Annotated in this window: 42 protein-coding genes and 6 tRNA genes (1 of these 48 cut by a window edge); 21 read left to right on the forward strand and 27 right to left on the reverse strand. The window is 37.6% G+C overall.

Annotated features, from left to right (window positions below):
• The 6 genes from Rain11_RS01280 to Rain11_RS01305 all read left to right on the forward strand — a co-directional run.
• Positions 1-374, forward strand: partial view of a hypothetical protein gene (locus Rain11_RS01280; RefSeq protein WP_133121459.1) — the 3' end only. The gene continues 526 nt to the left of window position 1, outside the view; 374 of the gene's 900 nt are visible here — the last part of the coding sequence; the start codon falls outside the window, past its left edge; it ends in the stop codon at positions 372-374.
• An 86-nt stretch (positions 375-460) separates the two neighbouring features.
• On the forward strand, positions 461-1060 hold the full coding sequence (locus Rain11_RS13855) for a hypothetical protein (RefSeq protein ID WP_165778051.1): 600 nt from the start codon (positions 461-463) through the stop codon (positions 1058-1060).
• A gap of 15 nt (positions 1061-1075) precedes the next feature.
• Complete coding sequence (locus Rain11_RS01290; protein ID WP_101357524.1) at positions 1076-1918, forward strand: hypothetical protein; 843 nt, start codon at positions 1076-1078, stop codon at positions 1916-1918.
• A gap of 86 nt (positions 1919-2004) precedes the next feature.
• A complete protein-coding gene (locus Rain11_RS01295; RefSeq protein WP_101357525.1) occupies positions 2005-2427 on the forward strand; it encodes a hypothetical protein in 423 nt (140 codons plus the stop codon).
• An 84-nt stretch (positions 2428-2511) separates the two neighbouring features.
• The gene (locus Rain11_RS01300; protein WP_101357526.1) at positions 2512-2922 is read left to right on the forward strand and encodes a hypothetical protein; all 411 of its coding nucleotides are present in this window, start codon (positions 2512-2514) and stop codon (positions 2920-2922) included.
• Positions 2923-2928: 6 nt separating this feature from the next.
• The gene (locus Rain11_RS01305; RefSeq protein WP_101357527.1) at positions 2929-4083 is read left to right on the forward strand and encodes a protein kinase domain-containing protein; all 1155 of its coding nucleotides are present in this window, start codon (positions 2929-2931) and stop codon (positions 4081-4083) included.
• A 41-nt stretch (positions 4084-4124) separates the two neighbouring features.
• Here the strand turns inward: Rain11_RS01305 and Rain11_RS01310 are convergent.
• The 3 genes from Rain11_RS01310 to Rain11_RS01320 all read right to left on the reverse strand — a co-directional run bounded on the left by Rain11_RS01310 (position 4125) and on the right by Rain11_RS01320 (position 7332).
• Positions 4125-4206, reverse strand: a tRNA-Leu gene (locus tag Rain11_RS01310).
• A 97-nt stretch (positions 4207-4303) separates the two neighbouring features.
• Positions 4304-6109 (reverse strand): excinuclease ABC subunit UvrC, encoded by a 1806-nt coding sequence (uvrC, locus tag Rain11_RS01315; RefSeq protein ID WP_101357528.1) that lies wholly within the window; start codon positions 6107-6109, stop codon positions 4304-4306.
• Positions 6110-6114: 5 nt separating this feature from the next.
• Positions 6115-7332 (reverse strand): FtsX-like permease family protein, encoded by a 1218-nt coding sequence (locus Rain11_RS01320; protein WP_101357529.1) that lies wholly within the window; start codon positions 7330-7332, stop codon positions 6115-6117.
• 56 nt (positions 7333-7388) lie between these two features.
• On the opposite strand from Rain11_RS01320, the gene Rain11_RS01325 reads away from it, so the two are divergent.
• Complete coding sequence (locus Rain11_RS01325; RefSeq protein ID WP_101357530.1) at positions 7389-8306, forward strand: glycosyltransferase family 2 protein; 918 nt, start codon at positions 7389-7391, stop codon at positions 8304-8306.
• On the opposite strand, the gene crcB is transcribed toward Rain11_RS01325, so the two are convergent.
• From crcB to Rain11_RS01340, 3 genes are all read right to left on the reverse strand, one after another.
• Entirely contained in the window at positions 8288-8647 is a 360-nt protein-coding gene (crcB, locus tag Rain11_RS01330) for a fluoride efflux transporter CrcB (protein ID WP_101357531.1), read from the reverse strand. The genes Rain11_RS01325 and crcB overlap by 19 nt on opposite strands.
• Before the next feature lie 45 nt (positions 8648-8692).
• Positions 8693-9361, reverse strand: a complete 669-nt coding sequence (locus Rain11_RS01335; protein WP_101357532.1) for a DivIVA domain-containing protein — start codon at positions 9359-9361, stop codon at positions 8693-8695.
• A gap of 81 nt (positions 9362-9442) precedes the next feature.
• Positions 9443-11560 (reverse strand): penicillin-binding protein, encoded by a 2118-nt coding sequence (locus Rain11_RS01340; RefSeq protein ID WP_101357533.1) that lies wholly within the window; start codon positions 11558-11560, stop codon positions 9443-9445.
• 84 nt (positions 11561-11644) lie between these two features.
• On the opposite strand from Rain11_RS01340, the gene Rain11_RS01345 reads away from it, so the two are divergent.
• Positions 11645-12115, forward strand: coding sequence for an NfeD family protein (locus Rain11_RS01345; protein WP_101357534.1), 471 nt, complete (start codon positions 11645-11647; stop codon positions 12113-12115).
• A gap of 37 nt (positions 12116-12152) precedes the next feature.
• Here Rain11_RS01345 and Rain11_RS01350 read toward each other — a convergent pair whose 3' ends face one another.
• The 6 genes from Rain11_RS01350 to Rain11_RS01375 all read right to left on the reverse strand — a co-directional run bounded on the left by Rain11_RS01350 (position 12153) and on the right by Rain11_RS01375 (position 16274).
• Positions 12153-12626, reverse strand: coding sequence for a hypothetical protein (locus Rain11_RS01350; RefSeq protein WP_133121461.1), 474 nt, complete (start codon positions 12624-12626; stop codon positions 12153-12155).
• A 234-nt stretch (positions 12627-12860) separates the two neighbouring features.
• The gene (gldF, locus tag Rain11_RS01355) at positions 12861-13628 is read right to left on the reverse strand and encodes a gliding motility-associated ABC transporter permease subunit GldF (protein ID WP_101357536.1); all 768 of its coding nucleotides are present in this window, start codon (positions 13626-13628) and stop codon (positions 12861-12863) included.
• A gap of 130 nt (positions 13629-13758) precedes the next feature.
• A tRNA-His gene (locus Rain11_RS01360) sits at positions 13759-13835 on the reverse strand.
• A gap of 52 nt (positions 13836-13887) precedes the next feature.
• Complete coding sequence (gene pyrR / locus Rain11_RS01365; RefSeq protein WP_101357537.1) at positions 13888-14430, reverse strand: bifunctional pyr operon transcriptional regulator/uracil phosphoribosyltransferase PyrR; 543 nt, start codon at positions 14428-14430, stop codon at positions 13888-13890.
• A 1-nt stretch (position 14431) separates the two neighbouring features.
• Positions 14432-15154, reverse strand: coding sequence for a type IX secretion system protein PorG (gene porG, locus Rain11_RS01370; protein WP_101357538.1), 723 nt, complete (start codon positions 15152-15154; stop codon positions 14432-14434).
• A 115-nt stretch (positions 15155-15269) separates the two neighbouring features.
• Complete coding sequence (locus Rain11_RS01375) at positions 15270-16274, reverse strand: outer membrane beta-barrel protein (protein WP_101357539.1); 1005 nt, start codon at positions 16272-16274, stop codon at positions 15270-15272.
• 192 nt (positions 16275-16466) lie between these two features.
• Between Rain11_RS01375 and Rain11_RS01380 the strand changes: the two genes are divergently transcribed.
• A complete protein-coding gene (locus tag Rain11_RS01380; protein WP_165778052.1) occupies positions 16467-17828 on the forward strand; it encodes a CsgG/HfaB family protein in 1362 nt (453 codons plus the stop codon).
• A 32-nt stretch (positions 17829-17860) separates the two neighbouring features.
• Complete coding sequence (locus tag Rain11_RS01385; protein ID WP_101357541.1) at positions 17861-19240, forward strand: LPP20 family lipoprotein; 1380 nt, start codon at positions 17861-17863, stop codon at positions 19238-19240.
• 10 nt (positions 19241-19250) lie between these two features.
• On the opposite strand, the gene Rain11_RS01390 is transcribed toward Rain11_RS01385, so the two are convergent.
• Together Rain11_RS01390 and serS are read right to left on the reverse strand one after the other, a co-directional pair.
• Positions 19251-20183, reverse strand: a complete 933-nt coding sequence (locus tag Rain11_RS01390) for an HTH domain-containing protein (RefSeq protein ID WP_101357542.1) — start codon at positions 20181-20183, stop codon at positions 19251-19253.
• A 1-nt stretch (position 20184) separates the two neighbouring features.
• Positions 20185-21459 (reverse strand): serine--tRNA ligase, encoded by a 1275-nt coding sequence (gene serS, locus Rain11_RS01395; RefSeq protein WP_101357543.1) that lies wholly within the window; start codon positions 21457-21459, stop codon positions 20185-20187.
• A gap of 125 nt (positions 21460-21584) precedes the next feature.
• Here serS and Rain11_RS01400 point away from each other — a divergent pair, with 125 nt between their 5' ends.
• The 8 genes from Rain11_RS01400 to Rain11_RS01435 all read left to right on the forward strand — a co-directional run bounded on the left by Rain11_RS01400 (position 21585) and on the right by Rain11_RS01435 (position 31177).
• On the forward strand, positions 21585-22700 hold the full coding sequence (locus tag Rain11_RS01400; RefSeq protein ID WP_101357544.1) for a GAF domain-containing protein: 1116 nt from the start codon (positions 21585-21587) through the stop codon (positions 22698-22700).
• 9 nt (positions 22701-22709) lie between these two features.
• Positions 22710-25718, forward strand: coding sequence for a toxin-antitoxin system YwqK family antitoxin (locus Rain11_RS01405; RefSeq protein WP_101357545.1), 3009 nt, complete (start codon positions 22710-22712; stop codon positions 25716-25718).
• 66 nt (positions 25719-25784) lie between these two features.
• The gene (locus Rain11_RS01410) at positions 25785-26990 is read left to right on the forward strand and encodes a proline dehydrogenase family protein (RefSeq protein ID WP_101357546.1); all 1206 of its coding nucleotides are present in this window, start codon (positions 25785-25787) and stop codon (positions 26988-26990) included.
• A gap of 45 nt (positions 26991-27035) precedes the next feature.
• Entirely contained in the window at positions 27036-27884 is an 849-nt protein-coding gene (locus Rain11_RS01415; RefSeq protein WP_101357564.1) for a transketolase, read from the forward strand.
• A gap of 42 nt (positions 27885-27926) precedes the next feature.
• A complete protein-coding gene (gene recN, locus Rain11_RS01420) occupies positions 27927-29582 on the forward strand; it encodes a DNA repair protein RecN (protein ID WP_101357547.1) in 1656 nt (551 codons plus the stop codon).
• A gap of 53 nt (positions 29583-29635) precedes the next feature.
• Complete coding sequence (locus Rain11_RS01425; protein WP_101357548.1) at positions 29636-30127, forward strand: hypothetical protein; 492 nt, start codon at positions 29636-29638, stop codon at positions 30125-30127.
• A gap of 29 nt (positions 30128-30156) precedes the next feature.
• Complete coding sequence (locus Rain11_RS01430; RefSeq protein WP_101357549.1) at positions 30157-30987, forward strand: MBL fold metallo-hydrolase; 831 nt, start codon at positions 30157-30159, stop codon at positions 30985-30987.
• A gap of 118 nt (positions 30988-31105) precedes the next feature.
• Positions 31106-31177, forward strand: a tRNA-Glu gene (locus Rain11_RS01435).
• A 134-nt stretch (positions 31178-31311) separates the two neighbouring features.
• Here the strand turns inward: Rain11_RS01435 and efp are convergent.
• The 4 genes from efp to Rain11_RS01455 all read right to left on the reverse strand — a co-directional run bounded on the left by efp (position 31312) and on the right by Rain11_RS01455 (position 37615).
• On the reverse strand, positions 31312-31875 hold the full coding sequence (efp, locus tag Rain11_RS01440; RefSeq protein WP_101357550.1) for an elongation factor P: 564 nt from the start codon (positions 31873-31875) through the stop codon (positions 31312-31314).
• A gap of 107 nt (positions 31876-31982) precedes the next feature.
• Positions 31983-33176 (reverse strand): type IX secretion system outer membrane channel protein PorV, encoded by a 1194-nt coding sequence (gene porV / locus Rain11_RS01445; protein ID WP_101357551.1) that lies wholly within the window; start codon positions 33174-33176, stop codon positions 31983-31985.
• An 80-nt stretch (positions 33177-33256) separates the two neighbouring features.
• Positions 33257-36673, reverse strand: coding sequence for a type IX secretion system sortase PorU (gene porU / locus Rain11_RS01450; RefSeq protein WP_101357552.1), 3417 nt, complete (start codon positions 36671-36673; stop codon positions 33257-33259).
• A gap of 66 nt (positions 36674-36739) precedes the next feature.
• Positions 36740-37615: a pseudouridine synthase gene (locus tag Rain11_RS01455; protein ID WP_101357553.1), complete on the reverse strand. Its 876-nt coding sequence runs from the start codon at positions 37613-37615 to the stop codon at positions 36740-36742.
• A 62-nt stretch (positions 37616-37677) separates the two neighbouring features.
• Between Rain11_RS01455 and Rain11_RS01460 the strand changes: the two genes are divergently transcribed.
• Positions 37678-38451, forward strand: coding sequence for a DUF481 domain-containing protein (locus tag Rain11_RS01460; RefSeq protein WP_101357554.1), 774 nt, complete (start codon positions 37678-37680; stop codon positions 38449-38451).
• Between the two features lie 100 nt (positions 38452-38551).
• Here the strand turns inward: Rain11_RS01460 and Rain11_RS01465 are convergent, their stop codons facing one another.
• Together Rain11_RS01465 and Rain11_RS01470 are read right to left on the reverse strand one after the other, a co-directional pair.
• The gene (locus Rain11_RS01465; protein ID WP_101357555.1) at positions 38552-39112 is read right to left on the reverse strand and encodes a hypothetical protein; all 561 of its coding nucleotides are present in this window, start codon (positions 39110-39112) and stop codon (positions 38552-38554) included.
• A gap of 41 nt (positions 39113-39153) precedes the next feature.
• Positions 39154-42594: a pyruvate carboxylase gene (locus Rain11_RS01470; RefSeq protein ID WP_101357556.1), complete on the reverse strand. Its 3441-nt coding sequence runs from the start codon at positions 42592-42594 to the stop codon at positions 39154-39156.
• Positions 42595-42711: 117 nt separating this feature from the next.
• Here Rain11_RS01470 and Rain11_RS13810 point away from each other — a divergent pair, with 117 nt between their 5' ends.
• Positions 42712-44019 (forward strand): serine/threonine protein kinase, encoded by a 1308-nt coding sequence (locus Rain11_RS13810; RefSeq protein WP_165778053.1) that lies wholly within the window; start codon positions 42712-42714, stop codon positions 44017-44019.
• Between the two features lie 80 nt (positions 44020-44099).
• Here the strand turns inward: Rain11_RS13810 and Rain11_RS01480 are convergent, their stop codons facing one another.
• From Rain11_RS01480 to Rain11_RS01510, 7 genes are all read right to left on the reverse strand, one after another.
• Positions 44100-44738: a MarC family protein gene (locus Rain11_RS01480; RefSeq protein WP_101357557.1), complete on the reverse strand. Its 639-nt coding sequence runs from the start codon at positions 44736-44738 to the stop codon at positions 44100-44102.
• A gap of 72 nt (positions 44739-44810) precedes the next feature.
• Positions 44811-47438 carry a DNA mismatch repair protein MutS gene (gene mutS / locus Rain11_RS01485; RefSeq protein WP_207764406.1) on the reverse strand — a complete coding sequence of 876 codons (2628 nt, stop codon included), beginning with the start codon at positions 47436-47438 and terminating at the stop codon, positions 44811-44813.
• A 123-nt stretch (positions 47439-47561) separates the two neighbouring features.
• Positions 47562-48749, reverse strand: a complete 1188-nt coding sequence (tuf, locus tag Rain11_RS01490) for an elongation factor Tu (RefSeq protein ID WP_101357558.1) — start codon at positions 48747-48749, stop codon at positions 47562-47564.
• A gap of 68 nt (positions 48750-48817) precedes the next feature.
• Positions 48818-48889 (reverse strand) — tRNA-Thr (locus Rain11_RS01495).
• Between the two features lie 40 nt (positions 48890-48929).
• Positions 48930-49002, reverse strand: a tRNA-Gly gene (locus Rain11_RS01500).
• A gap of 42 nt (positions 49003-49044) precedes the next feature.
• Positions 49045-49127: transfer RNA gene (locus tag Rain11_RS01505), tRNA-Tyr, on the reverse strand.
• A gap of 102 nt (positions 49128-49229) precedes the next feature.
• On the reverse strand, positions 49230-50237 hold the full coding sequence (locus Rain11_RS01510) for a homoserine O-acetyltransferase family protein (RefSeq protein ID WP_101357559.1): 1008 nt from the start codon (positions 50235-50237) through the stop codon (positions 49230-49232).
• Between the two features lie 83 nt (positions 50238-50320).
• Between Rain11_RS01510 and Rain11_RS01515 the strand changes: the two genes are divergently transcribed.
• Entirely contained in the window at positions 50321-51142 is an 822-nt protein-coding gene (locus Rain11_RS01515) for a hypothetical protein (RefSeq protein ID WP_207764407.1), read from the forward strand.
• Positions 51143-51387 lie beyond the last annotated feature (245 nt).

Here is a 51387-nt window from a genome sequence, read left to right on the forward strand (position 1 = left end):
TGACTGTGCTTATCATTACAGGAGGTTGGGTAGAAGTAATGTATCTTGCTACACAAGTGGTACAGAAAAAAGCAAACAAAGATCTGGAACAAATGATTGCTGAACAGAAAATTGTTCTTGACCAAATCGTGCAGTTATTAGATTACTATGCCAGCCAATCTAAAATGAGAGATCTGCACGATGAACTCGTAGATTTGCAAAAATCTTTTGAAAAAATCAAATTCACCAAGAGCGAAGGTGAAACCAAACAAGAAGAAAAAGAAAACACAGTAGTAGTACAGCAAGGTGGTAGCGAGCAGGCTGAAATAAGTAAAGAAACACTTAATGAAATTACAACAAAAATCGCCGCCATTCGCAATAAAATCGTTAGCTAAAATTTTTACATCAGAGGGTTCAAAGGTATTAGTTTTTTGAACCCTCTATACCCTTTTGACAAGCTCAACAATCAACTTGAAAATTTATGAAAAAACTATTGATAGCTTTTGTTTTTATAGGGGGAATGTTGGGAAAAAGTTTAGCTCAACAGAAAACGACCACTACTCCACAAAATACCAAAACCGAGCAAAAAACAGGTACGCAAACTCAAAAAACCACAAAAACTCAGCCTGACCCTAAAAAACAACAACCAGAAACTAAAAAAGAAGAGAAAAAAGAAATAAAAAAAGAGGTAAAAAAAGAAATAAATCCTCGTATTGAAAATTGTAATCCCGCTGGCTACATCACTGATATTACTGAATCCCTTAAAGCATCGGGATTTAAGTTTTTGAGAAGTTATAAATTGGAAGGGGTTTCTAATAAACCCATACAACACGAATATACCTTTAGTAAGGGTACTACCTATACTATCAGAGTAGCATCTTATTTGGATAGCAGATTAAAAGTTATTTTATACGATCCCGAAGGTAGAGCCATAGCTTCAACTTACAATGCTGACTCCGATAAGTTTTATCCTTCTATCCAAATACAATGCAACAAAACAGGTGTCTATAAAATTTCTTTCGAACACCACTTTAATAAAAGAGATTTCTGTGGTGGAGCAATATTAGCTTTCAAACGTTAAAAAAAATAAATTTTTATGAAAAAAATCTTTTGGCTTCCTATGTCTGCTATCATTTTGATGGCTTGCCCCAAAAGCGATAATGAACAAAAGCCTACACAAGACACTACTCAAAAGCAAACTAACACCAAAACAGAGTTCAAAACAGATTATGAACTTTTGAATGCAATGCCGAACCCTATTGAAATGACTGACCTTATCAAAAGTTCAGGGATAGAATATGACAATAGTCTGCTGAATAAACCCGAAAATATTGAAAAATACAATGCCGAACACCAAATAGCTCTAAATTTAGGCGTGTATAGCGTAGATTTGGGTTATGCCAATCTGCACAACAAAACCCAAGATGCTATCAGGTTTTTAGATGCTACTCGCAAAATGGCAGAAGGCTTGAAAGTCGCTCAATTTTTTGATTTTGAAAAAATCAAAAAAATTACCCAAGAAAGCAAAGATATGAACGAGCTTATTCTTACCACTGGGCTGGGGCTTACGGCTATGCGTCAGAAATTAGAGGAAGAAAAACGTGGTGAAGTGCTAACATTGATGGTAATTGGAGGCTGGGTAGAATCTTTGTATTTGGCTACCCAAGTTGCCGAAAAAGCTAATAAACCTGCTCTAAATGAAAAAATTGCAGACCAAAAATTCGTGGTTGAAGCCATTTTGAAAGAATTAGAGCCCAACAAATCCGTTTCCAAACACATTGAAAGTCTCTACAACGATTTACAGAAAATTGGTGAAAGCTATAAAAACATTAGCGTGGAACCCCAAGAAGGCAAACCCGCTAAGGTAAATATGAGCAAAGATGACTTTCAAAAGCTCTCACAAGCACTCAAAGAAGTCAGAGGGCGTATTGTAAGTTAAAAATTATAGCCTAATATATTGACAACTATTATATTTTTTATTACTTTTGAAATCAAAACCAGAACTCTCAAAAAATCAACACATATATGAAAAAAGTATTATTTTTACTCCTCGCTTTTAGCTTCGCATATCTTGCAAATGCTCAATGTGATGTAACTGAATACACCAACAAATGTGCTGAACGCCTTAAACCTGATGGCTTCAAGTATCTCAAAAGCTACAAATTAGATTTTATGAATGGTAGCAAAAAGCAAATTATTTACTCCTATGTATTCAGTAATAACACAAGCTATCGTATCACGCTTGCCAATGGAAATAATAAAGGACTTTTTGTAACCTTAATGGATTCTGAGAAAAAGCCAGTAGCAAGTAGCTATCTTGAAAAAGAAAAGAAATATATGCCTGCTATTGATATAAAATGCTCACGTACAGGTATCTATTATTTAGCTTATGAAGTGAAAGAAGGTAAAGATTACTGCGGTTCAAGTGTTATTGGCTTCAAAAGATAAAATATTTCAATAAGTTTTTTTAATAGTTGTGTTGGCTTATGCAAGCACAACTATTGTTTTTTTTACAACCTAATTTCATTTTTTATGCGTACTTTATCTAATGTTTTCGGAACTATTTCTAATATTGCTTTTACCATACTTTTGATAGCCTTCGTTTTGAAAAATTTTCAAAGCCTTTCTGCTGAAACCTTCAAAACACTTTCTCTGATTGCTTGGGCTTCATTGGCTTTTGCCTCCTTTATAGAAGGGTTTTTATTTGTTGGTAAAAATAAACTTGCGGTCATTTTAGCGGGCTTGAGTGTTTCGGCAACGGCTATTTTTATACTTTCTAAAATTATGAGTTGGCAGGGCTTTGAAAAGTTAGAATATGCTCCATATACTGCTATCGGAGCAGGAGTTATACTCTTAATTGCTCAAAAAAAGTTATCTAATATAGGGACAAAGGCTTTAATTGTTGGAACAATCGGTATTCTAATAGTTACAGGAAAATTGTGAAGGCGTATGCTCAAAGGCGAAATTATCAACGGCTATGTAATTTTGCAAGATTTTACTACCGCAGGAGGCGGACTAAGTAAATGGACTTTCGCTCGTAAAGGAGAAAAGGAGTATTTTATCAAAGAATTCCTTTCACCCAAGTACCCTACCGAAACTTCGCCGGGTAGCCCCAAATCCAAGGAACGTAAAAAGCAAGAATGTGAAAAGTTTGAAAATCACCACAAAAACCTAATGAAACAAATCAATGAGCGTTGTGGTGTGGGAGGAAATTTAGTAGTTACACTTGATTTTTTCAGAGTAGGAAGTACTTACTATAAAGTAACGGAAAAAATTGATGTTGCTTCACTTTCCCCCAAAGAAATCTATGCCCTTCCTTTGCCAAATAAAATTCTGATACTTAAAACCATAGCTCACAGCCTTAATATTTTACACAAAGCGGGGATTGTTCACGGCGATTTGAAGCCCGAAAATGTACTTATCAAGCAAACTCGTCTGAATTATTATACCACCAAACTCATTGATTTTGATAATAGCTATTTTTCAGGCAACCCTCCCGAGCTGAGCGAAGAAGTAGTGGGTGATATGGTTTTTTACTCTCCCGAACTTGCTCGCTATATTCAGGGGAAAGAAAATCCCGAAAAACTAACTACTCAATCTGATATTTTTGCTTTGGGTTTGCTGTATTGCATCTTTTTACAAGGCGAACTCCCCGATTTCCCCAAAAAATATGCTTATCCTTGCCTTGCTGTAAATGAAGGGAAAGAGCTTAAACTCATTGATGCCAAATTGCCCAAAAAGCTAAAAAAAATGGTAAATGCAATGCTTGCCCCCTCTCCTACCGAACGCCCCACCGCAGAAGAAATCTTTGAAACCCTCAAAAATCTTGATTTGAAAGATGATGATGAACTTGTAAAAGTTCCTGAAAGAAAGTCTTTTGTAGAAACTTACTGGGAAGAAAAAGAAAAAAAAGAAGCTGAAAGTAAGAGTTCCAAACTAAAAATGACATTCAGCAAGAAAAAAGAAAAAACTACCGAAGAAACCGAAGCCTCCCTTGAACTTGAAATGAAAAAATTTGAAGAAGCTATGAAAATTATAGATGAAATGACTGGAGTATCTGAAAGCAAGCTACGAGGCAAAGGACTAAAAATTGGAAAGAAATAAAAAATAAAAACCTTCAAGTTTTGAAGGCTTTTTATTGAACGTACCCAGGGCCGGAATCGAACCGGCACGCCCGAAGGCATACGATTTTGAGTCGTACGCGTCTACCAGTTCCGCCACCTAGGCATTTTTGGCTTTTGGGACTGCAATATTAGTGCAATCGGTTTTTATTTCCAAATTTTTTGGCAAAAAAAATATCAATTTTACAATAAAAATCTGAAAATCAATTTTCTTTTTGTTGCAAACTATTCCATAAAAGCTCCGCAACTTTCTTGCCCGCCACCGAAGCAATTTCCTCAAATCTTGCTTGCTTGATATTTGCCAACGACTTGAAATGTCCAAGCAATTTCTGCATTGTTTTTTCCCCAATGCCTTTGATACTTTCCAACTCACTCTCAAAAGCCTTTTTGCTACGCTTTTCTCTATGGAATGTAATGGCAAAACGATGCGTTTCGTCGCGAATTTGCTGAATAAGCCTCAAAGATTCCGATTTTTTGGAAAGATGAAGAGGTAGCTCATCATCAGGGAAATAAATTTCCTCTAACTTTTTGGCAATACCAATAATTGCCATTTTGCCATAGATTTCCAAATCTTGCAAAGCCTTGCAAGCGGCAGATAGTTGCCCCTTGCCGCCATCTACAATTACAAGTTGAGGCAGAGGTTGTTTTTCCTCCAAGAGCCTTTTGTAACGCCTAAAAACGATCTCGTACATTGAAGCAAAATCATTCGCCCCCTCCACGGTTTTGATATTAAAATGTCTATAATTGCGTTTAGAGGGCTTTCCATTCAAAAAACAAACCATTGCCGCCACAGGTGTAGTACCCTGAATATTAGAATTATCAAAACATTCAATATGCACAGGTAAATCTTGCAAGCGTAAATCCTTTTGCAAAGTTTCTAAAATGCGTTGTGTGCTTTCCAAAGACTTTTGTTTTCTTTCGGTTTGCTTACGTAAATGCTCTTTTTGAGCAAAGTACAAGTTTTTCAATGAAAGGTCTAAAAGTTTCTTTTTTTCACCTACTTGGGGTGTAAAAAAACGCAAATCCGTAGGATTTTCGGCTATGGCTATGTTGATGATTACTTCTTTGGCGGGACTATTATATTTTTCTTGTAAGTTTAGAATAGCTAAAAGAGCGATTTCTTCGGCAGTTTCGTCAAGTTTTTTCTCAATTTGTTGATTTTCAGTGTGCAAAATAGTTCCATTCTGAATATCTAAAAAGTTAATAAAAGCGTTCTCCTCATCTGTGGTAATGGTAAGTACCATAACATCAGTGATATTAGGATTTACCACTTGCGATTTTTCCTGAAAAATCTGCAAAAGCTCTATTTTCACTTTACATTCTTGTGCTTTCTCAAAAGCAAGTTCAGCGGCATAAGCAAGCATTTCTTGCTCTAATTTTTCCTTCACAGCTTTAATGTTTCCTTTCAAAATTTTTTTGATTTGCTCAACATCTTCTAAATAATTTGCCTCACTTTGCAGACCCTCGCAAGGAGCTTTGCAGTTCTTGATATGAAACTCCAAACAAGCCTTGAATTTGCGTTGAGCAATATTTTCCTGCGAAAGATGATAAGGGCAAGTCCGAATCGTGTAAAGTCGGCGAATGAGTTCCAGCAGTTCGTTCATTGCACGTACATTCGTGTAAGGACCAAAATAAGTGCCTTTCTCACGCTCCAAACGACGAGTACTGATAACTTTCGGAAAAGGCTCATTAGTAATGCAAATGTAAGGATAAGTCTTATCATCTTTTAGCAAAATATTGTATTTTGGCTGAAACTCTTTGATAAGGGCATTTTCTAAAAGCAATGCATCTAATTCAGAATTTACCACCACGTATTCTATTCGGTGAATTTGAGAAATCAGTCTTTGGGTTTTACGATTATGATTTTGCAAATTTGTAAAATATGAGCTGACCCGATTTTTAAGGTTTTTTGCCTTGCCAACATAAATAATAGCATTATTGGCATCAAAAAATTTGTAAATACCTGCTTCTTGGGGCAATTCACTCAAAATTTCCTTAAAATCTTTCATAAAACTCACAGATTTTCTCGCAAATCGGTTTTCAGTGCATTTTTAGCAGGAAACCAAGCTACAATCCACGTACAAACTACAATCGTAAAAAAAGTAAAAACAAAATCCAACCAATCCATTCGTACAGGATAAGCATCAACAATAGTTGAAGTAATATTCATTTTTACAAAACCATATTTTTCCTGTAAAAAGCAAAGCAAATATCCCAAAATAAGCCCTATGATGCCACCTGTAAGAGCAATCATAAGCCCTTGCCAAATAAAAATTTTTTGAATAAAACCTTTTTCAGCTCCCAAAACCTGCCACACGGCAATATCTTTGCGTTTTTCAATGACTATCATTGAAAGCAAAAAGAATATATTAAAACAAGCTATCAGAAATACAAAAGAAAGGGCAATCCGTGTAACCAATTTTTCAATGCGAATAGCTCGCAAAATTTCGTATTGTTGTTCCTCTTGGTTTTGCACTAAAAAATCACTGCCTAATACCTTTTGCAATTCTTTCTGAATTGTAGGGATTAGCTTTTTATCTTTGACAGCAATTTCTAAGTAACTACGTTCATTATGCTGATATTGCATCAACTCTTCGGTAAATTCAATGGGTACAATAATATATTTGCCATCGTGTTCGTATTCTACCTCAAAAACCCCCGAAGGCAAAAGAGCCAGTTTGCGAATATCTTTTTCAGTCATAGAGATTTTTTGCTTGCGGTTCGGATACCAAATTTCTAGTACATCATCAGCCATATTCATTGTAAGCATCTGAAACACCCCCAACCCTACTACTGCACGAGCATAATCTCCTTCATAAAGCCTAAACTCCCCTGCTCTTACTTGTTTGGCTATGCCTCCTAGTTCTGCAAAATTATTGGTAACCCCTTTTATTTTCCCTACCATTTGTCGGTCTTTGTAACGAAAAACAGCATCATCTTCTATTGCCTCCGAAACTACTTTTATACCTGCTACGGAAGCAATTTTTTGCTTAATTTTTTCATCATAAACAAAAAATTTACCTTTGGCAGGAGAAATTTTAAGTTCGGGGTTTAGGATATTGTATTGGCTACGCATCAGTGCCTCCAAACCATTGAAAACTGAAAGCAAAACAATAAAAGCAATTGTAGCAAGGGCAATTACAATGACCGTAATAGCAGAAATAATGTTGATAAAAAGATTTCGTTTTTTGGAAAGAAAATATTTTCCTGCAACTTTTAGGGCTAATTTCATATTTTTGTGCAAAATCTTATGCCAAGTAACAACAAAAAAAGCATATCCGCAAATCTATGCAAGTTTCCGTGATTATACCAACGTATAATGGTGCAAAAAAGATTTTGAACTTGCTTCATTCTTTGGAAAAACAAACTTTCCGTGATTTTGAAGTAATTGTAGTAATAGATGGCTCTACTGATGAAACGCAAAAAATACTTGCAGAAACCCCATTCAATTTTCCCTTAAAAACCATTTATCAAGCCAATAAAGGGCGTGCAGGGGCAAGAAATGCAGGGGTAAAAAACGCCTCTGCCGATTTGCTCGTTTTTGTAGATGACGATATGCGTTTAGAACCTGAAGCCATACAAAAACATTGGGATTTTCATCAAATCACGAAAAATGCAATTTTAGTAGGCAACCAAATAGAAGATTGGAATGCCTTACAAAATGATTTACAAAAGTACAAAGCCATTTTGAGCCGAATCTGGGGCAATAGCGTAATTAGCAAGCAACCTATGCCTGCCGATAAGTTTTTTCTCACCTCTGCCAACTGCTCTTTGAACAAACAATTATTTGAGCAATTAGGCGGTTTTGACGAAAAACTCACCGATGCCGAAGACTATGATTTGGGAAAAAGGGCTATTGAGCAGGGTATCGCCATTTATTTTAACCCTGAAATTATTGGTTGGCACGATGATTTTATCACTTGTCGTAGTTATATCAAACGCCAACAACAATACCAACAAGCTCACCAAAGGCTCAAAGAATTATATCCTGAACGTTACGCATACAATCAATATGCTTACAAACCTGCCAAAGGTATCAAAAAACTCATTTACAAATTTTTTGCGGGCTGGTTTTGGGTAAATGTAGTAGATAAATTCAATTTTCTGAAAATCTTACCCCAATCGCTCCGTTACAAAATTTATGATATTATTATTACGGCAAATGCCGTACATTTTCCATTAAAATTTCAAGAAAATAAACGATAAGCCAAAAAAACTGCCCCCAACGAACCTATAACATTCAACAAAACATTCCAAAAGGCATATTGTAAAGATTTCTCAGCCAAAGCAAGCGTTTCGTAACTAAAAGCTGAAAAAGTCGTAAAACCTCCCAAAAAACCCGTTACCAACAATAAACGATATTTTTCAATGGCTTCTTTGTGTAAAGCAAAGAAAACTCCTATCAAGAATGAACCTACCAAATTGACAATAAGAGTTCCAAATGGAAAGCGAGTAGAAAAAATAGCTGAAGCCAAAATATTTACACCATACCTGCTTACGCAACCCAATCCACCTCCTAAAAATACCCAAATAATATTTTGTATCATAACTGATAGAATAGCGTATTTTGAGTAGAATCTTGCTAGTTAGAGCTAACCAAAAAAATTTGCCAAATTTTCTTTGGGTGGTTCTTCTGTTTTTGAAGGTTCTGTATATTTTTCGGTTAGCTGTTCCATCTCTTGTTGATGCTTTTCTAAAATAGTTTCTGCTTCTTTAATTTTACTATCAAAAGTTTCCAGAATATTACGTTCTTCGCTTTTGCTCACCTTATCCAGCATTGAATATGCCCAATTTTTCAGGTCAGTGATAAGATTATCGCGATAAGAATCCAACATCAAACACTCGTGGCGAATGTTTTTCATTTCATTGATAGCATCTTGCATCAGACTTTTAGATTTACTATCTGCTTTCTGAATCAAAATTTTAGCTTGATGGCGGGCATCATTCAAAATATCATCTGCTTTGAGTTGTGCTTCTTTGATTTTGAGTTCGGCATCGCGTTTGGCTTGTTCTACAATATGGCTACCTGTATCTTCGGCTGTTTTGAGCGTTTTGAACAAAGAGCTTTCCACCTGACGAAGTTGAGAAACTTCCTTTTCTGCCATTTCCAAGCGTATTTTTGTTTCACGCAGTTCGTTATTAAGTTTTTCCCACTCTTGCGATAGTGCTTGTAAAAAAGCCGTTACTTCATCTTTATCATAGCCCCCGAAAGCCTTTTTTTCAAAAGTTTTCTGACGAATTTCAATAGGCGTAATTTTCATAAACAGGTGTTTTTGGTAAAGAAAAGGAATTAGTCCAAAATTTTTACAAAACTAATACTTTTTCACTCAAAAAACTAATTTTCAACGCAATTTCAAAAGCACTTTATCCCCTCTGCTAATACCTCTACCCGCTTTCACTGATTGATAATATACTTTTCCTGCTCCCTCTGTTTGCACGCGTATGCCTCTATTTTCAAGCAAAAATAAAGCATCGCGAAGCGTGTAGCCTTTCAAATCGGGCATATAGCCTTTACGTTGCTCCGATGATTGTAAAAAAACAGAAGCATCAGGGCTAAATACACTTTTAACCCAATCATTGGTGCTATCGGTTTTTACATTTATCCCTAAATTAGTGTATGCTTCGTGCAAAGCATTTCGGTAGCCACTTTTATGCACGGCTACAAAATTATTGTTGGGCATACCACCCAACCCCAAAGAACGTTGCAAAAGGGCATCTTGGTAAAAAAGTTTATCAGCCACCTTTCTGAATACAGGTGCGGCAACATCACCTCCATACTGCTTATCGCCACGAGGGTTATCAATGACTACAATACAACTATACTTGGGCTTTTCAGCAGGGAAAAAACCCGCAAAAGAAGTATGATAAGCCTTCACATACTTTCCATTGCGAAATTTTTGAGAGGTACTCGTTTTGCCAGCAATTTTATAGAGCGAATTTCTTACGGAGCGAGCTGTCCCACGCTCTACAACACCCTCTAATAGCGTTTTCAGCAGTATGAGGGTACTATCTGAACAAATTTTTTCTTTGAGTGTAATGGTTTTGAACTCTTGTATAATTTCATCTGCTTCTCGGATACTTTTCACAATAATAGGCTGTACCATTTTGCCATTATTAGCTACAGCATTGTAAAAAGCAAGCATCTGTAAAGGGGAAATTCGCATTTCATAGCCAATAGCCATCCACGGAAGCGAGGTAGCACTCCAAGTAGGGTCTTGGGGAGTTTTGATGTATGGTTTTGCCTCTCCTGCCATTTGGAAATCCAAAGGCGTATTTAAGCCAAATTTTTCTAAATACTGAATAAATCGCATAGGTTCGTGCCTGAATCGGTCATTGACGAGCTTGGCAATGCCAATGCTGGAAGAAACTTCAAACATTCTTTGCACGGTAATAGTACCAAAGCCCCCTTTTTTAACATCAGTGAGTTTGACACCATAAAAATCTTTTACACCATCTTCAGTATCTACATAATCGGTGATTTTTACGGCTTTATCTTCCAAAAGAGCCATCATAGATGCCAACTTGAATACCGAGCCAGGGTCAGTGCTACCCTTATCGCCTATAGCGTAATTGTAATTTTCACTATAAGAACCATCTTCATTTTTACCTAGGTTTGCCATTGCCTTGATTTCACCTGTTGCGACCTCCATTACAATTACACAACCAAAGTCAGCATCGTTTTCAACCAAAGCCTCTAAAAGAGCATCTTGGGCTACGTCTTGAATATTTACGTCTAATGTAGTGTACAAATCATAGCCATTTTCAGGCTCAATGTAAGAACCTGCCTGATAGGGTATCCAATTGCCCCCTGCAATTCTCTGAAAAAGGGCTTGCCCCGATTTTCCTGCCAAATATTTATGAAAGCTATATTCTAATCCCACCCCAACAATTTTGCTAGAATCTTCAGTGGAGTACCCCAAAGTACGTGAAGCAAGCATTCCGAAAGGACGAAATCGTTGAAATTCAGGCTCAAAAATCACCGTAGTTCGCTTACGATTTTTGCTCTGAATTCTAAACAAAGGAAATTGAGCTATTTGCTGTTTGGCAAGATAATCAATGCGTTTATTATTGAGATAAACAAACTGCTTTTTCGCATTCCGAGCATCAGTAATGAGTTTTTTGTAATAAGAAGCAGATTGGTCTTGAAAAAAATTAGCAAGCAGTTTGGAAAGCGAATCAATATTTTTCTTAAAATCTTCATCATTAGGCAAAGTAGGGTCTATGGCTACGCGATAGTAGGGTAAAGATGTAGCCAGCAAACTGCCATCACTTGCATAAATATTACCCCGCATAGCAGGGATTTTACGAAAGCGAATATCTCGTTCAGCAAAACGTTTTTCCCACCTCTTACCCTGTACTATTTGTAAGTACGCCATACGAGCTACCGAAAGCATCGCCACAGCAAGCATTGCTAAAAAAGCAATACGCACACGTAAGAGTATAGACTTTTTGACGTTCATCACAAAGAAACTAATAAAAATCTTTGAGCAAAAATATAAAATCTTTCGTGAAAAGCGTTATTTTGCGAGGAAAAAGATAAAATTATGCTTTCGGACATTGTTGTCATTAGTTTATTTGTCTTCATAGGTATTATTCTGATAGTGGTAGAAGTTCTCTTTATACCGGGTACTACATTTGTGGGTTTGCTTGGTTTCCTGTTGATGGCAATAGGGGTTTGGTATTCTTTCAGCGAATATGGTAGCAAAGTTGGCATACTCACTGCCTCGGGTTCTATTGTTTTTTTAGTATTTGTATTTTATTGGGGGTACAAAAAGAAAATTTGGCGAAAATTTGCTCTCAATACTGAAAATGACGCCAAAATAGTCCCAACAGTTGTGTCTTACTTACAAGTAGGACAAGAAGGCTTTACAATCTCGGCTTTACGTCCTTCGGGTATTGCCGAATTTGAGGGAAAACGCACCGAAGTTCAAACTTTTGGAGAGCTAATAGATGCAGGAAAAAAAGTCAAAATTATTGAAATCAGAGGTAATGAAGTATTTGTGAGTGTAGCATAAAAAAGGACAGAGAAAAATTCTGTCCTTTTTTAATTTTTCAGTAATCTCTTTTGCTTGAAAAATTGTGTAATTTTTTAACTATTCGTCCATTTTCAACAAATTGCACAGCTCTGCAATTTTTCTTAGGTGCAATAATTACGAGGGGGGTAGCATTCTTCCAACCTAAACCTTCATCAGTTTTTTGAGCTTCATATTCAAAAATAAATTCTCCTTCATCTAATTCCAAACGTTTAGCTTCCAAACGCCAAGCGTCTTTGCCTGTTTTTACGGTAGCAATGGCATTATATTTTTGCCAATCAATATTGGTAATTTCTTTGACATAATGTCCTGGGTAAGGTCTAAATAACGCATTCCACTCTTTTTCGTCGTGGATAATATAAAAAAGTTGGCACATATCTTGGTCATCACCTACAAAAGCATAACCTTTTACAGGTTGATACTGAATTTCGCCACTTTGGGCATTGGAAAACAAAAAAAGAGAAATCAAGGCTATTGTATAAACAGATTTCATTTTATTTGTAGATTTACCTTGCAAAGGTAATACTTACCAAGATATTTTACAAATTTTTCCAAAAAAATTTTATTTATTTTTTCAAAAATACTTTCAAAAAAATTTGTTAAAAAAGATAAATAGTCTTAAAATTTACTAAAATTATGTTTTATACAAAAAAATCAGATAAATAAGAGAATTAAAAGCAAGTAAAATTTTTCGTGTAATAAAAATTAAATTTTTTAATGATATTTATCAAGCTCTTTTTGAAAGGTTCAGTTTGGTGAGAAAAAGAATAAAACCGATAAGTACAACAAAATAAACTAAATTGCGTGAGTCTATTAACCCTTTACTCATTGCTGTATAATGAAAATCTATGCCTATTTGCTTGATAAAATACGCAAAATCAGCAGTTTCATCAATACGGCTGATGCCTTCAAAACCAAAATAAAGCACAAAACACAGAAAAACTGCCAAAATAAAAGCTACGATTTGGTCTTTCGTAAAAGAAGAAGCAAGTATGCCAATGGCGGTAAAAGTAGCTCCCAAAAGTACCAAAGCCAAATAAGAACCTATGATGCTTGCCAAATCCATTGTGTTTTTCAATACCACTTCACCTGTTTGTTTATCTTTGATTTCCACCGTAGAAAGATCATACACCGAATAAACATACAGCAAAGTAGGAAGCAATGCAAAAAGAAGTAATAATACAGCAGCCGTATATTTTCCCAAAAGTATGTTCCACTCCCCTATTGGACGTGTATAGAGCAGTTCAATGGTTCCAGATTTTTTCTCTTCTGCAAAACTACGCATCGTAATAGCAGGCACCAAAAACATAAAAATAAAAGGCGAAACCCAAAAGAACTTACTCAAATCGGCATAGCCATAATTTAGCACCGTAAGTCCGCCTATATCCAACACCCAGACCATAAGCCCCATAGCCACCAAAAAAGCTCCCAAAACCATATAAGCAATAAGAGAGCTAAAAAACAAACGAATTTCTTTTTGTAAAATAATCCACATAAAAAGATTCTTGCTATTGTTAGAATGAATTGAGTTGATTTTTTACAGGTTTAGCATAAATAAAAAAGATTTATGCATCACATAAATCTTTTCTATGAAAATTTATATTAGGTTAGACATTGGGAAAATTTGGGGAGAAAGATGGGACTCGAACCCACGACCCTCGGTGCCACAAACCGATGCTCTAACCGACTGAGCTACATTCTCCGTTTTTGAGTGTGCAAAGATAGCTAAAAAAAGCAAGTCTGTCAAGAGTTTTTTAAGGATTTTTTTCAAGCCAAATGCTATCTTGCTCAAATCCTTGCTCTTTAAGTTGTACCTTTACGCGTTCACTTGCAAAGGTATGCACAGCCTTGCCTACGTATTTCGCTTCAATAGGCAAATCGCGAGCATATTTTCTATCAATGAGAACCAGTAAATCTACTATGCTGGGTCTGCCGAAGGCAAGCAAGGCATCAAGAGCGGCTCTGATAGTTCTGCCCGTATAAAGCACATCGTCAATTAAAATCACTTTTTTGCCTTCAATCAAAAAATCAATTTTAGTGGTATTTGCCGAGAGTGGCTTTTCACGCTTGCGAAAATCATCTCTGAAAAAAGTAATATCCAAATAACCCAGTGGTATCTGCTTTTGTAAGGTTTTTTCCAAAGCAGAAGCTATGCGTTGAGCTACAAAAATACCTTTGGGCTGAACGCCTATCAGAACGCTCTCCTGAAAATCATTGTGATTTTCAATCAGTTCTTGGCAAAGGCGTTGCAAAATGACCTCCAAAAGATTTTGAGGTATAATAACTTTGGCTTGCATATCAGAGCAAAAATCTATTCAGACGACCTCTTTTTACTTTGTAAAGTGTAGGACAATGCGAATTTTGAAATACATAGCTGATGCCCAAATTCAGAGCGAAATAAGTATCTTTATTATTAGAATTTCCCGAAAAAAGATTAGGACTTCGCCCCGAACGAACATACACATCATCTAAATAATCCGTAAAGGTTTTCCTTGCCCCAAATTCCATTGAAATATTCCAATTTTCATTAACCATAAATTTTGCCCCTACACCAAAAGGAATAGCCACCTGCAAAGGAGTATAAGGCGGAAGCGTGCCATCGGCAATATTCTGGACGCTCATATTAAAAGCCGCTACTCCCACAAAAATATAAGGAGTCCAAGGGCTACTATCAGTGAAATGTCCAAAATCATAAAAATTATATTGCCCCAAAAAAGCTATTTCAAAAATACGAGTTTTGAAAGAAAAATCTCTTTGCCGAGCAAGAGCATCGTTAGGGTTATCCCTATCACTTGCTTGAATATTGCCATTTGATACAGAAAGTTGTGTAGAGATAGCTCCATTCCAGTTTTGACGAAACATCACCCCTGCCATTCCACCGGGCGAACGCCAACTAAATTTAGAAACCTCTCCTCTATAAAACATTCCTCCTGCAAAAGCCCCAATTTCAAATTTTTGAGCATTGAGTAGGTAATTTTGCAAAATTACGCAAGCTACAAACAAAGCTATTTTTTTTCGCATTTTTCTATTCTTTAAGTCCTCAAATCTTTGCAAATAAATCTAAAATCTTGCCAAAAAATAAATCCCTCACAATATTTTTGGAGGGAATAAAGATTTTTCGTGTCTGATTAGTCTATTACCTTCTTACTCTACGGAATTTGGGGCATCTTACACCTCTTTGTTCCATAAAGTATTGTACACGGAAAGTAGTAACGATGTAAATATCTCTGTCGCGAGGGTCTCCTCTTTGGTCGCCTGCTCTACCGAAACCATTTACGGTAGGTCTGCCAATTTCATCAACCCCATAACCATTAGTACCTTGCACCACAGGGTCAAAATCTCTATCGCGTCCTGTTATAGGGTCACGGGGTTCTACGGTTCTGTTCGCCATTACAGCAGATAGCGGATTGAAAGCGGCTAAATCTGCGGCACTGGCGTAATTTCCACTCACGTCATCAAGATAATCTGTAAAAGTAAAGCGATAACCAATTTCAAAAGCAATATCCCAATTATCACTCAATTTGTATTTGATACCACCGCCAAAAGGAATTGCCACGCTAAATAAAGAATAAGGTTTGCGGGCGTACTCAATAATAGAGCCGTCGGGGCGAGTAGCAGTAGACTGCAAACCTTGTCCTTCGGTGCGTAAAGGCTGTAAATCTACCCATCTGCCATCAGGTGTCATTCCTTTGGGATTGTGATAAAAACCTGCTATACCCGCAAAAGCATACGGACGCCACGTAGGTCTACGGAAAATGCCCCCGATAGTAGGTTTGAAGTCCCATTCCCCTGTGATACCTACTTCAAAAACATCATTTCTGAAATTTAGGTTGCGAATATAACGATAGCGGTGTCTTACATTACGAGGATCTGCTGTCTGAAAATCTGAGGAAAGCAAACGTATCCAAGCTATATCAAATTCTACGGCAAATTGTTCAGTGAACTGATAAGCTACATCTATACTTGGGCTCAGACGTGTATAACGCAAATCTGTACTTATATCATTCGCTTTGGGTACAATATCACCAAAATAGTTTCCTACCCCCAGTCCCGCTCCAATAGACCAAGAATTCATTTTCATTTGAGCAAAAGCCCCACTTATCAAGCAAAAAGAAAATACAGATAAAAACAGCTTTTTCATACGTGGCTATTTTTTGATGTTTTAATGCACAAATATAAGAGAAGCCCGCAAACTTGCAAAAAAAAAATGCAAATATTTTTTGCTTTTTTTTGTTTTCAAGAAAGTTCTGTAAAAAACTTTTGCGTTTTTGTAAAAAATTATCAATTTTGGTACAATAATTATTGTATTTTTGCTGAAAACAACCTTAAATGTATGAAAAAGTTTTACTTTATTCTCATTGCTATCTCTGCCTTTTTGTATGCTTGCTCAGGGGCGAAAAGCTACTACAAAAAAGGGCTAAAGTTGGAGCAAGCTAATATGTATGATGAAGCCTCACAAATGTACTTGCAATCTTTGGCACGTAATCCCAACTATATTGATTCTAAAATAGCTCTCAAAAAAACAGGACAAATTGTTTTTGATAATCGTTTAGGGGACGTTTTTAAGGCTCATAATGCTGAAAACCACAAGGCGGCTGTATATTCTTATCTCAAAGCTCAAGAGTTTGCCGAACAAGTTCGTGTGTATAATATTGAACTTTCTACTCCTCCTCAATACGAACAATATTTTGAAAAATCCAAAGCTAAATATTTAGATGCCCTCTACAAGCAAGCTACTGACTTACTTGCCGTAGAAAATTTTGAAGCCGCTGACCCCATTTTAGCCGAAATCAAAAAGTTAGACCCTAATTACAAAGATGTAAAATCGCTTAAACGTACTTCTGCCAACGAACCACTTTACAGAAATGGTCTTGCCGAAATGCAAGCCAAAAACTATAAGCAAGCCTACTATTACTTTGACCAAATCTATCAGAATGATAAATCTTACAAAGATGCTACCGCTTTGCGTGAAAAAGCTCGCAAAGAAGCCGCTATTACGGTTTCGGTACTACCATTTCAGAACTATACGCGTTACAATGGTGTAGAAAGGACTATTCAAGGAAATGTAGTAGCTTCTATTTTAGCTCTCAAAAGCCCTTTTATTGATTTGGTAGATAGAGAAAACCTACAAACCATTCTTGATGAGCAAAAATTCGGTCTTTCGGGCAATGTAGATGAAGCTACCGCCGCCAAAGTAGGTAATTTGTTGGGAGTAAAAGCCGTTTTGATTGGTAAAGTAACCAACTTTACAGAGAACACAGGCAGGTTGCGTAGTGAAGAAAAAATTGCCTATGAAAGCTACCAAGCCAAAGAATGGAATTCTACAACGAACCAATATCAAAATGTTACCAAATACCGCCGTACTTCTTACAGAGAATATTACAACGATAAAGACATTAACATTACTTTTGAGTACCAACTTATCTCTTCTGAAACAGGACGTATTTTAGCTTCCAACGTAGTGAATAAAACACTTAAAGATGAAGTTCGTTATGGTACTTATCAAGGTGATACCCGCAATCTTTTTCCCGGTGATGCTAATGGTGTTTTTTGGGGGAATAGCGAAAAAAATCGTTTTGATAGGCTCTTTCAGGCTCGTCGTGAACTAAAACCTACTAGCGAACTTACACAAAACCTTTACAGGTTCATTGCCGATGAGGTTTCGGCTGATGTGTATAGAGCTATCGGAAAATAAACTATCAAACAATAATTTTAGCAAATATAACTATGTCCTCCGCTCATAAACATCTTATTTTAATGCTTTTTTTAAGCCTTTGGGCTTGTACGGCTCAATCGCAAAAGCGTAAAAACAAACAAAATACTAAAATTGAAACCAAACCTAAGCCTGAATGGGTAATTGCCAAGCCTATTTCTTCGCAATACTACATAGGGATAGGTTATAGCTCTACTCGCTTGCCTAATTATCAGCAGTCAGCGAAAAATAATGCTTTCGAAGATTTGCTTTCGGAAATTAAAGTAAATATTTCCAGCACCTCGGTACTTTATCAGATGGATAAGAAAAATAGCTTTCGTGATGAGTATGAGTCGGTTATCAAAAGCACGGTTCGCAATGAAATTGAGGACTACGAGCTTGTAGATACTTACGAAAATCCGCAAGAAGCAGGCTATTGGGTATATTACCGACTTTCCAAAAGTAAATATGCCGAACAAAAACGCCGAAAACAACAAAATGCCCTATCAGTAGCTACTGATTTCTTCCAAAAAGCAGAAGAAAGCGAAAAAACAGGACAAACCGCCACCGCCATTGACTTTTACGCCAAAACTATTCTGGCTCTCAAAGATTATTGGGGCGAAAATCTCCAAGCCGATTTACAGGGACGTTCTCTAATGCTTTCAAATGAGAGCTACACGCGTATTCAGCAAATTTTAGACAATATTCTTATAGAAACACCATCAGCAACTATTCAGCTCAAAAAGCAAACTACACAAACCCCTTCGGTAAGTTTCAAAATCACTTACAAAAACACCCCTCAACGCAGTATGCCTGTACTGGCTCAATACGCCAAACAGAAACAAAGCTATAATAGTACAGAAAAAGGTGAAATCAGCGTGCTTTTAGAAAAATTAGAAGGTTTGCGAAATAGCTTTCGTTTAGATGTTTCTTTGGAACTTGCCAAAATCATTAGTGGCAACAGCGAGGATAAATTCTATAAATTTCTGCTTGAAAGTTTTCGCTCTCCTTCGCAAAGTGTAACTATCCATTTAGCAAAACCTACGCTCTTTATCAGAAGCGAAGAGAAAAATTTAGGCAATTTACAAAAAACCGCTCTACTTGCCAATCAGCTCAAAAATGCACTCACCAAACGTGGTTACGTGTTTGTGAGCAGTGCCGAAAAAGCTGAGGTCATTTTAGAACTTGAAGCCGATACCCGACAAGGTACTGAGAATGGCGGAATTTATTTTTCTTTTCTTTCAATGAATTTAAGAGCCTTTGATAACCTCACAAAAGAAGAAATTTACAATCAGACTTTGCCCGAAATCAAAGGCGGACATACATCTTTTGATAGAGCAGGCATTGATGCTTATCAAAAAGCCTCTAAAAGTATTGATAGTGAAATAGCAAGCAAATTAGCAGAAGTTTTGTGAGAAAGAGTTTTCATTTTACAAATCCTTTTTCTTTCAAGTATTCAGCAAACTCGTTATCGCTCAAAACTTTGTCATATTTGCTATTTACTTTTTTAATTTTGTTGTCGTCAATAACATTTTGTAAGAAATCGGCAAAGTCTTTGTTTTCGCTTGCTAATCTATCCATTGCATCAATATCTAATTGTTTTCTATAAGTAGCGGGTACAATAATCTGACTTTCTTCAATATTTTCAGCTTCAAGTTTTATCAATCCAATCCCAAAAGAATTAGCTAATCGTCTTACTTCCTCTATCACTTCTTCATCTATTTTTAGTGTTACTAAATATCCTTCATTTGCCCAACTGGAATTAGATACCGCCTGAAAGTAATACTCTCGCAAATTTGAAATATCTATCTTTATTTTAACCTCAAAGGAAAAAAGTTTCATTGAAGTAATAGAGAAGTCGTTTTGAAAATCAATGATTACTTTTTCATATTCTCTGATTTGGTCGTTAAATGAAAAATAAACGCCTACTAAATCAGGGTGTATCCATTTGTTGTAGCCCTTTTTAGCTTTAACAGAGACTTCGTGAAATATTGTTTTGAGCTTTGCCCCTCTGAAATGATAGTAGCTATCAGCAAATTTTACTAGCAAAGGATGTAAATCTCTTTCAGTATATTTTTCAGGTTTTGACGTGATAGACGCATTTTCAGCAGACACATTTGGCGTAATGTTTTTTAGGCTAAACTTGGTTGGTCTTTTCCCAACAGGCTCAAACTTACTTTGCGGATTATCACGGACATCTACATAAAGTCTTGCTCCAAGTGATGCCCAAGGAGTTTTACCTTTGGAAGAAATTTTTTGGTCAAGTCCAAGCTCTACAGCTTTTTCCCAAATCTCATTTGGGGTTAGTGGCTGTTGCACTTTTTTTATTACGTATTCTGCCAACTCCAAAAAATTCATATCAGCCAATTTTTTCAAACCCCGTATAAGGTCGTAAAACTTTGGGAATTCGTATGCCTTCGGTAGTTTGATTGTTTTCCAGCATTGCCGCTACAATTCTTGGCAAAGCCAAAGCACTGCCATTGAGTGTGTGCAAGAGTTGAACTTTTTTATTTTCATCTCTGAAACGCAGTTTCAATCTATTTGCCTGATAGCTTTCAAAATTACTAACTGAACTTACTTCAAGCCACTTTTTCTGTGCCGCTGAATATACTTCCATATCATACGTAAGAGCCGAAGTGAAACTCATATCACCGCCACAAAGTTTCACTACTCGGTAAGGCAATTCTAATTTTTCTAAAAGTCCTTGCACATACAAACGCATTTCCTCTAATGCCTCATAAGATTTTTCAGGGTGTTGAATTTGTACAATTTCCACTTTATCAAACTGATGCAGACGATTCAGCCCTCTTACATCTGCCCCCCAACTGCCCGCCTCACGCCGAAAACAAGGTGTGTAACCTACATTTCTGATAGGCAAATCTTTTAGTTCTAAAATCACATCTCGGTAAATATTCGTGATAGGCACTTCGGCAGTAGGAATAAGATACAATTCATCAGCCCCCACATAATACATTTGTCCGTCTTTATCGGGCAATTGTCCTGTTCCAAACCCCGAGTCTTTATTCACTAAAATAGGCGGTTGAACCTCATAATAGCCTGCTTTTTCGGCTTCATCAAGGAAAAAGTTTATCAAGGCACGTTGTAGCTTTGCTCCTTTGCCTTTGTAAAAGGGAAATCCTGCCCCTGTAACTTTATTACCAAGTTCAAAATCAATGATATTGTATTTTACTATGAGTTCCCAATGAGGTAAGGCATTTTCGGGTAAATTGGGTATTTCGCCGTGCTGATGTACTACTACATTTTCTTCGGCTGTTTTTCCTTCGGGAACTTGCTCGCTGGGAATGTTGGGAATAGTTACTAAAATCTGCCGTAATTGTTCCTCTAATTCATTTACCTTATCCACTAATTTTTTAGCTTCTTCGGAAAGGTTTTTGGCTTGTATTTTGGTTTGTTCGGCTTCTGCTGTTTTGCCTTCTTTCATCAAAACACCAATCTGTTTGGAAAGCCGATTAGATTCTGCGAGTGTATCATCTTGTTCCTTTTGGGCTTGCCTTCTTTGAGTGTCTATTTCCAGTACTTGTGTTATGATATTTTCTGCATTCGCAAAGTGCTTTTTACGCAAACCCGCAATAACTTTTTCAGTATTTTCACGAATAACACTAATCTGCAACATAGCTTAAAATTTTAGGTGCAAAGCTAAAAAAAATCTTGAAAAACAACGTTTTTTCTGTAAAATCTTTATTTTTGTAACATTCAAAACTTTTGAAGTTTTAATTTCTTGAAACCTAAAATATCTGTATGAGTTTTCGGACACAATTCACGATTTTGCTTATCATTTTATTTGTTTTAGTAGGGGGCGATGTGATTTATGTTGCTCTTTACAATGAAATCAATTTGTTTTTTGAAATTTCTTTGCTCTTGGTTACACTTATTGTAATCGGTGTTTTGGCTTATGTAGTAGAACAAAAGGTTTTTAACACCTTTAATGATATGCGTTTAATTTCTGAACAGCTTTTAGCAGGAGAAGTCTTGCAAGAAGAGGAAGTAGAAAAGGCTATTCCTGAACAAAAACCAGCTTTACTCACTTTACAAAGGCTTTCCTTGGAAATTCAAGAGGCTTTGCAATTTATTAGAAAAATTGGTGAAAGAGATTTTTCTATGCAATTGGAATACCTAAACCCACAAGAAGGTTTAGGAAAATCACTCATTGAAATGCGTCAGCAGTTGCAACAAATATCGGAGGAGGAAGTTAATAGAAATTGGACGGTAACAGGAATTACAAAATTTTCAGATTTATTGCGAGATAATCAAAATGCTGAATTAAGCGAAATTGGTTATCTTTTTATCCGAGATTTAGTCAATCACGTAGGAGCTAATCAGGGGGCAGTGTATATCATCAATCGTGAAGCGAATCCTCGTCCTGTAGTAGAATGTGTCGCCGCTTATGCGTACTCGCGTAGAAAGTTCTTACAAAAAACCTTTGAAATGCAAGAAGGACTTGTGGGCAGATGTATTATGGATAATGAAGTCATTTACATTGACGATATACCTGAAAACTATATTCAAATTACTTCGGGTTTGGGAGAAGCTCTGCCACGCTCCATTATTCTTGCACCCATACGTGTAAATGAAGTAATTTATGGCGTAGTAGAGCTTGCTTCAATGAAAAAATTTGCCAAACACGAAATAGATTTTGTCAGAGAGGTAAGCGAAGACTTGGGTAGTACCGTAGCCAATGCCCAAATCAACAAACAAACTCGCGACCTACTTGCCAGTACTAAACAAATCCGTCAGGAACTTGAAAAAAAGGAAAAAATGCTACAAGAACTTCAAAACAGGTTGAAAACTTTGGAAACTGACCTTCGTACCAAAAATGCAGAAATTAACTCGCTGAAAAAATCTTTGAATGCATAATTTTTTTATATGTCTTACATCAAAAACAACTTTGCCAACTCTTCACAGATTGAATCCGAAGGAGAAATCAATCAGGAAGGAAAAAAAGTAGGTAAATGGATTCACTACTTTTACAATGGTAATATCAACTGCACAGGATATTACGAAAATGACCTCGCCCAAGGCGAATGGACTTTTTATAGCGAAAATGGTATCATTCAATCCAAAGGAAGTTATGAAAAAGGGCAATGGCACGGACCTTGGGAGTGGTATAACGACGAGGGGATTTTACGAGAAAAAGGTTCTTACAAAAACGGACAACTACACGGGCATCATATATGGTTTTTCCAAAATGGGAAAGTCAATATTGAAGGATATTATGACGAAGGACACTATTCGGGCGAATGGAAATGGTATAATGAAGAAGGTATTTTAGTACAAAGAAGCCATTATGAGCAAGGAAAATTGCACGGCATAAGCGAAATTTTTAATGATGATGGCTCTACAAGAGAGGTTAATCATTACCATAATGGAGTAAAACACGGCGAACAAATCATTTTTCAAGGTGGAAAAAAGAAAGTAACCCACTACGAAATGGGCTTCCCTGCACTCAAAGAAACCGCTATACAAAAACTTGCTGAAAAAATTAGGTCTAAAAAAGACCATTACCAAAAACAAGATGTAATTATCAAAAAATTTGGTTACGATGGTCTCGTTCCTGTATTTTGGTATTTGGTAGATAACAATCACATAGAGCTTGATGCTGATATTGTTCGTGATATTGCCTCGGAAGGGGCAGAAGTATTTTTTACTGCCCCAAGAGTTCTTAAAATTTTACAGAAAATAGACCTAAATCCTTCTTATCGCACAGCAGGTCTTACCAAGTATTGGAGTACATATTTGGATAGAATGGTTTTTTATGCCTACTTGGATAATCCTCGCTTATTTGATGAGCAATTTGAAACTTTTACCAAACAAGCAAAAAAAGGCTATTGTTTGGTAATGGCTCGTGCAGGAAAGCCTTTCCCCGAAACATACAAGAAAGAAATTTTGCAAGATATTGCCGAGCAAGTAGCTTTATTCGGCTACGTTGGCAAAGCCATAAACGATAAAAATGGTATTCAAGAAACTTTATATTCTATTACAGAAAATCAAATTTCTGAATTCAACATTATCAATAACGAGGATAAATCATTTAATTCTCAATTTTACAAATTCCTTGAAAATTTTGGCTCACAGCGAGAGTGGCAGAATGCATTGCTTTCAGCTTGTCTTAATCCCAACGCTAATATTATTATTGAAAGATGTCTTGACGCCTTCAAAATTGCAAATATTGAGCAGTTTTGTCAAATCATAAAGAGAATTTATTCGGGTTACAGCAAAATTTATGAACTATTTGCACTGCGAGATTTCAGCATTGAAGAGCTAGAAAAAGCCGCCTCTCTGCTTGATGAAGGCTGGCGTAAAGGATTTAGAGCTGAAATAGCTATCGTAATGGCTATCTTAAAATTACAAAAACAAAGCAAACCCGTGCCCACTTGGTATGATGAATGGCTTGAACTTAATGGATTTTACTGGGGCGAAACAAATGGAATTAAACTTGATGGATTAAGTTACTTACTGCAAGCCTTGCAATCTTTTGATAAAGAGCGTGTCCAAAAAATCATACTTAAAAAACTACAAGACGAATACGAATGGGTAAAGATTTTTGCTTTTATCAATTTTCTTGATACTAACACACAAGACCAAATCTTTACCCAATTGCTAAAATTAGAGGAAAAAAACCTCTACAACAACCTGCCCATTATCTTGGCACTCAAAGATGCAGATTTAAGTTACTTAGAAAAGCAACTCGCAAAAGTTCCTTCCAATACAATAGCTTGCGACATTTTAGTAGCAAGTATTGTTTTGCACTTGGCTGATTTAGTAGGTAAAAAAGGTTCTTGGAACGAAAAATACGACAAATATATTTCCATTCACGTTTGGAAACCCGACTACCAAGATGATTTTGAACATTATTTACTTCCTTATTACAAGCAAGTTACTTCTTACATTGATACCGAAAGGCTTGAAAAAATCTTACTACCGCAAATCAACCCACAAGAAAGCACTTTTGCTCGTGTTTTTGGTTTGTTCAATGAAGCTACTTCTATTCAATTACTTCAAAAAGCCGCAGAAGCATTGGCAAGTGCTTCCAATTTAGTAATCTCAAAAGCACAAAAATATGTATATTACTTTGTGGTTGATTATAGAGAGAGCATATCTCCTGTTTTTGTAGAAATAGCTTTACAAAAAAACGTAAATAATGAAGTAAAAAAATGGTTTCAAGATGGATTTGGAGATGCCAAATACGGGCAAATCTTGCAAAAGCTGGGTATGAAACCCACTTCTCAATCTCTCTCTCGTGCCGAAATAACAGCACAACTCATAGAGGAATATTTTAAGCTAAAACCGAATGAGCCCTCCACAACTATTTACTATTTAGAGCCTTTACACAATCAAAAGCCCGAAGTCAATTATCTCAATTATGTAGGTGGCAAAGCCCCTATCTCCGATGATTTAATTCCCAAAGTAGGCAAGAAAAAAATGGAACACATTTTCACTTTGGATATACGCACAGTACCTTTGCTTGCAGAACGTTTGCCTAAAGATACAGCGGCTCTTTCCTTTTTTGTCCTAAACCCCGATAATAACCACGCTTACCAACCTTTCAACAAGAGTACTAAAACTTTATTTCTGAAAGAAAGCGATATTCTAAAACCTGAAAGTTTAGCGGATAGTTATACTTTTTCAATCAAAGAATTAAAAGTTCCAAAGGAAATATTTAGATATGAGTGCAGCCAAGAGGCACAGGAAATCAGGAAAAAGGTTTATCAAGCATCTTGTTATGTATTAGGCGAACCAATGTGGGTACAAGGCGAAGAACACGAAGAAGGGAATTTTCTACTTCAATTTGATGAAAATTTCGCCCCTGTAAATCTGGGTGATAATGGTCTGATGTACGTTTTTGAAGATACCGCTTTCTGGCAGTGTTATTAAACTTGTGCTTTCAGTTTTTTTTGCTACTTTTGCCTGATTTTTTCTTGAATTAAATACCTTGACGCAATGGAAGTGCTTACGCAATCTGTCCCGATGTCTTTTGAAGATACTGCTACGGCTTTTGAAGCCCAATCGGATAGCCAACTCAATAAAACGTATTGGCTTTTTTGGGCAATGAATAGCAACTTTTTAGTAAAATATGGTACTGCTTTCTTGAAATTTGCTTTTAAGTATCGTTTGCCTTTCGTGAAAAATATTGTTCGCAATACTATTTTTGAACATTTTTGCGGAGGCGAAAATATTGAAGATTGCGAGAAAACGATTCAAGAACTTGCCAAATATCATATTGGAGCAATTCTGGATTATTCGGTAGAAGGCGAAAAAAACGAAAAAAGTTTTGATGCCACTTGTGAAGAAATTTTACATACCATAGAAAAAGCCGACCACAATCCGAATATTCCTTTTTCGGTATTCAAAGTTACGGGGATAGCTCGTTTTGGTCTTTTAGAAAAAATTCAGGCAGGCGAAAAACTTACCGAATCCGAACAAACCGAATGGGAACGCGTACAGAAACGCTTTGATGCCATCTGCCGAAAGGCTTACGAATTAGATGTAAATCTGCTTGTAGATGGCGAAGAAACCTGGATTCAAGATGTAATTGATAGGCTCACCTACGAGGCTATGGAAAAATACAACAAGCAAAGAGCCGTGATTTACAACACTTATCAGCTATATCGTTCTGATATGTTGGATAATCTTAAAAAAGCCTTTGCAGAGGCAGAGAGCAAAGGTTATTTTCTTGGGGCTAAATTAGTACGTGGGGCTTATATGGAAAAAGAAGCTGAGCGTGCCGAAAAATTAGGCTACAAAAATCCTATTCAACCCAGCAAAGAAAGTTGCGATAGAGATTTCAACGAAGCTACGCATTTTTGTATGGAACATTTAGATAAGATTTCTATCTGCCTGGGTACGCATAACGAATACAGCAACCTTTTGCTTACGCAACTTATGCAAGAAAAAGGGATTGCCCGTGATGACAAGCGTATTTATTTTGCACAGCTTTTCGGTATGAGCGACCAAATTTCGTATGCTCTTGCCAAAGCAGGCTACAATGTTGTAAAATACGTCCCTTACGGACCCGTAGAAGCCGTAATGCCTTATTTATTTCGCCGTGCCGCTGAAAATACTTCTATTGCAGGGCAAAGCAGTCGGGAATTTAATTTAGTGAAAAAAGAATGTGAAAGAAGGAAGCAACTGAAAAAATCAGCATAAACACAAATTTTGTATAATAATTTCACTTCAACCTTTTACAATTCAATGAAAAGCACTTTACAAGAACTTCAAAACATCGCCACACAAGTACGTAGAGATATTGTCAGAATGGTTCATTCGGCACAATCGGGGCATCCGGGTGGCTCGTTGGGTTGTGCAGATTTGCTCGTAGCCTTGTATTTTGAAGTAATGAACCACACTTCACAGCCCTTTGATATGCAAGGTAGAAATCAAGACTTATTTTTCCTTTCCAATGGACATATTTCGCCTCTGTGGTATAGTGTTTTGGCTCGTAGTGGTTATTTTGATACCAAAGAATTGGCTACTTTCCGAAAAATAAATTCTCGTCTGCAAGGACATCCTGCTACTCACGAAGGTTTGCCCGGCATACGAGTAGCCTCGGGGTCTTTGGGGCAAGGGCTTTCGGTAGCCATTGGGGCGGCACAAGGGAAAAAGCTCAATGGTGATAGCAGTCTTGTGTATGTGCTTATGGGTGATGGCGAGCAACAAGAAGGACAAATCTGGGAAGCGGCTATGTATGCGGCTCATCATCAGGTTGATAATCTCATCGGAATTGTAGATTACAATGGTCAGCAGATTGATGGACCCGTAGAGCAAGTAATGTCCCTGAAAAACCTGCAAGCAAAATGGGAGGCTTTCGGCTGGAAAACTCTCACTATGAACGGCAATAGTATGCAAAACGTTTTAGAGGTTTTGGCAGAGGCTAAAAAATTAACAGGCAACAAGCAACCTATTTTGATTTTAATGAAAACCGAAATGGGTTTTGGAGTAGATTTTATGATGAATTCGCACAAGTGGCACGGCGTTGCCCCGAATGATGAGGAATTGCAAAAAGCCCTCGCCCAACTACCTGAAACTATTGGCGATTATTAAAGAAAAGACAAATTTTGAATGAGTATCAAATTTTAGCTTACAATGCTTCTTTCGCTACACATACGAAATTACGCACTTATTGAAAAATTAGATTTAGAGCCTCATAGGGCTTTTAATGTAATTACAGGCGAAACAGGAGCAGGAAAATCCATTATGTTAGGAGCTTTGGGCTTGCTTTTGGGCGGAAGAGTTGATAAAAAAGTCCTTTTGAATGAAAATGAAAAGTGTGTTGTAGAAGCCCATTTTGATATTTCAGCCTATAATTTGCAGAATATTTTTGCTGAAAATGATTTAGATTACGAGGCTACTACGTCTGTTCGTCGAGAGATTTCATCAGCGGGTAAGTCAAGAGCATTTATCAACGACACCCCCGTCAATTTAGAAACCCTTTCGCAAATCACTTCTCAACTTATTGATATTCACTCCCAACACGATAACCTTTTACTTTCTGCCGAAAGCTATCAGCGAAATATTGTAGATGTTTTTGCTGAAAATCTACCGCTTTTTCTTGAATATCAAACACTTTTTCAGGAATACTTGCAGAAAAATAAATTTTACAAAAACCTGCTTGCCGAAAAAAATCAGTCGCAACAAGAGCTGGATTATCATAAATTTTTACTTGATGAACTCCAAAAAGCCTCTCTGCAAGAAGATGAGCAAGATGAGTTAGAAACTGAATTTGGTATTTTAGAAAATGCCGAGGAAATTAAATCTAAACTTGCAGAAAGCCTTTACAAACTCCAAGAAAGTGAAAATTCAGTTTTATCAAGTCTGAAAAGTATTTATAGAGATTTTGAAAAAATGAGCGAGTTTTCGGCTGTGTATGAAGAACTTGCTGAAAGATTAGAAAATACGCTTACCGAACTGAAAGACATTGCTCGTGAGGTAGAAAAACTTTTCGAACGCACCGAGTACAACCCCGAAAGACTGGCTTGGGTACAGAAACGCCTTGATGAAATTGAGCGTTTGCAGAAAAAACATCGCGTAAAATCGGTACGAGAACTTTTGCAAATTCAGCAAGATTTGGAAACCAAAGTGCAAAGAGTACTCAACTTTGATGAAATTTTAGAAAAGGCTGAAAAAGAAATGCAAATAGCCTTGCAAAAGGCAACCGAAAAAGCTCAACTACTTTCTGAAAAACGCAAATCAGTAGTTGCTACATTAGAAAATGAGCTTCAAAAACTGCTTTCTGAACTCGGTATGCCCAATGCCCGCTTGCAAATTCAAATTTCAAGCACAGAATTACATTCGGCGGGGCTGGATAAAGTTGTTTTCTTATTCAGTGCCAACAAAGGTATTGTCCCACAGGAAATAAAAAACGTGGCTTCGGGTGGGGAGTTTTCAAGGTTGATGTTGGCTATAAAGTACATTTTGGCAGGAAAAACCGCTATGCCAACCCTTATTTTTGATGAAATTGATACAGGTATTTCAGGCGAAATAGCCCTCAAAATGGCACTAATGATGAAAGAAATGGCAAAAAATCATCAAATCATTACCATTACGCATTTACATCAAATTGCCGCCAAAGCCGAAAAACATTATTTTGTTTTCAAAGAAGATACTGAAGCTCGCACCATAAGCCGAATAAAAGAACTTTCTTATGAAGAGCGTCTGCAAGAAATTGCTCAAATGATTAGCGGTATAAAAAATTCAACCTCCGCTCTACAAAGTGCCAAAGAGCTTTTAGAAAGCAAGTAAAAAACTATTTATGCTCATTAAGCGTTTCTTTTCATAGATAAAAACGAAAAACTATGATAATTGATTTTGAGCAACTACCTTTATCGGCTCGCATTTGGATTTATCAAGCTAGCCAAACATTGAGCCAAGAGCAAATTTCTGCAATGCAAAAAGAATGGGAGCAGTTTTTACAGACTTGGAAAGCTCACGAGCAAGACCTCCAAGCCGCTGTAAAGTGTTTTTACAATCGTTTTTGGGTAATTGGGGTTGATGAAAATTTCAACGCCGCCTCGGGTTGTTCTATTGATAAGCAAGTGAATTTTGTAAAATTTTTAGAGCAGAAATATCAAATCTCCCTGCTTGACCGCTCTCAAATTGCTTTTTTACACCAAGAACAAATTTTTACTATACCTTTCCAAGAAATTGAAAAAGCTATACAGACAGGGAAAATTACTCCTGAAATGCAGATTTTCAACAATAGTATTACGCAAAAGCAAGATTTAGAAAAAAATTGGCTTACAAGCGTGGAAAATAGTTGGCTAAAACGTTATTTTGTGGCGGTTTAATTTAGTATTTCAAAAAAAGTAAAGAAATTATGCAACTACATATTATAGAGGCAGGTTATTTTAAGTTGGACGGCGGAGCGATGTTTGGCGTTGTTCCCAAAACGATTTGGCAAAAACTTATTCCTGCCGATGAAAAAAATCTTTGTACGTGGGCGATGCGTTGCCTTTTGATAGAAAATGAAAAAAGATTGATTTTAGTAGATACAGGAATGGGCAATAAGCAAGATGAAAAGTTTTTCAGTTACTACGAACCCACAGGCGATACTCTTTTGAGTTCTATTGAAAAAGCAGGGTTTCGTGCAGAAGATATAACTGATGTCATACTTACACACTTGCATTTTGACCACGCAGGAGGGGCTATTAAGCGGGAAGGAGAAAAGCTCGTACCTACTTTTCCAAATGCTCGCTATTGGAGCGAAAAAACACATTGGGAACTGGCAACCGTACGTCCTAATGCAAGAGAAAAGGCATCTTTTTTGAAAGAAAACATTTTGCCTTTGCAGGAAAGTGGGCAGTTGCATTTTATAGAAGGCGAAAGTCCTTTTGAAGGTGTTGAAATTTTGAAAGTTGATGGACATACCGATAAAATGATGCTACCTCTGATTTCTTACAAAGGCAGAAAAATTTTGTATTGTGCAGATTTAATCCCTTCTTCGGCTCATATTCCTATTCCTTATGTAATGGGTTATGATGTACGTCCTTTGCTCACGATGCAGGAAAAAGAGCAAATTTTACCCAAGGCTCAACAAGAAAACTGGCTTTTATTCTTTGAACACGATGCCCGAGTACCTGCTTGCTCACTTATGGAAACTGAAAAAGGTATCCGAATGGGAGAAATAGTAGATATAGAAAGTCTGTAAAACAAATACTTATGATTTTTTTGAAAAGAAAAGTCAAAAAAATTGAAAAAAAAGTTAGAAAATATTTGGTGGATACAAAAAATAGTTGCAAATTTGCACCACGTTTTGAGCGAAACACGCTCCGTTCGTCTAGGGGTTAGGACGCATCCCTTTCACGGATGAAACACGGGTTCGATTCCCGTACGGAGTACGAAAGACACAATTAAAAGCCTGATAATCAAAAATTTATCAGGCTTTTATATTTTTTTCAAAATATTGCCGAAAAAAAATCAAAAGTCCTTGAATGATATTTTCAAGGACTTTTGTTGTATAAAGTAGAAATAACTATTTCACCCTCTCCATATACTCACCTGTGAGCGTATTCACACGGATAAGCTCACCTTCATTTACAAACAAAGGAACACTAATGGTTGCTCCTGTTTCCAAAGTAGCAGGTTTTAGTGTTTTGGTGGCAGTATCACCTTTTACACCCGGCTCGGTGTAAGTTACTAAAAGTTCTACCGAAGCAGGTAATTCCACTAAAATAGGCGTATTGGTATCATCAAAACTTACTTTCACCGTAGCACCTTCTTTCAAAAATTGTATGCCTTCGCCAAATGCCACCTCAGGGATATAGACTTGGTCATAGGTTTCGTTATCCATACAAACCAAATTTTCTCCATCACGATACGAATACATCATTTCCTTCACTTCTACCCTTACAATATCTACGGTTTCATCAGGACGAAAACGATTTTCAGCAAGTTTGCCATTTTTTACATTTCGCATTTTCATTTGATAAAAGGCTCGCAAGTTACCTGGGGTGCGATGCTCCAACTCTATTACTTGCATAATTTCGCCATTGTAGCGAATAAAATTTCCACGAGATACATCTGATGCTTTTGCCATAAGGTTTTTAATTTTTGGGTGCAAATTTAGTTTTTTTTCAAAACAATCCAAAAACAGAAAGCCTTGAAACTCATTACTTCAAGGCTTTCTGTATAGAAACTAAATTCTTATTCGTTTTCAGCAGGAGGCGGAGCAGAAGGTTTTTCTTTTCCACCAAAATTCACCATCAGCGTAACGCGGAAAGTATCAGTAAGCGGATTAGTACGCTTGAAAGGTATCATATAGGCTACATCTAAACCAAAAACATTATACCTTGCTCCCAAGCCAATAGTAGCATATTTTCTATCACCCTTGTTTTTATGCTCCATAGCAAGTCCTAAACGTCCCATAAACATATCATTATAGACGTACTCGGCACCAAAATTCATCATAAATTCTTGCAATTCCTCTTTGATACCATCAGGAGCATCACCAAAAGAAGAGAACAATCCGCTCAAGAGCCCAATATCACGAGGCAAACGATTAGGTGAAGGAGTTGGCACCATCAGTTTATTCAAATCCAAAGCGGCAGAAATTTTATTGAGTTCATCTAATTTCAAGGTTCCCGAACCTCCTATGCGAAAATTAGTAGGCAAGAAATCTCTTTGATTATCTCCTGTATAAGAAATTTTAGCTCCCAAATTCGTAATGGCGGCTCCCAAAGCAAAATCTAATTCTGTACCTGCTAAGTTCAAGCCTTGCTTTTGGTAGAAAGCCCCAATATCTACGCCTCCTGAATTTCCGGGTTTTGCTTGCCCTGTAGCACCATTGCCCGTAAAAAAGAGATTAGCAATATTACTATGTACCCAGAAAGCCCCAATAGAAAGCCCTAAATTTTCAGTAAGTTTGCGAGAATAATGAGAGCGAACTGCAAATTCGCGAGGACGATAATCCCCCATTGGATTACCGAAATTATCCGTAAAGTTGATATCGCCCATATCAAAGTAAGTCATTGCCAAAGAAACTGCTTCCTTATCCGAAAATTTGTAATAACCGCTTAAATGCGAAATAGCCATATCATTGACAAGCTGACGCAACCAAGGCGTGTAAGAAAGTGCCACCCCAAACTGATTATCCACAAAAGCAAGTTTAGCAGGATTCCAATGAGTAGCAAAAGCATCAGGCGAAGTGGCAACCCCTACATCGCCCATACCTGCGGCACGAGCATCAGAAGGTATCAGCAAAAAAGGAACTGCTGTTGTGATAGGACGACGAAGCGAATCAAAGATTTGCCCTGTAGTCGGAGAACCTTGTCCCCAAGATTTTGTTAAGCATACATTGGCTATTATTAAAGCCAAAAAGAAAATTCCAACTTTTTTCATTGAACTTGAAGTTTAGTAAAAAATTTTACAAAAATACAAAAATTGCGTAAAATTTTTACATAGGCTTGGTTATTTTTTGTTTAGAAATTTCGCATTACAACTAATTTCCCTGTGGCGGTGGCTTTCTGGGTATCTTTCAAGCTATGAGCAGAAAGGCGGTAAATATACATACCATTAGCAAATTTCGTGCCGTAGCCATTCAAATCTAATACAAATTTACTCACATTTGCATCAGCAGTAAAAACTTTATCCCTAAAAACCAACATTTTTTCGCCTTGTAAATTAAAAATTTCAAGTTCTATCTCCAAATCTTCGTTAAAACGATTGTGTTCAAAACTGAAAATAGTCCTTTCGCTAAAAGGATTAGGGTAATTCATTACATTTTGCAATTGCAACTTTTTTGCTGATGCCACAACAAATTCAATGCTTTCTTCTGCTGAATTATTATAGGTATCCCAAACTTTTAGGGTTAGTTTATGGTGTCCTTCGGGCAAATTGCGAAATGGATACCAAACTTTTCCACTCTGATAAGTATCTAAATCAGCTGTGTAGAAATCGTTGAGTATGTAAGGTTTTTGCAGGCTATCATTCAAATAAGCGGTAATATCTTGCCCGATACCTATTGAAGAGATATTTATGCCGTTTTCATCATACAAATAAGCAAGCAAAAAGGGATTTTCATTGACCATTCCGCCATTTTTGAAAGTAGTGTCATTCATATACAAGCGTATGCGTGGGGGGGTATTATCGGCGAGCGGATTAGGATTAGAACCTCCTACAATAATATCCGATTTTCCTGCACCTGCATCTACAAGTTTTTGTTTATCAGAGGCATACAAACTTATTTTTCCCTCCCCAAAGGCATAATTGATATTTTTAGGAACAACAAACTCTATGCGAAAACGCCCATTTTTTACGCTTGCTTTTCCGTTAAAAATTCTTATATCTCTTACCAAAAAATTCATTGGCGAAGAACTTTGTGTGCCGAAAGTAGTTTTGATACGCATTTTATCCCAAATGGTAGCATCAAGCACTCCATTGAAATTTGAGATTAAAACATCATTTTCATCTCTGATTTCGCCCTCAATGCTAATTTTAGAAAGAGCTTTGAGCGTATCTTGATGAATGGTAATATCTTTATTGTTAATTTTGGTGATTACGATATTTTTTTCAGGATACGCAAGCCTCATAGAGGGGTCGCCGAGCAAAGAAAAATTCCGATTCACAGAACCCGCAAGGCTGTTGTTTTTAGTAAGCCGCATTACATCACCCAAACGAGGCATTTTGCCTGCAATAGGCTGAAAAATAAAATTATAGATTTGGTCGTTGAGAATGTAATTCGTGCTTGAAAATACAGGTCGGGTGGTGGTTATCAGGGCAATAGCTCCCTTGTTGGGTTCTAAAATGGCTACTTCTCCTCCTGAAAGCGTTGAAGGCTCATCATATTTGCCAAACTCGCAAGTAGCGGTAATCATCAAAGGCAAATAGTTGCCATTATTCCACGTTTTTATGTCGGGGGTACGTAAAATTTCTTCTTGCATCCAGCCAATTTCGCCGCCGTGCCCTGTGTAATTGATTATCAAAGAACCTTTTTCTATGGCATCAGTAAGGGTATTTTTACAAGCAGGCGAACGCTCATTGCCACCACTGCTAATTTGGGGATAAGCATCTAAATAAATTTTCTGCACATTGAAGTTTGGATAATTATCTTCCACCTTTTGAGCTAATTTGTCGGAGTCTGTTTGGTGTTGATTGGCATCGCCGTCATCAGCCAAAAAAACAACTCTTTTACGCCAATCTCCTAAATTTTCTTTGCGGTTTGCGTAAGAAATGATTTTATCTACTACATTACGAGCTTGTTCAGCGGTTTGTACAGGCAAACGCCCTACCCCTACATCAAGGGTGTGGTCAAAGGTCGGAACATTGCTGAAAGTTTCAATCCACTCGCCTTCGGTATCTTCCATAAAGCCGAAATAATCATCGGAAGAATAACTGAATATAGGGTGCAAAGATTCACGCGATTGGTAAATCGGTATAAAATTCGTGTTATTAGTAACTCGGTTTTTGTAGTCGAAGGAAGTTGCCCCGAAAAGCAATACGTATTTGAGTGTATTAGGCGTTTTTAGATACAAATGCCGAATAAAATCTCGCAAAGCTGTTACATCTTGTCTGCCTGATGAGAACTCGTTGTAAATCTGAAATACATCAGCTACCGCTACCAAAAAACCATCGTGAGTACGTCTGAATTCAGCCAAACGTTCTGCTTCTACTCCAAAATCAGGGTGCGTAATAATCAGCAAATTAGGTGTGAATAAAGCTCGCAAATTTTGATTAGGAATTTCACTTACCAGTTCAGGAGTGGGAAAATCACTACCTTGCCACACTACAAATTCCTTCAAAATGCCACTCGTAACAGCACCAAAAATACCTTGCGAACCTGATAGTGTAAAAATTTGGTTTTTAGGTTCTAATGGATTAGTTACGTCCCATATTTGGGCATTACTGCCAATATTATTTACAACGAAATTCACAGCGGGCAAACTTCTACTTTCTATGGAACGAAAAACCGTCTGATTGCCATAAAGCCTTAACTCTCTTTTACTTTGTACTCCAAAGTGGTTTAGGTATCCTCTTACATTTGTTCCTTGCAGGCTGTAAGTAACCTTAAACTGCGGCAAGGCAGGAATTTGATTACTATTAAGCGAGAAGGTAGCTACATCAGGTATGCCTTTGGTGGAATAAGTAGCATCAAAGATGGGAGAAACATTTTGCGAACCGATGTTTTGTCCGTTAATAGCCACCTGAAAACTCGCTACATTAAAAGATTGATTTAGCACAGAGGAAGTAAAAAAAATAGTAGAATTTGGCACAACTCCTTCAAGAGTGTTTGAAATTTCAGTGGATTGTCCTGTATTGAGAAATTCCCCATACCACTCTCTCCCCGAGCCTCCTCTGTTGAGCTGTTGTAAAATATTGTAAAGGTCTTTTTCGTGATAGAAATAGTCGTCAAAAGCAGTAATATTTTGCGAAGCACTTACCGAAGGCTGATTTTGTACTCGCAAACCTTGTGTGTTTTTGATAGTCAGAAAGTAGTAATTTTTATCATCGTAGAGGTTTTTTTCGTGGCTAAAACGTTGGGTAGTGGGGTTAAAATTGATTTTATCTGCTCCTTGTGCATAGAAAAGAATATAGTCGCCATTATTCATCTGATTATCTTCCTCTCCTACCACAAGAATGGCATTTTCTTGCAGGTCGCTAATACGGGGGGCATTGTTAGGTTGAGGAAGCATTCCGCCGCCATTGCCATAAATCGCAATATTTTTAGGGTTAATTTGTGTAATATCTACCCCCCAATCTCTCAAATTTTGAGCCGTAATTTTATGAATACCTGTTTGCGTAATTGCAATTTTGTACCATTTACCACTGCTTAAAACCGAATTTTGAGCTTTTACAGATACACTCAATAATACCCCTAAAAATATTACCCAATGTTTCATAGTTAATTTTTTCGTTTATACCCTCAAAGATAAAATGGTAAATGCAAGACAGCAAAAATATCTGTTTTAGTTGCCAGCTTTCATCAGGAACTTCAAACGGATAACTTCTTGTTGGGTAAGATAACGCCACTTACCACGTGGCAAATCTTTTTTGGTAAGACCTGCATACATAGTGCGGTCAAGTTTGGTAACTTCATAGCCCAAATGCTCAAACATACGCCTAACAATTCGGTTTCTGCCGCTATGCAATTCCATACCAAGTACATTCGGTTCAATCAAAGCAATAGCATCAGGTTTAATGAACCCATCTTCAAGCTCAAGCCCTTGCTCCAATTGCCTAAAATCTTCTTCGGTTATGGGCTTATCCAAAGTTATCTGATAAATCTTCTTGATATTAGACGAAGGATGCGAGAGTTTTTTAGCAAGTTCGCCATCATTGGTTAGCAAAAGTAAGCCTGTGGTATTTCTATCCAACCGCCCCACGGGATAAATTCTTTCGTTGCAAGCATCTTTCACAAAATCCATCACGGTGCGTCTTTCGTTTTCGTCTTCGGTAGTGGTAATGCAATTTTTGGGCTTATTGAGCAAAACATAAACAAATTTTTCTCTTTTAAGCAATTTACCCTGATAAGTTACTTTATCGGTGGGTTTTACCTGATAGCCCATTTCTGTAACAACCCTCCCATTTACTTTGATAGCCCCTTGTTTGATAAGTTCATCAGCCTCTCTGCGAGAGCAAACCCCTGCATTGGCAATAAACCGATTGAGCCGAATGGTAGATTTTTGCCCCTGAACGCTATTTTTTCCAATATTTTTTTTCTTTTCTGTAAATTTTTTGAAGTGGTACGTAGGGGTTTCAATAGGCTTGTTTTCCTCATTTTTGGGCTTTGGCAAGTGCTTTTTGCGAGCTATTTCTTTGGGTGCTTCTCTTTTTTTTCTCATTTTTGCATTGTGTTGGAAATGCAAAGGTACGTTTTTTATTTGTAAAACGAAATTCAGCGGCTATGAAAATAGGATTTTTAGCTTTATTCTATCTTGCAATAATTAGCATTAGTTTTGCCCAACTCAACGAAAGCGATACTATGCGATTACAGATGCGTTATAGAGTAGGTGGCAACTGGCAAGAAGGAAATTTTGAAATTTTCACCCTTCGGGCTACGGCTGATTTATCTACGGTTATCAATAATTACGATTGGGTTTTCAAGACACAAAATAACTATCTTTATCAAGAAGTTTTCAAAAGACGCGTAGATGAGGATTTTTTCAGCCGAAATTACCTCTATTATAAGCCTATGAATAGGCTTTATGGTTTTATCATAGGTTTTGTCTCTACAAATTTTCGCCGAAAAATTGATGTGCGTTATTCAGGTGGGGCGGGTTTTACTTGGCAAATTATACGCACCCCCAAACATACACTCAAATTTGCCAATGGTTTGTTATACGAAGAAAGCTATTTCGCAGGTAACGAGTATAACATTCCCTTTTACAACGGAAGTATTTTTATTCCTGTTTGGCGGAGTTCGCATTGGCTTATCGGCAGACACGAAATTTTTGATAAAAAACTCATTTTCAATTATTATTGCTTTCTGCAACCTGCTTTCGATAGAGCCGATAATTACCGCTACCAAATTGAAGCCAGTTTAGATATGCCTTTGCTGAAAGGCTTAAATATCAACATCAGTTACATCTACACCCACGAAAACGTTATCATTAGTGGCTTACGCAACTTTGACCAGTTTTTTACGTATGGTATATCGTACCAGTTTAGGAAAAAGTAGAAAAATACAACACTCTGCATTTATTCATACTTAGAATTACTATAAAGTAAATTCAAGCAAAGTGATTTCTACTATTAATCACTTTGCTTGAAAGAAATTTTTAGTCATAGTGAAATTTTCTCTGCTCTATTCCTAACTCTCTCCAAATTTCCTCTTCTCGCACCTCATTAAAAGGATAAAAAGTAACAATCTCACGAGTTTCTCTCCTTACCACTAATAAAGATTTAATTCGCTTCTTTTTCAGTTTCATAAAACCGATATATACCATATTTCTTTCAGTTCGGCGATTATACAAACCAATATCCACACAATTTTCATAAAAATCTTTAAGTCCTAAAACAATATCTTTGGCGGTAAATTCATCAGGGAACAGGGTGTTTTTGTTTTTATCTTTGTAATTCACAAAATACTTGTTTGAATGTCTCGCTAAAATATGTCTCAATCCATATTCAGGTTCTGTTCCTGCATATAAAATCGCTCTACCAAAGATTTCGTGTTCATAAGTGAAAATAGTCGTTTTTTCCTCCAAATTAGCATTCAAGACTTTTTCAGCGGGGTTACTGAAAAGAAATTTTGCTTCGTCAGCAAGCATTTGCCTGTTATCATAACCAATATATCCAACAAGCAGAGATAATGACAGAATGGAAACAGCTGTTCTCATACATTTTAGGTTTTAGATTGTAACAAAATTGCATAATTTTCTTACTCCAACTCCACCACCAAATCGCCTTGTTCTACAATTGCTCCTGCGTTCAAATGAATTTTCTTAACCACTGCCTCACGAGGAGCCGTAACGATACTTTCCATTTTCATAGCTTCCAGTACAAAAAGCGGAGTATTTGTTTTTACTTTTTCACCTTCTTTCACCTTGATTTGCGAAATTTTACCTTGCAAAGGCGAACCTATCTGGTTTTCTCCTGTGGCTTTGGGATTAGTTTTGAGCAAACTTCTCATTTTATTGTCTATCACACGCACCCTGCGGGTCTGTCCGTTGTGTTCAAAATAAACCGCCACAATGCCATTCTCATCAGGTTGCGAGCAACTGACAAGTTTAACAAGCAAAGTCTTCCCTTCATCAATTTTGATTAAAATCTCCTCACCCGGTTTTAAGCCATAGAAAAAGGCAGGTGTGGGCAAATAATATGCAAAACCATACTCCTGAATATGATTGAAGTATTCTTCAAAAACTTTTGGATACAGTTCGTAAGAAAGAAAATCCAAGAAATTATCATCAAATTTTTGCTTAAACTCCTCAAATCCCTTTTCAAAATCAATAGGTTGTAAATGAGCATTAGGGCGGTCTGTAAAGGGCTTTTCACCTTTCAAAACAATCTTTTGCAGTTTTTTAGGAAAACCGCCGTAAGGTTGCCCCAACTCGCCTCTGAAAAATTCCTTTACTGATTCAGGAAAAGAAAGCGTTTCACCTTTTTCTAAAATATCATCGGCAGTGAGGTTGTTAGCAGTCATAAACAAGGCAAAATCACCTACCACTTTGGAACTGGGCGTAACTTTAATGATATTGCCAAAAAGTTTATTGGCTTCTTGATAATTTTTCACAACCAAATCAAATTTATCGCCTACTCCTACGGAATCGGCTTGAGCTTTGAGGTTGGTGTATTGCCCACCGGGCATTTCGTGTTCGTACACTTCCGCTGAGCCCGTCTGCAAACCCGCCTCAAAAGGATAGTAATACTTACGCACCGCCTCAATGTATTTAGAAACCTGATTGAGCTTGTGCAAATCGTAAGGATTTTCGCGTGGGTGCCCTTGCATCATTGCCACCATTGAATTGAAATTAGGTTGTGCGGTTGTTCCCGACATAGCGGCAATAGCAACATCAATCACATCAACCCCTGCTTCAATAGCTTTCAGATACGTGGAGGCTTGAATGGAAGCCGTATCGTGTGTGTGCAAATGTATGGGAATACTCAACGTTTCTTTCAGTTTAGAAATCAATACTTCGGCGGCGTGAGGTTTCAGAAGTCCTGCCATATCTTTGATAGCTAAAATATGAGCTCCTGCATCTTCCAAAGTTCTTGCCAAGTCTAAATAATACTGCAAAGTGTATTTCTTTTCGTTTTTGGAGAGCAAATCACCAGTGTAGCAAATAGCGGCTTCGGCGATGCTTTCGGTGTATTTGTTCACAGCAGAAATGCTTGTTTTGAGGTTTTCAATCCAATTCAGCGAATCAAAAATTCGGAAAATATCGATGCCGTTTTCAGCAGATTTTTCAATAAACTTTTCAATCAAGTTATCAGGATAAGCCTTGTAACCTACTCCATTAGCCCCACGTAAAAGCATTTGCATCAGGATATTAGGGGAGGCTTTACGAATGAGTTGTAACCTTCGCCAAGGACATTCTTTCAGGAAGCGTAAAGCCACATCAAAAGTTGCCCCGCCCCACATTTCCAAAGAAAAGGTTTGCGGAAAATGATAAGCTATCATTTCTGCATAAGGTATCATATCAATGGTACGCATACGCGTAGCGAGCAAAGACTGATGCCCATCGCGAAGCGTGGTATCGGTATAATAAATTTTCTTTTCATTTTTGAGCCACTCACAAAATTTCGCTCTACCCATTTTTTGCAAGCGTTGCTTTGTGCCTGCGGGAGGTTCTTGTAAATTATCGTAATATACAATGGGAGGCTTTTCAAATTTTATGCTATCATCTTTCTTTTTAACATCAGGGTTTCCATTGACAATTACATTTGCCAAAAAACGCAAGGCTCGTGTCCCCCTATCATAGCGTTTAGGAATATTGAATAGTTCGGGGTGGTCTTGAATGAAACTAACCGTAGCCTTTCCACTCTGAAAAATAGGGTGAGAAATTACGTTTTCCAAAAAACCTATATTCGTTTTTACTCCTCTAATTCTAAACTCTCGCAAAGCCCTTTGGAGGCGTTGGGCAGTGCCTTTGAGGGTTCTACCTGCCGCCGAAACTTTTACAAGCATAGAATCAAAGAAAGGTGAAATCTGTACGCCCGGATATACACTGCCTTCATCTAAACGAATGCCAAAACCTGCGGCATTGCGGTATTCTACAATAGTACCAAAATCGGGTTTGAAATTATTCAGCGGGTCTTCGGTAGTAATTCGGCACTGAATGGCAACCCCACGAGCTATTACATCTTCTTGCTTGTGTATAAAAATTTGAGGGTCTGAAAGGCGATGACCTTTGGCTATCAGAATTTGTGAGCGAACTATATCAATACGTGTAATTTCTTCGGTAATGGTATGCTCTACTTGTATGCGAGGATTTACCTCAATAAAATACACATTTTCATCTTTATCTACCAAAAACTCTACCGTACCTACGTTGTTGTAATTTACTTTCCTACAAATTCGCAAGGCATAATCATACAATTTGTTTTTAGTTTTTTGTTCCAAAAACGAAGGAGCAACTTCTACAACTTTCTGAAAGCGTCTTTGCACCGAACAATCCCGCTCAAAAAGATGAACAATATTTCCGTAATTATCTCCCATAATTTGCACTTCTACGTGCTTGGGATTTTCAATAAATTTTTCTATGAAAATAGTATCATCACCGAAGGAGCGTCCTGCTTCGCCTTTGGCTTCGTTATAGGCTTTTTCTAATTCGCTTTCGTTGCGAACTACCCGCATACCGCGTCCGCCTCCTCCTGCTGAGGCTTTCAGTATGACAGGAAAGCCAATACGTTTTGCCTCTTTCAGGGCGATTTTGAAGGTTTTCAGTGGTTCTTTGTTATCTTCAATAATAGGAACATCTGCTTCAATTGCAATTTTTTTAGACGCAATTTTATCACCCAAAGCCTCCATTACTTCGGGTTCGGGTCCTACGAAAATAATGCCTTCTTCGCGACAACGACGAGCTAAATTGACATTTTCAGAAAGAAACCCGTATCCAGGGTGAATGGCATCGGCTTTTACCTTTTTAGCAAGTGCAATAATTTCTTCTACATCAAGGTAAGGACGCAAAGGTTCATCATCTTTGCCAATCTGATAGGCTTCATCGGCTTTGAAACGGTGCAAAGAATAGCGGTCTTCATAAGTATAAATTGCCACGGTGCGAATTTTTAGCTCCGAAGCGGCACGAAAAATACGAATAGCTATTTCACCACGATTGGCAACCAAAAGTTTGTTCAGCGATTTTAGATGTTCCATAATGGTACTATTTTTAGAAGCCCAATGACAAGATTACACATTCTTATAGAAATATACAAACATACAAATTCTTTTTTTGAGCAAAATATTTTTTCTGTACTTTTGCAGAAAATTTTTCTAATGAAAATCGGTCAGAATTTTTATCAGTATCAGATACAATCTTTGATAGCCGAAAGCAATACAGCTCGGAATTGGCTTGCAAGGCATCAAAGTCTGCCTCGCAATGTGCGTATCAAACAGCTTAAAAACGAATTCTTACAAACCGAACAACAAAAAATTCAACTTCGTAGCATAGCCGTACAAAACGCCGAACTTGAACACGGACATATTCCTGTACTTTACGACTATCTAGAAAATTCACAAGGTATTTTTTTTGTATATGATTATGTGAATGGCGTTACTTTGGATAAATTTTTACAAAGTAACCCTTCTGCTGAGAAACGAAAAGATATTTTCTTGCAGATTCTTTCCGCAGTTGCTTACAGCCACCGAAAAGGGGTTTGTCATTTGCATATTAGCCCTTCCAATATTCTTGTTACACCCGAAAACAAAGTATTTCTAAACGATTTTGGTTTTATACAACTTTCTCCCACTCCTTCTCCTTTCTCTGCTCCCGAGCAATTGCAAGGTGGTTACACGGATACCCGCACCGATATTTTTATGCTTGGCAAACTTTTAGCGTATTTGTTTCCAAACCCTTCGGCAGAATTGCAAAAGGTTATCCAAAAGGCTTGTGCCAGTGAAGCCTATCAACGTTATCAGACCTGCGAGGAAATGCAAAACGACTTGCAACACGCTATTTTTGAAATAACTCATCAAGAGCCAACGAAAAAAAATGCTTGGGTTTCTTCGCTCATAGGTATTGGTATTGTGGTTCTTTTCTTTGGTGGGGCTTGGTGGGGCTTGCGAATTATTGCTAAAAATCAGCAGAAAAAACCGCAAACTATCACATTTCAAGGCGAAAATCCCGTAGTTATTCAAAAACCCAAAGATACCACCGACTACACCAAACTCGCCGAAATGAAACAACAAGAAGAAAAAGAAAAGCAAGAAGAAGATAGTGAAGAAGAACGCAAAAAAGATAGCTTAAAGAAAAAACAAGAAGAACGCAAGAAATTAGAAAAAGAACGCAAAGAAAAAGCCCTCAAAAACGTTATCGTTGATGGGCAATTTGTGAGCAACCAACTGGGCGAATACAAAATCAATGTTGAAATTTTTAACGGCAACAAAGATTTAGAACTTCAAAAAGTAGTGATTGTAGTTTCTTATTTTGATACTCAGGGCGAAATAATTGCCAAAGAAGAAAAAGTTTTGGAAAAACTTTCTGCCGAACAAGCCACTTCTTTGGAAGTAGTAAAAAAAATCAATGCCGCACGCTTTTCGTGTAAAGTAAAAGATGCTGAGTTGCCTCCTTTGCCCGAAGAGTAACTTTTTGGAAACAAGAAACAGGAAGCAAGAAACAGAAAACAAGAGGCAAGAAATAGGTTTTTGCAGTCAAAATTTGCATTCTACTGCACCTTAAAAATTTCTTGCAAAATAGGCTTCAAGCCACTGAAAAAGAACTCTACGGCAATTACCATAACAATTAAGCCCATAATTCTCATCATTACATTGTTGCCTGTTTCGCCCAAGAATTTGATAATTCGGGACGAAGCGTATAAAATGATGAAAGTCAGAACCATTACCACTAAAACCGCCGAAATAAGGACTATTTTCATTTCCCAATTTTTGGCTTTTTCCATTAGTACAATGGCATTGCTAATTGCCCCTGGTCCGCAAATCATAGGAATAGCCAGCGGCGTAATGGAAATATCATTCACGTAACTTTTCACCTCTGTTTCGCTTACTTTTACTCTTGCCAGCCTTGCCTGCAACATATCCATTCCCATTTGGAAAAAAATAATCCCCCCTACTACGCGAAAGCTATTCACCGAAATTCCAAAAAAATTGAAAAGCAACTCCCCCGAAAAAGCAAAAAGAATGATTGTCAGAAAAGCAACGATAGAGGCTTTCCGAGCTGTTTTGGCACGAGCCTTTTCGCTCAGCGAGGCAGTCATAGTCATATACACGGGCATTGTACCCAAAGGATTGATAAGCGTAAAAAAGGACGTAAAAGCTAAAAGTCCGAAGGCTACGAGTTCGTTCATAAAGGTTTAAGGGTTTAGGGGTAAAACGTATAAGAGTTTGTTCTAATCTCCTGTCTCTTGTCTCCTGTCTCCTCAATCTAACATTATCTTTTTTAGCTCATTTAGTTTAATAAGTGCCTCAATGGGCGTAAGAATATTCAAATCTATTTCTTTGAAAAACTTTTTTACCTTTTCCAGTTCAGGATTGTAAGGTTCAAAAAGTGAAAGTTGTGTAATGGTTTGTGTTTGCTTGGGCATTTCTCTAATTTTTTCGTGCAATTCCTGATGAATTTTCTCTTTTTCCAAATGCTTCAAAACCTCGCTTGCCCTTTGTACAATTGGAGCGGGCATACCTGCCATTTGTGCTACGTGGATGCCAAAGCTATGCTCACTACCTCCGGGCTGTAATTTACGCAAAAAGATGATTTTATTCCCCTCTTCTAACACTGAAACGTGAAAATTTTTTACCCTTGGCAAATCTTCGGCAAGTTGGTTGAGTTCGTGATAATGCGTAGCAAAAAGCGTTTTAGGGCGAGCCGTAGGGTGGTTATGCAAAAACTCAATAATGCTCCAAGCAATAGAAATACCATCATAAGTGCTTGTACCTCTGCCGATTTCGTCCATCAGGATTAGACTTTTATGGCTCAAGTTATTCATAATGCTGGCGGTTTCGGTCATTTCTACCATAAAAGTAGATTCTCCTTTGGAAAGATTATCCGAAGCCCCTACACGCGTAAAAATTTTATCTACTACTCCAATAGAGGCTTTTTCGGCAGGTACGAAACAACCTATTTGAGCCATTAGCACAATCAGAGCTGTTTGCCTTAAAAGAGCAGATTTGCCCGCCATATTCGGACCTGTGATAATAATAATCTGCTGATTTTCAGTGTCTAAATACACATCATTGGGAATGTATTGTTCGCCCAAAGGCAACTGACGCTCAATGACGGGGTGTCTGCCCTGCCGAATATCCAACACGTCGCTATCATTGATTTCAGGACGATTGTAGGAATATTTTAAGGCACAAAAAGCAAAATTGCAAAGTACATCTATGCCTGCTAAAATTCTTGCATTGTGTTGGGCGTCAGAAATTTGAGCGGCACAAAATTCAACAAGTTCGAAAAATAAGTTTTGTTCAATGATGTTGATTTTCTCTTCGGCAGTGAGGATTTTCTCTTCGTAGATTTTAATCTCTTCGGTAATGTACCTTTCTGCATTGGTGAGCGTTTGTTTGCGAATCCAGTCCGTAGGAACTTTGTGCTTGTTGGCATTAGAAACTTCTAAATAAAAGCCAAAAACTTTATTAAACTGAACTTTCAGACTTGCAATGCCCGTCCGTTCAATTTCTCTTTGAGCAATAGCCTCTAAATGTTCTTTGCCCGAATGGAGCAAATAATGCAGTTCGTCCAATTCGGTGCTGATGCCTTTCTTTATCATTTTTCCCTGATTGCTTTGCGAAGGGGCTTCATCAAGCAAGGTATGGTCTATTTTTTCTGCAATATGAACCACAGGACGCAAATTTTGAATAAATTTCTGCAAAACACTTTGGGTATCATCATTTGTGTAAGGTAAAATGCTTTCCATTAGCTTGCGTATAGGCTCAATTTGCAGAAGTGATTTCTTAAAAAAAACGAGTTCTTTGGGCGTAATACGGCGAGAAGCTATTTTCGAAGTTAATCGCTCCAAATCACCAATTTGGCTCAATACTTGACGAATTTGCTCTAAAATTTCAGGGTTTTGATGAAAACACCCTACAATAGTAAGTCTTTCTTGAATTTTAGGGATTTCTTTGAGAGGCATTGCAATCCAACGGCGAAGCAATCTTGCCCCCATTGGGGTTTGGGTATGGTCTAAGATTTCAACCAAAGAAACGCCTTTTTCCTGCTGTGGGAATAGCAATTCCAAATTACGAATGGTAAATTTATCAAGCCACACGTATCGGTCGCTATCCAACCGAGCCAGTTGCGAAATATGGCTTACTTGATGATGTTCGGTTTCGGCGAGGTAATGCAAAATAGCTCCTGCGGCAACTATGCCCAAAGGCATATTTTCAACCCCAAACCCCTTGATAGTTTGCGTTTTGAAATGTTCTTTGATTTTGTTTTCGGCAAAATCTTGCTGAAAAACCCAATCATCAAGAAAAAAGTGATTCCACTCTTCACCAAAAAACTCTTTGAAAAGCATTTTTTGTGGCTTTGGGAAAAGCACTTCGGCAGGACGAAAACTCTGCAAGAGCTTATCTACGTATTCTTTTTCTCCTTGCGAGGTCATAAATTCACCTGTGGAAATATCCAGAAAGGCTATGCCAAAAAGGTTTTTTTGTGGGAAAATGGCACAGAGATAATTGTTTTGCTTTACCTCTAAAACGTTATCATTAAAAGCTACGCCGGGTGTTACAAGCTCTGTAACACCTCTTTTCACAAGTCCCTTGGCGAATTTAGGGTCTTCCAGTTGGTCGCAAATGGCTACTCTCTCACCTGCTCGTACCAATTTCGGCAAATAGTTATCCAAAGCGTGATGCGGAAAACCTGCAAGCTCTATTTCGCCTGCACTGCCATTGTTGCGTTTGGTAAGCACAATGCCCAAAATACGGCTGGTTTTGATAGCATCTTCGCCAAAAGTTTCATAAAAATCCCCTACCCTAAATAAAAGCAAAGCCCCAGGATACTTCTTTTTGAATAAATTGTATTGCTTCATCAAAGGGGTTTCTTTCTCTTTCATCAGATTGCTGTTTGAAAGGCACAAAGTTAATAAAATCGCTTACAGATGAGCAAGATTTCTAAAACAAAAGCCTCACTTTTCAGTGAGGCTTTGCTATGTTTGTTTCACTTAAAAACACTACTATTAGTCAAGGATTTCGGTGATTTGTCCTGCACCTACGGTTCTACCACCCTCACGGATAGCGAAACGCAAACCTTTTTCCATTGCTACTTTGTTGATAAGTTTTACTTCAATAGTAAGGTTATCGCCGGGCATTACCATTTCCACGCCATCAGGGAGTTTAATTTCACCTGTTACGTCAGTAGTTCTCAAATAGAACTGAGGGCGATATTTGTTGAAGAATGGCGTATGGCGACCTCCTTCTTCTTTGGAAAGTACGTACACTTCGGCTTTGAAATGAGCGTGAGGCGTTACGGTACCAGGTTTGCAAATTACCATACCACGGCGGATTTGCGTTTTTTCAATACCACGTAGCAATAGACCTACGTTATCGCCTGCTTCACCTCTATCCAAAATTTTACGGAACATTTCTACCCCTGTTACAGTAGATTTCAAACCTTCTGCACCCATACCCAAAATTTCAACTGCATCTCCTGTGTTAATTACGCCTCTTTCGATACGTCCAGTAGCCACAGTACCACGACCAGTAATAGAGAATACGTCCTCAACAGGCATTAAGAAATCTTTATCTACCAAACGAGGAGGGATAGGTATCCAGTTATCTACAGCGTCCATAAGTTTTTCAACGGTCTCAACCCATTTAGGTTCGCCATTCAAAGCACCCAAAGCAGAACCACGGATTACAGGGATATTGTCGCCGTCGAATTTATAGAAGCTAAGAAGCTCACGAATTTCCATTTCAACAAGGTCAAGAATTTCGGGGTCATCAACCAAATCCACTTTGTTCATAAATACTACAAGCTGAGGCACACCTACCTGACGAGCCAAAAGGATATGCTCACGAGTTTGAGGCATAGGACCATCCGTAGCGGCAACTACAAGAATAGCACCATCCATTTGAGCGGCACCTGTAACCATATTTTTCACGTAGTCAGCGTGACCAGGGCAATCTACGTGTGCATAGTGGCGAGTGGCAGTCTGATACTCTACGTGAGCAGTATTGATAGTAATACCTCTCTCTTTCTCTTCAGGAGCGTTATCGATAGAAGAGAAATCTCTTTTTTCAGCCAAACCTTTTTGAGCTAATACGTATGTAATAGCGGCGGTAAGGGTTGTTTTTCCGTGGTCAACGTGACCGATAGTACCAATGTTTACGTGGGGTTTGGAACGGTCAAATGTTTCTTTTGCCATAATTTGTAAAGTTCTTTGGTTAAATTTACGAAAACAACAAAATTTTAGAGTTTCTCTTGCAACCTTAGAGCCAACGATGGGAATTGAACCCACGACCCCTTCCTTACCAAGGAAGTGCTCTACCTCTGAGCTACGTCGGCTGATAGACGCATTGATTGCAGAATGACTCTAAAATTTTAGAGCGGGCGACGAGGCTCGAACCCGCGACCTGTAGCTTGGAAGGCTACCGCTCTACCAACTGAGCTACGCCCGCTTGAAACTACTTTGTGGTAGTTTGGCACTTGGCTGTGCCGAGTGGGGCAAGATGGATTCGAACCACCGAAGGCATACGCCAGCAGATTTACAGTCTGCCCCATTTGGCCACTCTGGTATTGCCCCATTGTCTTTTCGGATTGCAAAAGTAATAGGTTCAAATCTTTTATCCAAATTTTTTTGCAAAAAATTTTTACAAAAATTCTATCAAAGCTAACTTTCAAAAATTTATATTTCAAAAACACGTTGTATTTGCTCAAATTCCAACAAAAAGCCATCGTGCCCGTATAGAGAATTTAACTCATACAAAGTAGCATTCGGAATATGCTCAGCTAAAAACTTTTGCTCTTGCAAAGGAAAAAGCAAGTCCGAAGTAACGCCAACTACTTTTACTCTTGCCCTAATTTCCTGCAATGCCTTTTCAGCACTGCCTCGCCCCCTGCCTACGTGGTGGCTATCCATAGCTTTGGAAAGTGTCCAATAGCTAAAAGCATTAAATCTGCGAATAAGTTTTTCGCCCTGATATTGCTGATAAGAACTTGCCTTGTAGTTATCTGTTTTTTCAATATCAGTTTCTTGTTGTCTTTGGTTGTAAATTTCAATGTTTCGGTACGAAAGCAAAGCAATAGCCCGAGCGGCTTTTAAGCCCATCATACCTGCCTGCGGGTGTGCGTATTGCCAAGACGCATCTGCCTGAATAGCCATTCTTTGAGCTTCGTTGAAAGCAATCCCCCAAGGCGAATGAAAAGCATTGGTAGCTAAAATCAATAAGTTCTCAAAAATTTCGTTTTGCTCAATTGCCCACTCCAAAGCGATTTGTCCTCCCAATGAGCCGCCTATCAAGTAATAAACACGAGGTAAATCTAAATGCTTACGCAGTAAGTCCAAAGCCTTTGCCATATCACGCGTAGTAAGCAAAGGAAATGAATGAAAATAAGGTTCTCCTGTCTTTGGATTGAGCGATAAAGCCCCCGTAGAACCATAACAAGAGCCTAAATTATTCGCACAAATGATGAAATATTTTTCGGGGTCAAGCATTTTGCCAGTGCCAAAAAGCCCCGCCCACCAATCTGCTACATCAGCATTTGCCGTAAGAGCGTGAATAACCCAAATTACATTACTTTTTTCGGCATTGAGCTTGCCATAAGTACAATAAGCCAGCTCTATTTCGGGTAAAATGGAACCATTTTCCAAAACAAAAGGCTCGGTATAATGAAAAATAGCAGGTTCGGTCATATGGAAAGGTATTTGAAAGTTTTTTCGCAAAAATGTTCAAATCAAAGGAATATTTTGACTATCTTGCTCAAAAAAGTTTTACTATGAGTTTTCAGTTGGGTGTTCTTATTATTCACGGCATAGGCAATCAAACGCCTGCGTATGCGAACCAATTTATCAAAGATTTACAGGAAAAAATCCGTCTGTACGACAAAAACCCCGATGTAGTCAAGATGATGCCTACCACGTGGGCAACAGAAATTCAACCCGATGAAGAAGAACTTTGGCGAAATGTTTCCAAAGGTGAACCGCTCAATTTTGGCAAATTACGCAAGTTCTTGATAAGTTATGTAGGTGATTCCGTTGCCTATGCAGGCACTCCCAACAAAAGCAATGGCATTTATCAAAAAATTCACCGCAATATTCACGAAACCCTTGAAAAACTCTACATTGATTTAGGCAAGCAAGATAAACCCCTCATTATTATTGCTCATTCATTTGGTACGCAAATCATTTCCGATTACATCTGGGACCGCCAAAAGGCTATCCGAGAAAATACAAGCGACTTCCTCGCTGATAATCCCTTTGAAAGTATGCAAACGCTTGTAGGGCTTTTTACATTTGGTTCTTGTATTCCATTTTTTACACTGGGCTACCACCCTTTGCAAGCGATTGAATTTCCCATTCCACAATTGCCCGAAGAATGGAAAAGCAAAGCTCGTTGGTTCAATTTTTATGACGTTGATGATGTTTTAGGCTATCCGCTCAAAGATTTGAGCGAAAGCTACAACAAGAGTGTCAATGCTGATATTGAAGTAAATGTCGGCAATTGGCTTCAATCTTGGAATCCCCTTTGCCACTTCGGCTACTGGCGTGATGATGACTGCCTCAATTCTATTGCAGAGTTCATTTCAGGATGGATATGAAAGATAGATGTTAGATGTTAGATGTTAGATTTTGAGTAAAATACTTTCTTTGCTGGAAGCTATGCGAAAATGGATTAAACGTATTTTAGGCATTACTTTTTTGATTTTGCTATTTTTTACGTGAATTATAAGTCTAACTTATTGTTTTCAAGGGATTTAAATAAAAAAACTTAGGGTAATTGAAAAAATGATTAACTTTGAGTTGTACTTTTTAAATATTTAATCATATGAGTCAATTACCTCTA

This window comes from Raineya orbicola (genome assembly GCF_002843425.1).
In the GTDB taxonomy this organism is placed as follows: Bacteria; Bacteroidota; Bacteroidia; order Cytophagales; family Thermonemataceae; genus Raineya; species Raineya orbicola.

What these genes read in the sequence shown, in the direction of transcription:
- Rain11_RS13855 (WP_165778051.1), top strand. Translation starts at nt 461, where the DNA reads ATGAAAAAACTATTGATAGCTTTTGTTTTTATAGGGGGAATGTTGGGA.
- Rain11_RS01290 (WP_101357524.1), top strand. Translation starts at nt 1,076, where the DNA reads ATGAAAAAAATCTTTTGGCTTCCTATGTCTGCTATCATTTTGATGGCT.
- Rain11_RS01295 (WP_101357525.1), top strand. Translation starts at nt 2,005, where the DNA reads ATGAAAAAAGTATTATTTTTACTCCTCGCTTTTAGCTTCGCATATCTT.
- Rain11_RS01300 (WP_101357526.1), top strand. Translation starts at nt 2,512, where the DNA reads ATGCGTACTTTATCTAATGTTTTCGGAACTATTTCTAATATTGCTTTT.
- Rain11_RS01305 (WP_101357527.1), top strand. Translation starts at nt 2,929, where the DNA reads ATGCTCAAAGGCGAAATTATCAACGGCTATGTAATTTTGCAAGATTTT.
- uvrC (WP_101357528.1), bottom strand. Translation starts at nt 6,109, where the DNA reads ATGAAAGATTTTAAGGAAATTTTGAGTGAATTGCCCCAAGAAGCAGGT.
- Rain11_RS01320 (WP_101357529.1), bottom strand. Translation starts at nt 7,332, where the DNA reads ATGAAATTAGCCCTAAAAGTTGCAGGAAAATATTTTCTTTCCAAAAAA.
- Rain11_RS01325 (WP_101357530.1), top strand. Translation starts at nt 7,389, where the DNA reads ATGCAAGTTTCCGTGATTATACCAACGTATAATGGTGCAAAAAAGATT.
- crcB (WP_101357531.1), bottom strand. Translation starts at nt 8,647, where the DNA reads ATGATACAAAATATTATTTGGGTATTTTTAGGAGGTGGATTGGGTTGC.
- Rain11_RS01335 (WP_101357532.1), bottom strand. Translation starts at nt 9,361, where the DNA reads ATGAAAATTACGCCTATTGAAATTCGTCAGAAAACTTTTGAAAAAAAG.
- Rain11_RS01340 (WP_101357533.1), bottom strand. Translation starts at nt 11,560, where the DNA reads ATGAACGTCAAAAAGTCTATACTCTTACGTGTGCGTATTGCTTTTTTA.
- Rain11_RS01345 (WP_101357534.1), top strand. Translation starts at nt 11,645, where the DNA reads ATGCTTTCGGACATTGTTGTCATTAGTTTATTTGTCTTCATAGGTATT.
- Rain11_RS01350 (WP_133121461.1), bottom strand. Translation starts at nt 12,626, where the DNA reads ATGAAATCTGTTTATACAATAGCCTTGATTTCTCTTTTTTTGTTTTCC.
- gldF (WP_101357536.1), bottom strand. Translation starts at nt 13,628, where the DNA reads ATGTGGATTATTTTACAAAAAGAAATTCGTTTGTTTTTTAGCTCTCTT.
- pyrR (WP_101357537.1), bottom strand. Translation starts at nt 14,430, where the DNA reads ATGCAAGCCAAAGTTATTATACCTCAAAATCTTTTGGAGGTCATTTTG.
- porG (WP_101357538.1), bottom strand. Translation starts at nt 15,154, where the DNA reads ATGCGAAAAAAAATAGCTTTGTTTGTAGCTTGCGTAATTTTGCAAAAT.
- Rain11_RS01375 (WP_101357539.1), bottom strand. Translation starts at nt 16,274, where the DNA reads ATGAAAAAGCTGTTTTTATCTGTATTTTCTTTTTGCTTGATAAGTGGG.
- Rain11_RS01380 (WP_165778052.1), top strand. Translation starts at nt 16,467, where the DNA reads ATGAAAAAGTTTTACTTTATTCTCATTGCTATCTCTGCCTTTTTGTAT.
- Rain11_RS01385 (WP_101357541.1), top strand. Translation starts at nt 17,861, where the DNA reads ATGTCCTCCGCTCATAAACATCTTATTTTAATGCTTTTTTTAAGCCTT.
- Rain11_RS01390 (WP_101357542.1), bottom strand. Translation starts at nt 20,183, where the DNA reads ATGAATTTTTTGGAGTTGGCAGAATACGTAATAAAAAAAGTGCAACAG.
- serS (WP_101357543.1), bottom strand. Translation starts at nt 21,459, where the DNA reads ATGTTGCAGATTAGTGTTATTCGTGAAAATACTGAAAAAGTTATTGCG.
- Rain11_RS01400 (WP_101357544.1), top strand. Translation starts at nt 21,585, where the DNA reads ATGAGTTTTCGGACACAATTCACGATTTTGCTTATCATTTTATTTGTT.
- Rain11_RS01405 (WP_101357545.1), top strand. Translation starts at nt 22,710, where the DNA reads ATGTCTTACATCAAAAACAACTTTGCCAACTCTTCACAGATTGAATCC.
- Rain11_RS01410 (WP_101357546.1), top strand. Translation starts at nt 25,785, where the DNA reads ATGGAAGTGCTTACGCAATCTGTCCCGATGTCTTTTGAAGATACTGCT.
- Rain11_RS01415 (WP_101357564.1), top strand. Translation starts at nt 27,036, where the DNA reads ATGAAAAGCACTTTACAAGAACTTCAAAACATCGCCACACAAGTACGT.
- recN (WP_101357547.1), top strand. Translation starts at nt 27,927, where the DNA reads ATGCTTCTTTCGCTACACATACGAAATTACGCACTTATTGAAAAATTA.
- Rain11_RS01425 (WP_101357548.1), top strand. Translation starts at nt 29,636, where the DNA reads ATGATAATTGATTTTGAGCAACTACCTTTATCGGCTCGCATTTGGATT.
- Rain11_RS01430 (WP_101357549.1), top strand. Translation starts at nt 30,157, where the DNA reads ATGCAACTACATATTATAGAGGCAGGTTATTTTAAGTTGGACGGCGGA.
- efp (WP_101357550.1), bottom strand. Translation starts at nt 31,875, where the DNA reads ATGGCAAAAGCATCAGATGTATCTCGTGGAAATTTTATTCGCTACAAT.
- porV (WP_101357551.1), bottom strand. Translation starts at nt 33,176, where the DNA reads ATGAAAAAAGTTGGAATTTTCTTTTTGGCTTTAATAATAGCCAATGTA.
- porU (WP_101357552.1), bottom strand. Translation starts at nt 36,673, where the DNA reads ATGAAACATTGGGTAATATTTTTAGGGGTATTATTGAGTGTATCTGTA.
- Rain11_RS01455 (WP_101357553.1), bottom strand. Translation starts at nt 37,615, where the DNA reads ATGAGAAAAAAAAGAGAAGCACCCAAAGAAATAGCTCGCAAAAAGCAC.
- Rain11_RS01460 (WP_101357554.1), top strand. Translation starts at nt 37,678, where the DNA reads ATGAAAATAGGATTTTTAGCTTTATTCTATCTTGCAATAATTAGCATT.
- Rain11_RS01465 (WP_101357555.1), bottom strand. Translation starts at nt 39,112, where the DNA reads ATGAGAACAGCTGTTTCCATTCTGTCATTATCTCTGCTTGTTGGATAT.
- Rain11_RS13810 (WP_165778053.1), top strand. Translation starts at nt 42,712, where the DNA reads ATGAAAATCGGTCAGAATTTTTATCAGTATCAGATACAATCTTTGATA.
- Rain11_RS01480 (WP_101357557.1), bottom strand. Translation starts at nt 44,738, where the DNA reads ATGAACGAACTCGTAGCCTTCGGACTTTTAGCTTTTACGTCCTTTTTT.
- mutS (WP_207764406.1), bottom strand. Translation starts at nt 47,438, where the DNA reads ATGAAAGAGAAAGAAACCCCTTTGATGAAGCAATACAATTTATTCAAA.
- tuf (WP_101357558.1), bottom strand. Translation starts at nt 48,749, where the DNA reads ATGGCAAAAGAAACATTTGACCGTTCCAAACCCCACGTAAACATTGGT.
- Rain11_RS01510 (WP_101357559.1), bottom strand. Translation starts at nt 50,237, where the DNA reads ATGACCGAACCTGCTATTTTTCATTATACCGAGCCTTTTGTTTTGGAA.
- Rain11_RS01515 (WP_207764407.1), top strand. Translation starts at nt 50,321, where the DNA reads ATGAGTTTTCAGTTGGGTGTTCTTATTATTCACGGCATAGGCAATCAA.